A 56,553-nucleotide genomic window follows, 5' to 3' on the forward strand; every position below is an offset into this window, starting at 1 on the left:
GTTCGATGGCGGTGCACAGCTGGCCGCAATGGGTGGTCTTGGAGCGCACCAGGTCGGTGGCGGCTTTCTCCAGGTCGGCGTCGGCGGCGATGATCGCCGGCGTCTTGCCGCCCAGCTCCAGGGAGGGCTTGGCGATATTGGCCTTGCAGTACTCCAGCACCATGCGCCCGGCGTTGACGCTGCCGGTGAGGGTGATCATGCCCACCGCCGGGTGGGTGCACAGGACGCCGGCGGTGGCGTGGTCCATTGTCAGCAGGTTGAACACGCCGTCCGGCAGCCCGGCACGCTGGGCGGCGCGGGCAATGGCGAAGGCCGACAGCGGCGTGTTGTTGCTCGGGCGCACCACCACCGTGTTGCCGGCGATCAGCGCCGGCGCGACTTTGCGCAGCAGGGTGTAGACCGGGTAGTTGAAGGGGATCAGGCAGGCCACCACGCCGATGGGCTCGCGCTGCAGCAGCAGGGTCTCGTCGGGGGTGTCGCTGGGGATCACCTCGCCCTCGATGCGCCGCGCCCATTCGGCGTGGTAGCGGGTGATCTCGGCGGCGTAGCGCGCCTCGTTGCTGGCGTCTTCCAGGCTCTTGCCGGATTCGGCCGCCAGCGCCGCGCCTATGGCTTCGGCATCGGCCACCAGGGCATCGGCGAAGCGCCGCAGGTGCTCGGCGCGCTCGATGGCGGTGAGGCGGCCCCAGCGCTTCTGTGCGGCGGCGGCCACGTCCACCGCGTGCAGCGCCTCGGCGGCGGTGGCGGCGGGCACCCGGCCGATCAACGCCTCGGTGGCGGGGTTGTGCACGGCGATGGTCGCATCGCTCCTGGGTTCGACGAACTGGCCGCCGACGAATATCTGCTCGTGTCGCATGGTTCTCTACCTTGTTGCGTGGTTGGCGCCCGGCACGGGGCCGGGCGCCGTTCTCTTAGAAAATATCCAGGGGGTACTGGGTGATGATCCGCACCTGGTCCACGTCGCCATCGGCCTGGGCGGCGTTGGCGCGGTGGATGGTCTGCTGCACGGCGATGGAGAGGTCCTTGGCCGGGCCGTTCTGCACCACGTACTTCACCTCGACGTCCCGTTCCCAGTGGCGGCCGCCGTCGCCCAGGCGCGCGTAGTAGGCATAGGCGCCGTTGGGGTCGACCTTGGAGTTGTCGATGCCGGTGCCGCGCAGGTAGCGGGTCATCAGGCTCAGGCCCGGCACGCCGAAGGCCGCCAGGTCGAGGTCGTAGCGCACCTGCCAGGAGCGTTCGTTGGGCGAGTTGAAGTCGGAATAGAGCACCGAGTTGGCCAGGTAGATGGAGTCGCCGTCGCCCAGGTAGTCGAAGGGCTGGTCACCGTCGATGCGCTGGTGGGCGAGCATGAAGCTGTGGGCGCCGATGCTCAGGCGCGCGTAGGCGCTCCAGCTGTCGGTGTCGATCTCGCCGGCGCGGGCGCTGCCCTGGTCGCGGGTGCGGTAGAGGTTGGCGCCCAGGGCCAGGGCGCTGTCGTCATCGAGGGCGAAGCTGCGGGCCAGGCTCAGGTAGGTCTGGTTCCAGACGTCCTCGTAGCGCGCCTGGTACAGGCTCAGCAGGGTGCTGTCGGGGGCGCTGTAGTCGCCGCCGAAGTAGCTGGCGGATTCATAGGCGGTGCCACCGTACTCGGTGCTCATCTCGCCGTCGTGGTTGCTGCTGGCCTTGTTGCGTGCCGCGTGCAGGTGGCCGCCCTGCAGGGTTAGGCCGTCGATGCTCCGGTTCTCCAGCGAGACGCCACGGAAGCTCTGCGGCAGCAGGCGGCCGTCGCCGCGCTGGAACACCGGGGTGACGGGGAACAGGTCGCCCAGCTTCAGCTCGGTGTCGAAGGCGCGCAGCTTGAGCGCGGCGCCAGCGGCGGAGTAGTCGTCCTCGGCATGGTTGCGGCTGTCCAGCGGCAGCAGGTTGGTGCCGGCGGTGCCGCCGCCGCTGTCGAGCTTTACCCCCAGCAGGGCGTGGGCATCGAGGCCGACGCCGACCGTGCCCGCGGTGTAGCCGGAGCTGTAGAAGCCCTGGAAACCCTGGGCCCATTCCTCGCGATAGCTCTGCTGGCGGCCGTTGAACAGGCCGTCCCCCCGGCTGCGGAAATCGCGGTTGAAGTAGAAGTTGCGGTTGATCAGCTTCAGCGAGCTGCCTTCGATGAAGCCCTCGGGAGCCTTCTCCTCGGCCGTGGCGAGCAGGGGCAGGCCGCAGAGCAGGAGGGTGAGGGTGGGGAGCCTGGGCAGTAAGCGGGCAGGGTGGGGCACGTTGACGTCCTCGATTGTTGTTGTGTGTGAGGTCGCGCCATGTTCGTCGCCGCCACTTTGTCGGACAAACGATTAAATTCGTGGCTGATCATTCGAAAAACGCATGTTAGTTGCCATGAGATTTAGTCATGGCTCCTTGAGTTTTCCTGGCTACTGGCCGCCGCCCGGGCGGTGCTAAAAATCGCCGCAGCTGGTTCGACCGGCACCGCTCCTCCAACAACAACAACGAGCACCGCACCCATGTATGCCCCTCCATCCCTGGAGTCGCTTCTGCATCGGGTCGTCACTGCCCCGCGTTGGCGCTGGTGGATGACGCCCGGCCCCGTCCCCCCGACGACGTGCCCCCAACCGCCCCGGCGCAAACCGGCCATAGCGGTGGGCCACGGCAGCTACCCGACTTTTATGCAAGCTCTGAGGATGACCCCATGAAGCAGCTCGACCTCTACATCGGCGAAGGTTTCGAAGGCCCCGGCGTCAACGCCGCCCACATCAACATCCTGATCGGCCCGCGCAACGGCCCGGCCGGCCAGGCCTTCGCCAACAGCCTGGCGTCCCCCAGCCAGGGCCATTGCCCCTTCATGGTCATCGCCCAGCCCAACGTGCCGGTCAAGCCCATGACCCTCTACGTGAACAAGGCGCAGATCGGCGGCGACCTGCACGCCAACGCCACCTGGGGTGCCTCCCAGGCCGGCATCGCCAAGGCGGTGACCGAGGCGCTGCTGGACGGCACCCTGCCGGCGGAAGCCGAGGACCAGTGGGCCATCGTCACCGCCAACTGGGTCAACCCCGCCTGCGACGACCTCGATGCCGTCTACCTGAACAACTACAACGCCTGCCGCACCGCCATCCGCGCGGCGCTCGCCGGGCTGCCCTCGCGCGCCCAGCTGGCCGATGTGGCGGGCGCCATCGCCAACCCCTTCTACACCCCGAAAGCCTGAGGAGGCCGCCATGCAGTACGTACGTCTCGGCCATTCCGGCCTGCAGGTGTCCAAGCTCTGTCTCGGCACCATGAACATGGGCACGCCGCAGTGGAAACCGTGGATCTTCGACGAGCGCAAGAGCGAGCCGATCGTCCGCCACGCCCTGGACAAGGGGGTGAACTTCATCGACCTGGCGGACTTCTATTCCGCAGGCGTGGGCGAGGAGGTGGTGGGGCGCATCCTCAAGCGCCAGGCGCGCCGCGAGGATGTCGTGGTCGCCACCAAGGTGGGCTACGGCACCCGTGAGGGCATCAACGCCAGCGGCCATTCGCGCAAGCACATCATGGACAGCATCGACGCCTCCCTGGGCCGCCTGGGCATGGATCACGTCGACCTCTACATGCTGCATTTCTTCGATGTGAACACCCCCGTGGAAGAGACGATGGAAGCCATGCACGACATCGTCAAAGCCGGCAAGGCGCGCTACATCGGCGTCTCCACCATGCTCACCGGCCAGCTGGCGAAGATCCTCATGGCCTGCGAGCGCCATGGCTGGGTCAAGCCGATCAACATGCAGCTGCAACTGAACTGCGCCTACCGCGAGGAAGAGCGGGAAATGATCCCCTTCTGCCGCGACCAGGGCCTGGGCGTCTCGGTGTTCAGCCCGCTGGCACGGGGCCTGCTCACCGGCGACGTGCAGTCCACCCGCAACCAGACCGACTTCTTCACCCAGCAGATGTACGCCGACGAGGCCTCCTTCGAGATCGCCCGTTCGGTGCAGCGCGTGGCGCGGCGCCGCGGCGTTTCCAATGCGCAGGTGGCCCAGGCCTGGGTGCTCGGCCACCCGGGGGTGGACTGCATGCTGGTGGGCGCGGATTCCACCGAGCAGTTCGACAGTGCCCTGGCTGCCCTGGACACCCACCTGGAGGCGGACGAACTGCACGAGCTGGAGCGCAACTACACGCCCTGCGACCTGATCAACGACTACACCGCCGGCAAGCGCATCCTGCGTGTCGCACGCCCGGCCGGCGAAACCTTCACCCTCAAGGAGGCCATCGCATGAGCCGGTTGCTGCGCAAGGGACACTACATCGACGGTCGCTGGCTGGAGGAGGGCGCCCGCTACGCCGTGTGCAACCCGGCCGACGGCACGCTGGTCGCCGAGGTGGCGCGCGGCGGGGCCGAGCAGACCGACCTGGCCATCGCCGCCGCCCAGCGTGCGCTGCCGGCCTGGCGCGGGCTCACCGCCAAGGAACGCAGCCGGCCGCTGCGCCGCTGGGCCGAGCTGATGCTGGCCCACCAGCGCGAGCTGGCGGAGCTGCTCAGTCGCGAACAGGGCAAGCCCCTGGCCGAGGCGATGGGCGAGGTGGTCTATGCCGCCAGCTTCCTCGAATGGTTCGCCGAGGAGGCCAAGCGCGTGTACGGCGACGTGATCCCCAGCCACAAGGGCGACGCGCGCATCGTCGTCACCAAGGAGCCCATCGGCGTGGTCGCCGCCATCACGCCCTGGAACTTCCCCCTGGCCATGGTCACCCGCAAGGTCGGCCCGGCCCTGGCAGCCGGCTGCACGATGATCCTCAAGCCCTCCGAGGAGACCCCGCTCTCGGCCTTCGCCCTGGCGGTGCTGGCGGAGGAGGCGGGCATCCCTGCCGGGGTGTTCAACATCGTCTCCGGCGACGCCCCGGCCATCGGCGGCGCCCTGCAGGCCTCCAGCGTGGTGCGCAAGCTGTCCTTCACCGGCTCCACCCGCACCGGCAAGCTGCTGATGCGCCAGGCGGCGGAGACCCTGAAAAAGGTTTCCCTGGAGCTGGGCGGCAACGCGCCCTTCATCGTCTTCGACGACGCCGACCTGGATGCGGCGGTGCGCGGGGCCATGGCCTCCAAGTTCCGCAACACCGGGCAGACCTGCGTCTGCGTCAACCGCTTCTTCATCCAGGAAGGCGTGTACGAGGCCTTCACCGCCAAGCTGGCCGATGCCGTGCGCGCCCTGCGCGTGGGCGCCGCGCTGGAGGGCGAGAGCGACCAGGGCCCGCTGATCAACGAGGCGGCCCTGGCCAAGGTCGAGCAGCACGTGGGCGATGCCCTGGAGAAGGGCGCAAGCCTGATCTGCGGCGGCCGTCGCCACCTGTTGGGTGGCACCTTCTTCGAGCCCACGCTGCTGGGCGATGCCACGGCGGACATGCTGATCGCCGGCGAGGAGACCTTCGGCCCGGTGGCGGCGTGCTTCCGCTTCAAGGACGAGGCCGAGGTGCTGGCCCGTGCCAACGACACCCCCTACGGCCTTTCCGCCTACTTCTACAGCCGCGACATCGGCCGCGTCTGGCGCATGGCCGAGGGCCTGGAAGCGGGGATGGTGGGCATCAACGAAGGGATCATCTCCACCGAGGTGGCGCCCTTCGGCGGCATCAAGGAATCCGGCCTGGGCCGCGAAGGCTCGAAGTACGGCATCGAGGACTACCTGGAGATCAAGTACCTCCTGATGGGAGGACTCTCGATCGTTTGAACCGGGGCTTTTCCCGGCCCGCTCGGGGCTTCACATGGAGCCCTGTTCCCACCGCTACGGCGAACAACAAGAAAGGGAGCTGGACATGTCACACACCATCAAGCTGGACGACGCGCCCCTCGGGCGCTTCCACATCCGTATCGCCGGCCTCACCTTCGGCGCGCACTTCACCGATGGCTACATCCTCGGCCTGATCGGCATCGCCTTCACGCTGATCGGCCCGCAGATGCAGCTCGACCCGCTCTGGCAGGGCCTGATCGGTGCCTCGGCGCTGATCGGCCTGTTCCTCGGCAGCCTGTTCTTCGGCTGGATCTCCGACTACGTCGGGCGGCAGAAGATCTTCGTCATCAGCTTCGTGCTGATCACCCTGGCTTCAGTGCTGCAGTTCCATGCCGAGACGGCGTTGCAGCTGTTCCTCCTGCGGGTGCTCATCGGCATCGGCCTGGGCGGCGACTACAGCGTCGGCCACACCCTGCTGGCGGAGTTCGCGCCGAGGCAGCATCGCGGCGTGCTGCTGGGCTCCTTCAGCGTGATCTGGACCTTCGGCTACGTCGCCGCCACCTTCGTCGGCACCGCCATGCTCGGGCTGGGCGACGACGCCTGGCGCTGGATGCTGGCGTCCTCGGCGATCCCCGCGGCCATCATCCTCATCGCCCGCATCGGCACGCCCGAATCGCCGCGCTGGCTGGTGAACCAGGGCCGGGTGGAGGAGGCGCGGGCCATCGTGCACAAGCACATCGGTGCCAACGTCGAGCTCGACGACGAGCGCCCCCAGCGCAACCGCAGCGGCTACGCCGTGCTGTTCAGCCGCGAGTACCGCAAGCGCACCGCCTTCAACTGCCTGTTCTTCATCTGCATCGTGATGCCGTACTTCGCCATCTACACCTTCCTGCCCACCATCCTGGCGAAGATGGGCCTGGCCGAGGGCATGGGCACCGAGATGATGCTCAACGCCCTGCTGGTACTGGGGGCGCTGGCGGGCATCTGGTGCACGGTGAAGTTCTCCCGGCGCGGCTTCCTCATCGGCTCCTTCTGGATCCTCGCCGCAGCGCTGTTCCTCCTGGCGGCGCTGCCGGGCAGCATGGCCTGGGCCCTGGTGGCGCTGTTCGGCCTGTTCACCCTGGTGCTGTCGGCGGTGAGCAACCTGGTGGGCGTGTTCCCGGCGGAGAGCTTCCCCACCGAGGTGCGCGCCAGCGGCGTCGGGCTGGCCACCGCCGCCAGCCGCCTGGGCTCGGCCATCAGCACCTTCCTATTGCCGGTGAGCGTGGCCGGCATCGGCCTCAACCCGACCATGGCGATACTGGCCGGCGTGCTGGTGTTCGGCGCCCTGGTGTCCATGGCCTGGGCGCCGGAGACCAAGGCGCTGTCCCTGACGGAGGCGTGCAAGGCGAAGGAGGGCGAGGAGGGTACGCGGGCGGCGGTGGCACGCACCGCCTGACCCGGCTTCGAGGGCGTGGGGCGGCAGCGGATACCCGCTGCCGCCCTTTTTGCGTTGTGGCTATTCCCCGCTCTGGGACTCCAGCCACTGGCAGAACAGCTCCACCTTCGACAGGCCGTGGCTGCCGTTGGGCACGTCCAGCCAGTAGCCGTAAGGGCCTTCCACTTCCACCGGGCTGATGGGCAGCAACTGCCCGGTAGCCAGTTCGTACTCGATCATGCGTCGGTCGATCACCGCCAGGCCGCCGCCGGCCAGGGCGGTGTGGATCACCTGGTCCAGGGTGCTGAATTCCAGGCCCTGGCTGGGGTCGATGTCGCTGCGGCCAGTGGCCTCCAGCCAGTTCTCCCACACCTGCAGGTGCCGGCCCTCATGGAGGATGTGCAGCAGCGGGTGGGCCGCCAGTACCGGCGGCTGGCCTGCTTCGAACAGCTCCGGCGCGGCGACGGCCAGGTGCCGCTCCAACAGCAGCAGGCGGCTGTGCCAGCCCTGGGCCGGCGCCTTGCCGAAGCGGATGCGGCAGTCGATCTCGCTGGGGCTTTCCGGCCCGGCGTCGTTGCGCACGTTCAGGGCGATGTCCGGGTAGCGCTTGTGGAAGCCCTTGAGCCGGGGCGACAGCCAGCGCGTGGCATAGGTGGGCGGGGCGAGGATGCGCAGGCGCTGGCGCAGGTTGGGCACCCGCACCTCGCGCAGGGCCTGCTGCATGCGGTCGAAGGCATCGGTGAGGCCGGGCACCAGGGCGCTGCCGGCCGGGGTCAGCCCAAGCCCCTGGGGCGTGCGCACGAACAGGGCCACGCCGAGGTAGTCCTCCAGCTGCTTGATCTGCCGGCTGACAGCGCCCTGGGTCACGTTCAGCGCCAGGGCCGCGCGGCTGAAGCTGCTGTGGCGGGCCACTTCCTCGAACACCCGCAAGGCGTTGAGCGACGGCAGTTCACGCATCCTCTTCACCTGCGGCGGTGGAGGGTGCCAGGTTGCGTGTGGACAGCCACACCTCCTGCTGCAACCAGGCCTGGAAGGTGCGCAGCGCCGCCGACTCGGCCTGCTCCGGGCGGGTTACCAGCCAGTACGACTGGTGGCCTTCGACGTGCACGTTGAGCACCTGGGTGAGCTGGCCCGCCGCGAGTTCGCGGGTGACCATGTGCCAGTCGGCGATGGTGATGCCGAGGCCATCCAGGGCTGCGCGTATGGCCAGGTCCAGCAGATCGAATTCATAGCCGCCACGGGTATCCACGCCGCGAATCCCGGCAGCGTCCAGCCAGTGCTGCCAGGTCTGGTAGCGGCGGTCCTCGCTGGCCAGCACGTGCAGCAGCGTCATGCGCTCCAGGTCCGGCGCCTCGCCGTTGCCCTGCACGCTGGCCAGCAGCCCCGGCGAGCACACGGCGATATGGCGCTCCTGCATCAGCAGGGTGGCGTCCAGCTGTTCCCACTCGCCGTTGCCGAAGCGGATGGCGCAATCCAGGGTGCCGGTCTCGGCCAGGCTGTCCTGCAGCCGCGTGGTGATGCTCAGCTCCAGCTCCGGGTGCTGCTCGCGCAGGCGTCCCAGGCGCGGCAGCAGCCAGCGGCTGGTGAAGGTCGGCGGTGCGTTGACGCGCAGGCGGTTGAGGTGGCTCTTCTGCTGGATGGCGCGCACCGCCAGCTCGATGCGGTCGAAGGACTGGTTCAGCGCGTCCAGCAGCTTGCGCCCCGCGCGGGTGAGTTCCAGGTGGTGGTGGCGACGTATCAGCAGCTCTTCGCCGATCTGCTCTTCCAGCTGGCGCACCTGGCGGCTGACCGCACTCTGGGTGACGTTGAGCTGTTCGGCAGCGCGGGTGAAGCTGCCGGTGCTGCCGGCGATCTCGAAGGCCTTGAGGGCGTTGAGGGCAGGGATCTTGCGTTTCATTCTTGTACTTGTCGTGACGACCGCATCGGTGGCGGCCGGGGTGGCGCCATCCTGCCGCCGGCCCCTTGGCAACGTCAACCGGAGCAGGGCGCCTGCGGGAACATCACCGGGTTTCCCCACCGCCGGACGGTGACCCGGTGCGGCGGCGGGCGTCGCGCGCTAGGATGACGCTCCCCGAGAGACGGACCTTTCCCATGCGCTTCAAGACACTCATCGGCACCTGCCTGGCACTCCTCATCAGCGGCCCGGTAGCGGCGGCCCAGACGGTCGACCCCAACAGCGTGCGCCTCAACGACCGCGTGCACGAGCAACTGCCGGCGCCACTGCTGGCGCGCATCCGTGCGGTGACGGATGTCTTCGAACCCATCGACGGCATCAGCTACGCGCGGGCGGTGGACCTCTACAAGCGCGACGCCGACCCCGAGGCCAACCTGGTCATCTTCGAGGAGATGGCGCGGGTCTACCGCCAGTTCTGCGCCAGCCGCTGCAGCACGCCGGAGGAACGCATGGACGTGTACCGGCTGGTGCTGCTGCGCTCGATGTACAGCTCCGAGGAGACCCTGCGCCAGGCGCAGCTCGACGTGCTGTCGAAGGCGGAGGCGCAGGTCGTGGTCGATGCCTATCGGCTGAAGGCCACCCCCATCACCGTGGAAAAGCGCTGACAGGCCACCCCCTCACTCCACCGGCTCATAAGGCAACCCCACGTAGTTCTCGGCGATGCTGGTGCGCCCGGCTTCGGAGCCGACGAAGTAGTCCAGCTCGGCCTGTTGCATGCGTCGGCTGAAGGCGTCGGTGTCGGGGAAGCGGTGCAGCATCGAGGTCATCCACCAGGAGAAGCGCTCGGCCTTCCAGATGCGTTTCAGGCAGATCTCCGAGTAGCGCGCAGTGAGTGCGTGGCGGCCTTCGCGGTACACGGCCAGGAGGATGCGGTGGAGGGTGCTGACGTCGCTGGCGGCGAGGTTCAGGCCCTTGGCGCCGGTGGGCGGGACGATGTGCGCGGCATCGCCCACCAGGAACAGCCGGCCGTGCTGCATGGGCTCGACCACGAAGCTGCGCAGGGGCGCGATGCTCTTCTCGATGGACGGCCCGGTGACCAGGCTCGCGGCCGTCTCGGCAGGCAGGCGGCGCTTGAGCTCCTCCCAGAAACGCGCGTCGGGCCAGTCCTCCACCCGTTCATCCATGCCCACCTGCACGTAGTAACGGGTGCGGGTCGGCGAGCGCATGCTGCACAGGGCGAAACCCCGTTCGTGGGCGGCGTAGATCAGCTCCTCGGCCACCGGCGGGGTGTCGGCCAGCACGCCGAGCCAGCCGAAGGGGTAGACCCGTTCGAACGTCTTGAGCACCCCGGCGGGGATGGACTGGCGCGCCACGCCGTGGAAGCCGTCGCAGCCGGCGATGTAGTCGCAGTCCAGGCGGTGCACCTCGCCCCCGTGGGTGAAGGTGACGTGGGGGCTGTCGCCTTGCAGGTCGTGCAGGGCGACGTCGGTGGCGCTGTAGAAGGTCGGTGCGCCGCAGGCCTGGCGGGCCTCCATCAGGTCACGGGTGACTTCGGTCTGGCCGTAGATCATCACCGCGCGGCCGCCGGTGAGGCCCTTGAGGTCGATGCGTTCGCGGCGGCCGTCGAAGGCCAGTTCGAAGCCGTCGTGGACCAGCCCTTCGCGGTCCATGCGCGCGCTGACGCCGGCTTCGCGCAGCAGCTCGACCATGCCCTGTTCCAGCACGCCGGCACGGATGCGGCCGAGCACATGGTCGGCGGACTGGCGTTCGAGGATGACGTTGTCGATACCGGCCTTGTGCAGCAGTTGGCCGAGCAGGAGGCCGGAGGGGCCGGCGCCGATGATGGCGATGCGAGTCTTCATTGTTGTTGTCCTCATGGGGCCTCGGTCGACACGCCGCCGGGCCCGCTTGTTGTTGTGTGTCCCTGTATTTTTGGTGGATGGCGGGTGCCTTTGAAGGCACTATCCAGTTGGTTTCATGGACTTTCCGAGGGTGTCATGCCGCAGCATTCCCCGGTCCCGGTGTTCCGTCTCTACGGCGAGACCGACGCCTGGCCGACGCCGGACCTGATCCATTGCGAGTCGATTCCCGCGCGCAGTGCCCTGCACGACTGGGACATCCGCCCCCACCGCCATGGCGAGCTGGTGCAACTGCTCTATGTGCAGGGCGGCACCGCGGAGCTGGAAGTGGAGGGTGTGGTCAGCCACGTGGACGTGGCCGCGTTGCAGGTGGTGCCGGCGCTCTGCGTGCACGGCTTCCGCTTCTCGGAGGACATCCGTGGCTATGTGCTCAGCCTGGCGCTGCCGCTGGTGGAGCAGCTCGGCGCGGCCCTCGACGAGCCGCCGTTGGCCCGCGCCGCCTGCTACCCGGTGGCGGGGCAGAAGCGCTACCTGGATGCGCTGTTCGAATCCCTGGCCCAGGAATACGCCGAGCAGGCACCGGGGCGCGAGCTGATGCTGCAATCGCTGATCAGCGCGCTGCTGGTGTGGGTGGGGCGCCGCTCCCTGGCGCTTTCCCGCGCCGAGGCGCCGGTGCAGGACCGTGGCCGCGAGCACCTGCAGGGCTTCACCCGCCTGCTCGAAGCCCATTACCGCGAGCACCGCCCCATCGACTGGTACGCCGCCACCCTCGGTATCAGCGCCGCCCACCTCAACGCCCTGTGCCGGCGCCTGGCCGGGCAATCGGCGTTGCAGATGATCAGTGCCCGCCTGCTGCTGGAGGCCAAGCGCTGCCTGGTCTACACGGCCATGACCATCAACCAGGTCTCCGACAGCCTGGGCTTCTCCGAACCGGCCTACTTCTCACGCTTCTTCAAGCGCGGCACCGGGCAATCGCCCAAGGCATTCCGCATACGGCGGTAGGGGCGACTTCAGTCGCCAAGCAGGCCGCAGGGCTGCTCTGGCTCCGCGCCCCCGGTGGCTCCGCTTGGTGGACGAAAAGAGCGTCGTCCACCCGCATGGGTCGGCGCGGTGGTTTGGGTCGGCACAGCACCGTAGGTTGGCGCCGAGCGCAGCGAGGCCCAACGCAGCGATGTTCGGCCGCGCAACGTTGGGCTTCGTGCCTCAGCCCAACCTACGAAGAGGTGGGTGTTTCCCGGCCACGCTGCAGGGCCAGCGCCATGGCCAGGCGTTCGAGCCCGATGCCGAAGCCGGCGCCTTCGGCATAGGCGCCGCCGCCCACCACCTGGCGCTGGTTCTCGAGCACCGGGCAGCGCACTTCGAAGCCCTGGCCACCCAGGTAGTAGGTCAGCCCGCGGCTGGCACGCAGGTCCAGTTCATACGTCAGCCCGAGCGAGTCGAGGAAGCCGATGCAAAGCGCCTGGCTGCGGGCCAGGCCGCGCTCGGGGTCGCCGAGCACCTCGACGCCCAGTTGGGTGAATTCGCGGTAGCGCAGGGCCTGGGGACGCTCGTAGCGGTAGCAGCGGGCGGCGTAGAAGAAGGTGGCTTCCCGGCGCCCGGCCAGCAGGAGGGCGCTGCGCTCCTGGAACAGCGCGGTGGCTTCGGGGATCAGGCAGCAGGGGCGCCCGGCCTTGTCATCGAAGGCCCACATCTGGCCCATGATCTCGCTGCCGCCGGTCTTCTCGATGAAGGTGTCCTGGCCCCACAGCGCGGGGACTATCGCTTCCTCAGCCCCGGCGTCGATGAAGCCAGCTCCGGAAGCGGCCCTCGATCTCGCGCATGGCTTTGGCTTCTTCGCCGGTGATGATCCGGGTTCCTCGTAGCATGGTCATTTCTGGTTCCTCTCTGGTTTTCTACAGGCATGAAAAAAGGCGCCCTTGGGCGCCTTTGCGTGTCCATCGCAGCCGGTTCAGTCGGCTTGCAACGGGCATGAGCAATCACGGCGCCCGGAAGGGGGGCCGTGATGATGGATGCGGTTGCTCGGGAAGCTGTTCATGGCGCGAATCCTGGCATGGGCCATCGTTCGCCGGCAAGGGGGCGGCTCGGAATTGATAGCCGACCTACAGGCTCCGCGCTTCCAGGTGGCAGCCATTTGTAGGGGCGACTTCAGTCGCCAAGCAGCCCGCAGGGCTGCCCTGGCTCCGCGCTCCCTGGTGGCACCGTTCGGTGGACGAAAAGAGCGTCGTCCACCCTACGCGTCGATTGGCACCCTGTGGTTGGGATGGCGCCTTAGGGCGGGTGGAACCCGCGAGGTCAGCTCGCCTGGCTGTGCAGGCCGTCGTCGATTGTCTTGGCCTTGATGCCGAAGCGGCGTTGGAGCTGGGCGCTGCCCTTGGGGGTGATGCGCAGGGCGCGGGAGTCGAGGTGGCGGGTGAGCCAGCCGCGCTTGAGCATCAGCTCCAGCAGCAGCGCGCCGAGGGCGCCGCCCAGGTGCGGGGCGCGTTGGCTCCAGTCCATGCAGGGGTAGGCGAGGCGGCGGCGTTGCTGGTGCAGCGCGTCGAGGTCCAGGCCCAGTTCGGCCAGGGCGTCGGCGCCGCTGGCGGTGAGGCGGTAGTCGCGGCCGTCGGCTTCGATCCAGCCGGAGCCCAGCAGCACGTCGTGCAGTTTCACCGCCAGCTCACCCGCGCAGTGGTCGTAGCAGGTGCGGGCATAGCGCAGGGCGGATGGGGTGGAGGGCTTGAAGGTGGGGCGGGGCAGGTCGGAGACGATCAGCAGCGCTTCCAGCGCCGTGGCCACCCGGGCATTGGCCAGCCGGTAGTAGCGGTGGCGGCCCTGGACCAGCATCTCCACCAGACCGCTGTCGCGCAGGCGGGCGAAGTGGCTGCTGGCGGTGGAGGCGCTGATGTCGGCGACGGCGGCCAGCTCGGTGGCGGTGCGCGCGTGGCCGTCGAGAAGGCTGCAGAGCATCCGCGCGCGAGCAGGGTCGGCGATGGCCCCGGCGATGCCGGAGAGCTGGTGGTCGGCGGTCTGTGCATCCATGTTTCGATGGCCCTCGAAGTGTCCCTTTTGCGCCTGAGCATACTGCCATTCATTCACTGGACGGGAATGGAGTGTGCACATGAAAAGCTCGGAATTTTTCGGCGCCAGGGTGGTACTGGCGACCTTCGTACTGGCCATGTTCGGCTGGGGCATCGGCTTCTACGGGCCGCCCATCTACCTCTATGCGGTGATCCAGCGCACCGGCTGGTCGGTGGAGCTGTGCTCGGCGGCGGTGACCCTGCATTTTCTCGCCGGCACCCTGGTGATCGCCAACCTGCCACGGCTCTATGGGCGCTTCGGGATTCCCCGGGTCACCGTCACGGGCACCCTGTCGCTGGTGCTGGGGGTGTTCGGCTGGGCGGTGGCGGTGCAGCCCTGGCAGCTGTTCCTGGCGGCGACCCTGAGCGGCTTGGGCTGGGTGACGCTGGGGGCGGCGGCGGTGAACGCGATCATCTCGCCCTGGTTCGTGGCGAAGCGCCCGGCGGCGCTGGGCATGGCTTATAACGGCGCGAGCCTGGGCGGGGTGGTGTTTTCCTCGGCCTGGGTCTTCCTGATCGCGCGCCTGGGGTTCGCGCCGGCATCGCTGCTGGTGGGTGCGCTGGCGTTGCTGGTGATCGGCTTCTGCGCCTGGCGGGTGTTCCGCTTCACGCCGGAACGCCTCGGCCAGCAGCCCGATGGCCTGGATGCGTCGAGCGCTGCTGTCGCCCAGGTCGCCCCGGCGCGCACGCTGGCAGGACGCGCGCTCTGGACTGACCGGCGCTTCCTCAGCCTGGCGGCGGGCATGGCCCTGGGGCTGTTCGCGCAGATCGGCCTGATCGCCCACCTGTTCCTGCTGCTGGTGCCCCGGCTGGGCGAGCAGCAGGCCGGGCTGGCCATGGGCCTGGCGACCCTGTGCGCGATAGTCGGGCGCACCCTGGTGGGCGCCTGCATCCGCCCCGGCACCAACCGGCGCACGGTGGCTTGCATGAGCTATGGGGTGCAGCTGTTGGGTTGCCTGGCGTTGCTGATGGCCGATGCCCATGTGGCGCTGGTGTGGCTGGGCGTGGCGCTGTTCGGGGTGGGGATCGGCAATGCCACTTCCTTGCCGCCGCTGATCGCCCAGAGCGAGTTCGAGCGTGGCGACGTGCCCCGCGTGGTGGCGTTGATCGTGGCCATGGCCCAGGGCTGCTACGCCTTTGCCCCGGCCATCTTCGGCGTGTTGCTGGCGATGGGCGATGCGGCTGCAGCGTCCAGTGCGTTGTTCATCGGTGCTGGCGCTGTGCAGCTGCTGGCGATCCTGGCGCTGAGCCTGGGCGGTGCCGCGCGGGGCGTGACGGCTGCCGCCCGGCAACAGGCATTGGGGCGCTGAATGGCCTTTGTCAGGCCCGCGCTCCCCGGCTGCACCGATTGGTGGACGAAAAGAGCGTCGTCCACCCTACGCGTCGATTGGCACCCTGTGGTTGGGACGGCGCCGTAGGTTGGCGCCGAGCGCAGCGAGGCCCAACGGGGCGGGGTTCGGCCGTGTCGTGTTGGGCTTCGTGCCTCAGCCCAACCTACGGGAATCCGTGCTTCCCGGTTGCACCGATTGGTGGACGAAACGGGCGTCGTCCACCCGACGCGTCGGTCGGCGCGGTGGTTTGGGTTGGGCACGGCGCCGTAGGTTGGCGCCGAGCGCAGCGAGGCCCAACGGAGCGGGGTTCGGCCGTGTCGTGTTGGGCTTCGTGCCTCAGCCCAACCTACGGGCATTCGTGCTCCCTGGTGGCACCGATTGGTGGACGAGAAGAGCGTCGTCCACCCTCCGTATCGTTCGGCGCAGTGGCTTGGGTGGGCCGCTTACCAGTGGAAGGAGACCGAGCCCAGCAGGCTGCGTTCTTCGCCCCAGTAGCAGCGCCCGGCGTTGTTGCAGCCGGCGACGTATTCCTTGTCGAGGAGGTTCTTGGCGTTCACCTCGGCGGACCAGTTGTCGTTGATGGTGTAGCCGACGGCGGCGTCCAGCAGGGTCACGTCGCCGGTGTCCAGGCGGCCGTAGAGCGAGGCGGCGGTGTAGGCGAAGGTGCTGTCGAAGTGGCGCACGCCACCGCCGATGCGCAGGCCCTTGAGGGCGCCGTCGAGGAAGCGGTAGCTGGCCCAGGCCGAGGCCTGGTTGCGCGGTACGCCGGTCATCTGGTGGTCTTCGAGCAGCGAGCCCTGGGCGTCCTTGGTGATGCGCGAGTCGGTGTAGGTGTAGGCGGCGGTGAGGTTGATGTTCTCGGTGACGTCGCTGTTGAGTTCCAGCTCCACGCCCTTGGCGCGGCTCTCGCCCACCTGGCGGTAGTCGTTGGCGGCGCTGTCGAAGATCACGTCATCGGTCTTGCGCAGGTCGTAGACGGAGGCGGTGAAGGAGGTGTTCCAGCCCTTGGGCTCGTACTTGATGCCGGCTTCGTACTGCTCGGCGGTGGTCGGGTCCAGGGGGCCGGAGCGGCTGGAGGTCTGCTGGGTCGGGGCGAAGGCCGTGGAGTAGCTGACGTAGGGCGAGAGGCCGTTGTCGAACTGGTACATCAGGCCGGCCTGCCAGGTGAAGTCGGTGTCCCAGTAGTCGAGGTCGGCGGCGGCGTTGGTGGTGCCGGGCTTGTTGCGGTACTGGCTGTTGACCCGGTCGAGGCGGCCACCGAGCAGCAGCACCCAGTTGTCGTAGCGGGTCTGCAGCTGGCTATAGGCGGCGTACATCGACTGGTCGAGCTGGGCGTTCTGGATGTGCACTGGGGTGGTCGGGGTGCTGGTCCAGACCGGGTTGAAGACGTTGATCAGGCCACCGGCGCCGGCATCCCAGTTCTGGTTGAACGAGGTGCGGTCGAGGCTGGCGCCGAGCAGCACCGTGTGGTCGAAATCGCCGCTGGCGAAGTGGCCTTCGAACTGGTTGTCCAGGGAGTAGGCGATGGATTTGTTGGTGCGGTCGTAGGCGGTGTAGGCGAGGGTGGTGCCGAAGCCGCCGGCGTTGAGGTTGCCGGGCCACATCTCGTGGCGGTCGATGCGCGACTGCATGTAGCGCGAGTTCTGGCGGAACTGCCAGGTGTCGTTGAGCTGGTGGGAGAACTCGTAGCCCAGGGTCCAGGTTTCGCGCTCGAACTTGTCCCAGTCGGGGTGGCCGAGCAGGGTGTCCTTGTCGATCTTGCCGTTGGGGTTGCGCAGCAGGGTGCCGGCGGCGGGGTAGCCCAGCTCCATTAGGGTGCGGTCGCGCTGGTAGGTCGACAGCAGCGTCAGCGAGGTGGCGTCGCTGAGGTTGAAGGTCATGGACGGGGCGATGTAGAGGCGATCATCCGGCTGGCCGTCGACCTGGCTGTCGGCGTTGCGGCCGAGCATCACCAGGCGGCCGAGGACGTTGTCGCCTTCGCTCAGCCGGCCGGAGACGTCGATGCCCAACTGGCGGCGGTTGTTGCTGCCGTAGGTGAGCTCGACCTCGCCGCGCGGGTTGGCGGTGGGGCGCTTGCTGACCATGTTGACCACGCCACCCGGGGCGTTCTCGCCGTAGAGGATCGAGGTCGGGCCGCGGAACACTTCGACGCGCTCCAGGCCGTAGGGCTCGCTGCTGGTGTCGTAGCGGTTGCCCTGCACGCGCAGGCCGTCGCGGAGCAGGCCGTAGCCCCAGTCGGTGGCGTTGAAGCCACGGACGAAGAACAGGTCGCCGGCCTGGCCGTCACCGGCGGCGAAGGGCGGCGCGAAGATGCCGGGCACGTAGCCGAGCACTTCGGTGAGGGTCTGCGACTTCTGGTCGTCCATGCGCTGGCGGGTGACCACGGACACCGAGCGTGGCGTGTCGGCCAGGGCGGTGGCGGTCTTGCCGGCGGTGGTGCTGACTTCGGCGCGGTAGCCAGGGTCGCTCTGGCCGAGGCCGCTGGCGAGGCCGCTGCCGACGATGGCGGTCGGCGCCAGTTGCATCGCGCCGTCCTGGGGGGCCGGCTGCAGGACGAAGCCGCCGTTGCCCTGGTCGACGGCCTGCAGGCCGCTGTTCTGCAGCAGTGTGGCGAGGCCCTGGGTGACGCTGAAGCGGCCGTGCAGGCCGGCGCTGGTCTTGCCGGCGGCCAGGCTGTTGTGGCCGGCGAGGTAGATGCCGGCCTGGCTGCTGAATTCGTTGAGCGAGGCGACCAGGGGGCCCGGGGCGATGTCGTACTGACGCTCGGCGACGCCCTGTTGCGCGGTTTCGGCCTGGGCCAGCGAGGCGGGCAGGGCCAGTTGCGCGGCGCCGAGCAGGGCGACCGGGATGGCGAGCGCGAGCGGCCGCAGGGCGAAACGGAGGGTCGGGTTGGCGAGCAAGTGCATGGTGTCCCCTGGAAATGTTCGGTGGCGGATGGCGTTGTTGTCTGGTTGAACCGAACGAGAAATGAAAAAGGGAACCGCTCGCTGAAAAATATTTGTGGCTATGTCTGGGTCAGGTGTTGCCAGGGGATTCGAGTCCAGCTGATTTCCGAGTTCTGCTGATGCTTCTGGTTTCGCCCTCCCGGGCGAGTCCCTTTTCCAATCGCTGGAACGCCAGCCCAGTGAAAAGGAACCAAAAAACTCGCCCCCGACATGCGGGTCTGGCTGGCGCCAGACTTCCCTCTCTCCATCGTCGCTTACTCGCTGCGCTCGCCCTTTGGGCCGCACTGAAGTGCGTTCGCTGCAAGCAGCGTCGGGGCCGGCGCGAAGGGCCATCCATGGCCAGTCGCGCCTCTCGTGGCATCCATGCCACTCGTCCCCCTGCGCAACGACTGCGTTCGGCCTTCTGAAAGGGGGCATTTGGCGCCTGCTCCAACATGGGTACTTAGCCCACCATTGATGTGCGCATCACCATCAGGTGCATACGGCTTTTCGTAGGGTGGGTCGGGCGGCGTTCCGCGAGCTCGGCGAAACCCACGCGGGTAAGCATCAGGCAGGCTCGACGCTGAGCCACCAGTCGGTGAGGCGTTGCACGCGGATGGGCAGGGCGGCGCTGAGCAGTTCCAGCGCCTGCTCGGTGTCGCCCAGGGGGAAGGCGCCCATCACCGGTAGCTGGGCGACCGCCGGGTGGCAGCCGAGGTGGCCGTGGCGGTAGCGGGCGAGGGCGGTGATCAGCTCGCCCAGGGGCATGTCGTCGGCCACCAGTACCTGGCGGGTCCAGGATTCGCCGGCCCGTTGCACCGGGGCCGGGGTGCCGAGGGACAGGCCGTCGAAGTCGACCCGCTGGCCGGCCTCGATGACGCTGAGCTGGCCGCTGTCGGCGGTGCGCACTTCCACCGCGCCCTGGTAGACGCTGAGGCGGGTGATGCCGTCGTCCTGGCGCACACCGAAGCGCGTGCCGAGGGCGCGCAGGCGGCCGTGCTGGTTTTCCAGCAGGAAGGGCCGCGTCGCATCCTTGGCGGTGTCGATCAGCACTTCGCCGAAGCGCAGCCGCAGCAGGCGCTGCTCGGTGTCGAAGGCGGCGTCCACGGCGCTCTGCGCGCGCAGCCACATATGGCTGCCGTCGGCCAGCAGGGTTTCGCGGGTTTCGCCGGTGCCGGTGACGAAGTCCGCCGACCAGCCGGCCACCAGGCGCGGCAGCGGCGTGGTGCGCCAGGTGCCCCAGCCGAGCAGCGAACCGGCGCCCACCACCAGCAGGGTCTTGAGGCCCTGGCGGCGGCTGATGCGGCGCGGGTCGTCACGGAGCATGCGGCTGGCCAGCTCGCGTTCGCCGCCGGTTTGCAGCGGGGCGAAGCGCTGGCCCACTCGCTCGACGTAGTGCCAGGCATCGCGGTGTTCGGGTTGCTGGTCGAGCCAGGCCTGCCACTGCGCCCGCAGCTGGGCGCTGGGGGCGTCGTCGTGGAGCAGCACGTACCAGTTGGCGGCCTGTTGCAGGCTGGCGTGGCTGAGGGTGCGTTCCGGGCTGGCCATGCCGCTCATTCCACCAGCAGGCCGTCGAGCTCTGCCTCCAGCACCGCGCAGTGGAGGAAGGCCTGGGCCAGGTACTTCTTCACCATGCGTTCGGAGACGCCGATCGCCAGGGCGATCTCGCGGTAGGGCATGTCGTCCAGTTGGGCCATGAGGAAGGCACGGCGCACCTTGTGCGGCAGGCGCAGGAGCATGGCGTCGACTTCGTGCAGGGTCTCGATGATCAGCGCCTGCTGCTCGGGGGAGGCTTGCAGCGGTTCCGGGCGGGCGGCCATGGCCTCGAGCCAGTCCTGCTCCAGCTGCCGGCGCCGCCAGTGGTCGATGCACAGGCCGCGGGCGATGGTGGCCAGGTAGGAGCGCTCGCCCGTGGCGCCGTCGAAGGTGCGGGGCCGCAGCAGCACGCGCAGGAAGGTGTCTTGCATCAGGTCGGCGGCATCGAAGCCGCTGCCCAGGCGACGGCGCAGAAAACCCAGCAGCCAGGCGGAATGGCTGAGGTAGAAATCGTGGAAGGGGGCGTTGGTCGACGGCATCGAGAGCGGGGTGTCCGGCGCGGGATGCGCTCGTTCGCGAATGAGAATTAGTGGCAACTATACGGGTCGGCTTTACGCCCCGCAATCCGTCTTCGTCGTTGCCCTTCTCTTCGGCTTCGCTACTCCATGGCCTGGCGTCGGGCCCTTGCGGGCCCCGCCTGGATGCCGCCGCTGGCGGTCAGCGCGACAGCCCACGCCGTTCCATGCCGCGTGCGGCGTTGCCCAGTTGCAGCGGCGAGCCGATGAAGCCGGGCAGCTCGCCCAGCTTGCGCTGCTTGCACATGGCATCCACGCAGGCGACCAGGAGCATCTCCTCGGCCACCTCGCGGATCAGGCAGCGGATGCGCCGCTGGCTGAAGGCCGCCTCGCCATCGAACTCGCGGCTCAGCTCCTGCACGCCGCCCTTGCTCAGGGTCAGCAGCCACTTGCCGTCGCTGCGTGGGGTGATGGCGACGGCGTGGTCGGGAAAGGCTTCGTAGATTTCCTTGATGGCGGTGAACATGGGCTGTGCCTCCATTGTTTTAGTCAGCGCAGCAGCCTGTTGCAGCCGCCGTGCCAACCGGGCACGGGCCGCCAGCCCAGCAGAATCAAGCCATTGGCTATAAGCGCAGCGCCGGCACCCGTGCAAAGTGCATGAGCGGCCCCTTCAGGCCTTGGCAATTTGCAAGGTGCGGGGAGGGCGTCAGTCGGCGTCGCGGGACGGGGCTTCCACCAGCTGCGGCTGCAGCAGCTCGGCGATGCGGTCGCGCACGCTTTGCTCGGGCTCGCGGTCGAGGGTGCGCCGCAGCAGTTGCAGGGCGTCCGCCGGCCATTGGTTGCGGCCCCAGGCGGCGAGGGTCTTGAGCGCCATGTGGCGGTTGCGCACCACCGGGCTGGCGAGGCCGGTGGCGACCAGGTCCCAGCCCTGCACGGGGAAGCGGCCGAGGTCCTGGAGGATGAAGTCCAGGGCGCTGTGCTGGCGGTACTCGGGGCCCAGGCCGAGGGCGTTGCTCGGGCCGCTGGCGATGTGTTCGAGGTCCAGCTGCTGGCGCGCCAGGTCGATGACCCGGGTGATGCGCTGCGGGTCGCTGGTCTGCATCAGCTGGTACCAGGCCGAGGAGCGCTGGCTGCGCTGGCGTTCGTACCAGGCGTCCCAGGGGTCGATGTCCAGGCGCTTGCCGGCGTGGGCGGCGAGCCAGAAGGCGCGTTCCTCTTCCTGCTCCAGGCCGGCGTGCACCAGCGCCGACCAGTGCGGGTCGTTGCGGATGGCCTCGGCGCGGCGGGCGATGTCGTCGCGGCTGGCCTGGGTCCAGCCGTGGCCGGCGAGGCCGTCCCAGTCCTGGTTGGGGTCGCGGACGAAATCGAGGATGCCTTCCACCGCGAGGAAGTGCCCCAGGTGGCGCGGCGGCCGCCGGGCCAGGTGGTCGAGCAGGTGCAGCACCGCTTCGGTGCCGTCGGCGTAGTCGTTGATGTCCCGCGCGGGGCCGCCGTTGATCAGCGCCTCGATCATTTCCACGGCGCCGTCGAGCAGGGCGTCGTCCACGTCCTGGCCGCTGAGGGCCGCCAGCAGGTTGCCGCCCACGGCGCAGGGGTAGGCGAGGTATTCCACCATCACCGAGTTCTGGTAGCCCTCGCGCAGCAGCCAGTCCTGCACGGCGGGCGAGGGGTTCTCGGCGAGGCGCTCCACCAGGTGGATGCGCCCCCAGCCCCGCACCTTGCGCGCCAGCGCCCACCAGGCGCGTTCGCGCTCCGGCGGCGCCAGGGTGTGGCCCAGGGCGATGGTGGCGAAGAGGGTGAATTCCTCGTGCTGGCCGAAGGTGAGGAACAGCTCGCGCTGGCTGCCGCTGTCGAGCACGCCGAGCAGGGCCAGGGCGAACTTCACCGCGCCACGGTCCGGGCTGCTGCGCGCCAGCCACAGGGCCAGGGCGTGGAGCCGTGCGCGGGGCAGGCCGGGGCGCTGCTGCAGGCGCTCGACGAGCTGGTCGATGAAGCCGAGCACGCTGCCGTCGGCCACCAGCTGGTAGAGGCGGGCCATGTGCCGGGTGGGGTCGTCGAGGGTGGCGAGCAGGGCGGCCATCACCTCGTTGGCGGTGTCCATGTCATCGGCCGAGGCATGGTGGCCGAGCACGCCGTCGAGGGCACCGGGTGCCCAGCGCAGTTCGCTGCCTTCACCGGGCGGCGCCTCGTCGGGCAGGGTGAGCTCGCTGTCCGGCAGGCCCTCGGGGCTGTCGGCATAGGCGGCGAGGAAGGCGTACAGGCTGGGGCGCTCGATGGCCCAGGGAATGGGGTAGCCCTGCGTCTGGCCCTTGTCGTCCCTGACGATGCGGAAGAAGGTGGCGATCCAGTTTTTCATCGTGTGTGACGGCGACTGCGAAAAGAGCACCTCTTACCGCAACCACCGGCTCGCGGCAATCACGGCGCGTCAGGAGCACGACGCAGTCGACGCGGTTCAGGCGGCGTTGCGTTCACGCACCTCGCCGAGCATGCGCTGCAGTTCGGCCACCAGCAGCGCCTGGCAGCGCAGCAGGCGCGGGGCGTCGTCGCCGGCCTGGCGCAGCGCGTTGCAGGCGCGCAGCAGCCCCGTTGCATCGACGGTGCAGGCGAGCCCGGAGAGGCGGTGCACGCATTGGCCGATAAGGTCCTGGCGCTCTGGAGACAGGGGCGTGGCCAGGCGCTGCAGCTCGTCTTCGAGGTTGCGTGCCAGCTCGCCGAGCAGGCGTTTGGCGAGTGTCGGGTCGAGGCCTTCCAGGTGGCCGAGGTCGAAGGCCGGGGCAGGGGGCTGTGCCTTGATGGCAGCCGGGTCGCCCCCGGCGAGGGCGGCTTCCAGGCGCGCCAGGGTCACGGGCTTGACCAGCAGTTCGTCCATGCCGGCCTCGCGGCAGCGTTCGGCCTCGCCGGCCAGGGCGCTGGCGCTGTAGCCGATGATCCGCTGGCGCGCGCGGCCGATCTCACGTTCACGCTCGCGCACGGCGCGGGTCAGTTGGTAGCCGTCCATGTCGGGCATGTTGCAGTCGGTGATCAGCAGGTCGAAGTCGTCTGCGGCCCAGGTGGCCAGGGCCCGGCGCGCGTCGGTCAGCACCTGGGCGCTGTGGCCGAGGCTGTGCAATTGCTGTTGCAGCACCAGGGCATTGATGGAGAGGTCGTCCACCACCAGCACCCGCAGCCGCGGGCTGTGCTCACCGGCTGGTCGGGACGCCGGGCGATGCTGCCCGGAGGGGGCGGGGCGCCAGTCAAGAGGCAGTTCGAGGGTGACGCGGCAGCCCTGGCCCGGTTCGCTGTCGAGGCCGATGCGACCGCCCATCAGTTGCACCAGCTGGCGGCAGATGTGCAGGCCGAGCCCCGAGCCGCCATGCAGCTGGGTGACTTCGGCGCAGCCCTGGCGGTAGGGCTCGAAGATCCGCGCCTGCACGCTGTGGGGAATGCCGATGCCGTCGTCCACCACATAAAGGGTGAGCAGGCTGCTGCCCGGGGTGGTGTCCCGCAGGTGCCCTTGCAGACGCACGCTGCCGGTGCCGGTGAACTTGATGGCGTTGGCCAGGAGGTTATGCAGCACCTGGCGCAGGCGCAGCGGGTCGACGCGGTACAGGCGGTGGGCCGGCAAGGGGCAGTCCAGTTGCAGCGCCAGGCCCTTTTCCCGGGCGCGGGCGGCGAACAGTTCCAGGCACTCCCGCAGCAGCGCGGCCAGTTCCACCGGGCGCGGCGCCAGTTGCATGCGGCCGTTCTCGATGCGGTCGAGGTCGAGGATGTCGCCCACCAGGTCGATCATCGCGTCGGCGGACTGGCGGGCGATGCGCAGGTTGCTCGACTCCGGGCGGGCGCGGCTTTCCAGCTCCAGCAGGCCCACCAGGGCGTTGAGCGGGGTGCGCAGCTCGTGGCTCATGGTGGCGAGGAAGCGGCCCTTGGCCGCGCTGGCGTCCAGGGCCTGGCGCTGGGCGTCGCGCAGGCGGGTTTCCAGCTCCTTGCGGTCGCTGATGTCGATCCAGCCGCCGAGCACGCCGAGCAACTTGCCCCGGGCGCTGTAGAAGGGCACCTGCCACTGGTATAGGTGGCGCGGCTCGCCGGCCTCCTCGGTGCAGCTGTCGAAGAAGCGTGGCTGGCGGCTTTCCAGCACCTCCAGCATGCCGCCTTCCAGGGCATCCGCCAGGGCGCGGCACATGCCCTGCTGGCGCGGCGTGGTGCCGTGCATTTCCTCCTGGGAGCTGGCGAAGAACTGCTCGTAGGCGCGGTTGCAGCTGCTCAGGCGGCCTTGCAGGTCACGCACGTAGAGCGGCGTGGGCTGGCCGTTGAGCAGGGAGAACTGGAAGGCCAGCTGGTCGCTGAGCTGGGCCTGGGCCGCCTGGCGCTGGCGCACCTGGCGTTGCAGGCGCCAGTTCCAAAGCAGCGAGAGGATGATCACCACCAGTACCAGCACCAGCAGGTGGCCGAGGTTCTCCGGCATCTCGTGGCGCAGGGGCGGTGAGGGCTCGGGGGTGTCCAGGGGCCAGGTGACCGAGTAGGCCCAGGCGTTGGACAGGGCGGTGAGGCACAGGCCGAGCAGGGCCAGGGCGCGCAGGGTGAGCGTGGGCATGTCGTGTTCCTCAGGCCAGGCCGTTTTCCTGGATGTAGAGGAACAGCGCGGCGTTGGTGTCCAGGCCGAGCTTGCGCATGGCGCTGGTCTTCTGCGCGCTGATGGTCTGCTTGCTGCGGCACAGGCGCTGGGCGATTTCGCCGATGGCCAGGCCGCTGCCGTACAGGCGCAGCACTTCCGCCTCGCGGGGGGAGAGTTCGTCGAAGCGCGCCAGGGGCTTGCCGTGGGCGGCTTCGCCTATCTGCAACAGGCGGCGCAGGGAGGCGGAAACGAAGGGACGCGTGGCGCTGGCGGCCAGGGCGCGGGGCAGATCGGCGAGCAGCCCGCGCTTGCTCACCAGGCCCTGGATGCCGAGCTTGAGCAGGGAGGCGGCGAGGGCCGGGTTGTCGAGCATGGTGACGACGATGATCGCCAGCTGCGGGTAGCGCCGGCGCAGTTGCTCGATCAGGCGCAGGCCGTCCGCCTGGTGGCTGTCCGGCATCATCAGGTCGGTGACCAGCAGCTCGCAGGGGTGGCTGGCGAGCTGGTCCAGCAGGCCGTCGGCGCTGTGGGCTTCGCCGACGATCTGCAACGAGCTTTCGCGGCTCAGCAGGGCGCGCAGGCCGATCAGGGTGATGGGGTGGTCGTCGACTATCAGGGTACGTCTGTGCATCTGCTACCGGGGCTCGCTGGGTGGGGGCGGCGCACATGGTAGGGATGGCGGGGGCGCAGGAAACGGACCCCGGCTGCAGTTGGGTAGGAATCGGAGCAATCCGACATTTGTCGTCGGGCGCTTCCCACCGGGGTGCTGAAGTCTTACGGAAAAGTGATGGGCGTCGGGAATGGGACGACGCCCTTCAGGGGTGGCAGTGCTTACTGGACCTGCTGCTGGGGCGGCTGGATGGCGTTGTCCAGCGCCGCGATCATCGAGCCCACCAGCCCCGGCTGCTGCTGTTCGGCGTTCTGCAGGATGGGCGCCAGGCCGGCGATGCGCTCGGCGGCGGGGCCGCTGCCCCGGTTGGCGGCCACGGCGAACCAGGTGTAGGACTCCAGCTCCGGCTGGGTCGAGGGGTATTCGCCGCTGAGCAGCTTCTCGGCGTAGAGGACCATGGCGTCGAGATCGCCGGAGAGGGCGGCGAGCTTGGTGGCTTCGGCGGCGGCTTCGTTTTCGGCTGGCTCGGCGTTCAGGGCGATGGCGGTGGCGTCGCGCTCGGCCGGTGCGGCGATGCTCGACGCCAGGCACGGCAGCGGCTCGTGGGCCTGGACCACCGAGGCTTCGATGGGCTGGCCTTCCTGCTGGCGCAGGGCGAGCTGGTAGAGCGGGCCGGAGATGCTGTCACCGGCGTCGCTGGCCACCTTGAGCAGGGCCAGGCCGCGCTCGGGGTTGTTGAGGAAGGGCTCGCAGGTGTTGAGGTAGAGCAGGCTGACTTCACGCAGGGCACGGTCGCTGCTGCGGGCGGCCTTCTCCATCAGGCGCGTGCCGTATTCCACGTCCTGCTGCACGCCGGTGCCGCGCAGGTAGTTCCAGGCCAGCACGCGGCTGGCCTCGGCGCTGCCCAGGGCATCGGCCTGGCTGAGGTGGTCGAGGGCCGCGGCCTGGTCGGTGGGCACGCCTTCACCGCTGAGGTAGTGACGGGCCAGCTCGTAGTGGGCGCGGGCGTTGCCGGCGTCGGCGGCTTCCTGCAGGTGCGCCAGCATGGTTTCGGTGTCGCCGATCTGCTCGGCGACCATGGCCTGGGCCAGCGCTTCCTGGGCCGGCTCCGGGCGCGGCTCGATATTGCGCGTGCTGCCTTGCACCTCGTCCGGGGCCTCGGCGACCCACACCAGCGGCGCTTCGTAGCTGGGCACGCCATAGACCGGGTCTTCCGGCGGCAGGGGGTGATTACCCGACATGACGGCGGGCTTGGATTTGAGCGGCTGGAAGCCGGAGCTGCAGCCGGCGGCGAACACGGCGGCGAGCAGAAGCAGGGTAAAACGCATCTTCATGGGAACGTTCGGAGCCTTGAAACCATTGCGGGAGACGGGTCGGAGGCTGCATAGCATTCCAGAGTGCGGCGCCCGATCCAAGCTGCAGAGCGGAATTGAGGGTGCCGTACGTCAGGCTGGCGAGGCGGGGTGGGGGATTTGCGTCTGCGTGGGCCATTGGTGGGCTGAAGCCCACCCTACGGCAGGTTGGGGCATTGAGGTTCGGTCTCGCTGCGCGCGCCCTTGTGGGAGCGGCTTCAGCCGCGAAAGACCTGCCGCCGGCACTGGGCGGTGAGTGGGCGGGTGCTCCATCGCGAATGAATTCGCTCCCACCGGAGCGGGCACGACGGTGCCTGGTGGGGCGCGATGGTGGGTTTCGCTGCGCTCTACGCCACCCTACGGGGTTGGGATGGGCGGGTTGCCCGGCGTTAGCTGCCGAGCATGCCCGCGCGGGTGGAGGGGTTGAGCATGGCCCGCAGGCGCGGGTCTTCGGTGTTGAGGGAGACCAGGTCGACGCCGCGTTTGCGCAGCTCTTCTTCCTGCTGGATGGCGGTGAGTTCGGTCATGCGCTGGGCGATCTGCTTCTCGATCTGCTCCTGCTGCTCCGGCGGCATGGCGTCGATGTCTTCTTCGGTCAGGCCCAGTTCCTTGAGGATCTTGTCGCGCATCTTCTCGCCGGCGGACTTGTTCATGTAGTCATGGAATTCCTGGGCGGCGGCGCTTTGGGTGGGCGTGCCCACGCTGGCGGCGGCGCTTTCGGCATCGGCGTAGACGTCGTTGGTGAGCGTGTCGGCGCCGCTGGCCGAGGTGCTGCCATCCAGGCTGCCGCTCTGCATGCTCACGCGTATGCGGGCGAAGGCTTCGTCGTAGGCGGCGTCGCGCTGGGCGGCGGCCTGGTCGACCTTGGGCGTGGGCTTGGCCTGGTTCGGCTGCGGGGTGGCGGTCGGTTCTGTGGTTTGCGGGGGGACCGGGCGACCGTCGCCATAACGCACGAGTTTGAGCGTGTGCGTCATGTCCTGCAGTTTGGAGCGATCGAGGCCGGAGAGGCCGGTGCCGAAGAGGCTCATGCTGAATCCATCCCTAGGAAGTCCTTGTGGGCGGCTGTGCAGCAAGGCCTGTGCCAAGGGCTGGAACGCCCGTTCCAGAGCCTTCTGCCGTCGGCGTCGTGGTCGCCGGGCGGCAAGGAATTGCCGCTCGCGCCCCTCTCTTTGCCGCCCCCTTGCCGCAACCTTGTAGACTGCCGCCCGATTCGCAACCGGAGCGGGAGAGGGAATGGAAGGCTTATCGCCACTGGCGGCCTATCGGCACGCGGTGGATGACCTGGGGTTCGCGCCCGACGCCGCGCAGCTGCACGCGGCCACCTTGCTGGAGGCCTGCCAGCGGGCCCTGCACCAGGGCGAGGACGGCATCGCCGGCGTCTATCTATGGGGCCCGGTGGGGCGCGGCAAGACCTGGCTGCTGGACCGTTTCCACCAGAGCCTGCAGGTGCCCGCCCGGCGTCTGCACTTTCACCACTTCATGCGTTGGGTGCACCAGCGCCTGTTCGCCCTGACCGGCACCGCCGACCCGCTGCGCGCCCTGGCCCGCGAGCTGGCGGGGGAGGTGCGGGTGCTGTGCTTCGACGAGCTGTTCGTCAGCGACATCGGCGACGCCATCATCCTCGGCGGCCTGCTGCAGGTGATGTTCGAGGAAGGCGTGGTGCTGGTGGCCACCTCCAACCAGCCGCCGACCCAGCTCTACGCCGACGGCTTCAACCGCCAGCGCTTCGTCCCGGCCATCGAGGCCATCGAGCGGCACATGCAGGTGGTCGGGGTGGATGGCGGCCAGGACCACCGCCTGCACCCCGGCAAGGCGCAGCAGCGCTACTGGGTGAGCGAGCCGGGCCAGCCGAGCGTGCTGGCGGGGCTGTTCGCCGAACTCGAGGACGCTGCCGCGAGCCATGCCGCGCCGCTGCACCTGGGCCACCGCGACATCCCCGTGCACCGCCAGGGCCCGCAGGTGCTCTGGTGCGATTACGCCGCCCTGTGCGAGTCGCCCCTGGCGGCGCTGGATTTCATCGCCCTGTGCGACCGCTTCAGCACCATCCTCCTTGGCGCGGTGCCGCGCCTGGGGGCGGCACGCCGCGAGGGGCGTATCGCCCGGGGCACCGAGGACGCCGCCGAGCGCGTGGTGGCCGGTGACCGCCAGTTGCCGCAGCTGTCGCCCCTGGACGACGGCGTGCGCCGCTTCATCGCCCTGGTGGATGAGTGCTACGACCGCCGCGTGCCCCTCTATATCGAGGCCGAGGTGCCGCTGGAGCAGCTCTATACCGAAGGCTGGCTGGAGTTCCCCTTCCGCCGCACCCTCAGCCGCCTGCGCGAGATGCAGCTGGCGCGCTTCGGCCAGGGCTGAGCCCGCGCCTGCGATGGGCGGCCCTTGAGGGGCTGCCCGGCCGGCCGCATATTGGCCGGCATGAAGCCGACTTCCCCCACCGTCGCCAGCGCCCTGGCCGACTTCCACCCGGCCGTGCGGGCCTGGTTCGCCGGGCGTTTCGCCGCGCCCACCCCGGCCCAGGCCCAAGCCTGGCCGGCCATCCGCGCCGGGCGCTCGACCCTGGTGGCCGCGCCCACCGGTTCCGGCAAGACCCTCACGGCCTTTCTCGCCGCCATCGACGAACTGGTGGAGCAGGGCCTGGCCGAGGGCGGGTTGCCGGATGCCTGCTTCGTGGTCTATGTGTCGCCGCTCAAGGCGCTGTCCAACGACATCCGCATCAACCTCGACGAGCCCCTGGCCGGCATCCGCGAGGAATTGCAGCGCCAGGGCCTGGGCGACGTGGAGATCCGCACGGCGGTGCGCACCGGCGATACGCCCCAGGGCGAGCGCCAGGCCATGCGCAAGCGCGCGCCGCACATCCTGGTGACCACGCCCGAGTCCCTCTATGTACTGCTCGGTTCCGCCTCCGGGCGGGCCATGCTCGCCAGCTGCCGCAGCCTGATCGTCGACGAGATCCACGCCATCGCCGGGAGCAAGCGCGGCAGCCACCTGGCGCTGAGCCTGGAGCGCCTGGAAAGCCTCTGTGGCCGGCCGTTGCAGCGCATCGGCTTATCCGCCACGCAAAAGCCCATCGAGGCGGTGGCGCGTTTCCTCGGCGGCAACCCTGCCAGTGGCGAGGCCCCGGCGCCGTCCCGCGATTGCCTGATCGTCGACGTTGGCTACAGCCGCGAGCGCGACCTGGCCATCGAGGTGCCGCCCCTGCCGCTGGAGGCAGTGATGAGCAACGACGCCTGGGAAACGGTCTACGACCGCCTGGCGCTGCTGGTGGCCGAGCACCGCACCACGCTGGTGTTCGTCAACACCCGGCGCCTGGCCGAGCGTGCCGCGCGGCACCTCTCCGAACGCCTGGGCAATACCGCCGTCGCCGCCCACCACGGCAGCCTGGCCCGCGAGCTGCGCCTGGACGCCGAGCAGCGCCTGAAGCGCGGCGAACTGCGGGTGCTGGTGGCCACCGCTTCCCTGGAACTGGGCATCGATATCGGCGATGTCGAGCTGGTCTGCCAGCTGGGGTCGCCGCGCAGCATCGCCGCCTTCCTGCAGCGTGTCGGGCGTTCCGGCCACAGCGTCGGTGGCACGCCCAAGGGGCGCCTGTTCCCGCAGTCGCGGGACGACCTGATCGAATGCGCGGCGTTGCTCGATTGCGTGCGCCGGGGCGAGCTGGACAGCCTGGTGATCCCCCGGCAGCCGCTGGATGTGCTGGCCCAGCAGATCGTCGCCGAGGTGGCCAGCCAGGAGTGGGACGAGGATGCGCTGTTCGCCCTGATGACCCGCGCCGCGCCCTATGCGCAACTGAGCCGGGCCCGCTACGAGGCGGTGCTGGCTATGCTCGCCGAGGGCTACAACGGCCGCGCCGGCGTGCGCGCGGCCTACCTGCACCGTGATGCGGTCAACCGCCGCCTGCGGGGGCGGCGCTCGGCGCGGCTGGTGGCGCTGACCTCCGGCGGCACCATCCCCGATGCCGGCGACTACAACGTGCTGCTGGAGCCCCAGGGCATGCAGGTGGGCACGGTGCACGAGGACTTCGCCGTGGAGAGCATCGCCGGCGATGTGTTCCAGCTGGGCAACCAGTCCTACCGCATCCTGCGCATCGAGGCCGGGCGGGTGCGGGTGGAGGACGCCGCCGGGCAGCCGCCGAGCATCCCCTTCTGGCTGGGCGAGGCGCCGGGGCGCAGCGACGAGCTGTCCGCCGGGGTCGCGCGCCTGCGCGGCGAGATCGAGCAGAAGCTGGTGGCGAGTGACGGCGAGCTGCAGCCGGTCATCGACTGGCTGGTGGCCGAGCGTGGCCTGAGCCCGGCGGCGGCCCGGCAGATGGTGGAATACCTGGCCCGCGCCCGTGCCGCCCTGGGCCGTTTGCCGACCCGCGATTGCCTGGTGATGGAGCGCTTCTTCGACGAATCCGGCGGCATGCAGTTGGTCATCCATTCGCCCCTCGGCAGCCGGGTCAACCGCGCCTGGGGGCTGGCGCTGCGCAAGCGCTTCTGCCGCAGCTTCAACTTCGAGCTGCAGGCCGCCGCCACCGAAGACGCCCTGGTGCTGTCGCTGTCCACCAGCCACAGCTTCCCGCTGGACGAGGTGTGGCGCTACCTGCACTCCAACAGCGCCGAGCACCTGCTGATCCAGGCGCTGCTGGACGCGCCGCTGTTCGGCGTGCGCTGGCGCTGGAACGCCACCTGCGCCCTGGGCCTGCCCCGTGCCTCCGGGGGCCGCAAGGTGGCGCCGCAGCTGCAGCGCATGCGCAGCGAAGACCTGCTGGCCAGCGTCTTCCCCGACCAGGTGGCCTGCCAGGAGAACCTGGTGGGCGAGCGCGAGGTGCCCGACCACCCGCTGGTGGCGCAGACCCTCGACGACTGCCTGCACGAGGCCATGGACGCCGAAGCCTGGCTGGCCCTGCTGCGGCGCATGGAAAGCGGCGCCGTCGAGCTGGTGGCCCGCGACCTGCCGGCGCCCTCGGCGCTGGCGGCGGAAATCCTCGGCGCGCGGCCTTACGCCTTTCTCGACGACGCGCCGCTGGAAGAGCGCCGTACCCAGGCGGTACAGAACCGCCGCTGGAGCGACCCGGAATCCGCCGACGACCTCGGCGCCCTGGATGCCGAGGCCATCGTCGCCGTCGCCGAGGAAGCCTGGCCCCGGGTGCGCGATGCCGACGAGATGCACGAGGCGCTGCTGGCGCTGGGTTGTGTCACTCCTGAGGAAGTCGCGGCCAACGACAGTTGGGCGGGCTGGCTGGCGCAACTGGCCAAGGCCCGTCGAGCCGCTTGCCTGCACCTGGAAGATCGCCCGGCGTTCTGGCTCGCCGCCGAGCGCCTGCCACAGCTATTGGCCCTGCACCCGCTGGGCTCGTTGAAGCCCGCCATCGTCGCCCCGGCGGGCCATGACCGGCCCTGGGAGGCCGAGGCCGCACTGGTGGAGTTGGTGCGCTCGCGCCTGGGCGGGTTCGGCCCGCTGACCCTGGCACGCCTGGCTACCGACTTGCGCCAGGCACCGGGTGATATCGCCTTCGCCCTGGCCGCGCTGGAGCGCGAAGGGCATGTGCTGCGTGGCCGCTTCAGCCCGGGTGTGGCGGCGGACGAGTGGTGCGAGCGGCACCTGCTGGCGCGCATCCATCGCTACACGGTCAAGCGCCTGCGGCGGGAGATCGAACCGGTGGAGCCGGCCGATTTCATGCGCTTTCTTTGCGATTGGCAGCACCTCTCGGTGGGCACCCGTCTGCGCGGGGCCGAAGCCCTGGGCGGGGTGCTGGGTTTGCTGGAGGGCTACCAGGCCGCTGCGGCGGCCTGGGAGGCCGAGCTGCTGCCGACGCGGGTGGCGGACTACGGCATCAACTGGCTGGACGACCTGTGCCGCTCCGGGCGCATCGCCTGGAGCCGCCTGGCCGCCCCGGCGCGTGCTTCCAGCGGGCCCTTGCGCAGCACGCCGATCCTGCTGCTGCCACGCAAGAGCCAGGGCACCTGGCGGGCCTGTGCCGGCGCCGGGCCGGTGGCCGAGCCGTCGCCCCGCGCGGCCTGTGTGCGTGAGGTGCTGGCCGGGCAGGGTGCGTTGTTCTTCGATGAATTGCTGGACGAGACCCGCCTGTTGCGCAGCGAGTTGGAGGATTGCCTCGGCGAGCTGGTGGCCCTGGGGCTGGCCAGTGCCGACAGCTTCGCCGGCCTGCGCTCGCTGCTGCTGCCCGCCGCACGGCGCAGCCGCAACGACCGCCGCGCGCGCCTGGCGCTGGCGAACATGCAGGACGCCGGGCGCTGGTCGCTACTGCGGGGCCGGGGCGAGGAGGGGGGCGCACCGCCCGCCGAGGCCCTGGAGCATGTCGCCCGCACCTTGCTGCGCCGCTACGGCGTGGTCTGCTGGCGCCTGCTGGAGCGGGAGGCGGACTGGCTGCCCAGCTGGCGCGAGCTGCTGCGCGTCTATCACCGCCTGGAGGCGCGGGGAGAGGTGCGCGGCGGGCGATTCGTCGCCGGTGTGGCGGGCGAGCAGTTCGCCCTGCCCGATGCGGTCGGCCTGCTGCGCGAGGTGCGCAAGCGGCCGCTGACGGGCGAGCTGGTGGGGTTCTCCGCCTGCGACCCGCTCAACCTGCTGGGCACGCTGCTGCCGGGCGCCAAGGTGCCCGCCGTGGTGGGCAACCGCCTGCTGCTGCGCGACGGCGTGCCGGTGGCGACCCTGGTGGCCGGCAAGGTCAACCTGTTGCAGGCGGCCGATGGCTTCAGCGCCGCCGAGTGGCAGGCCGCGCTCATCCGCCAACCCACCGCCAGCGCCCTCCAGGGCCATGGCGCCAGGCGCATGACGCTACTGCCTTAAAACCGTCGGGTTGCACCTGGCCTGCCATGGCACGGTGCGTAGGTTGGCGCCGAGCGTAGCGAGGCCCAACGATGCAGGGTTCGGCCGTGTTGCGTTGGGCTTCGTACCTCAACCCAACCTACGTGGCACCGCGTTTGCCTGGGGTACCGCCGGTGGATGAAAAGAGCGCCATCCACCCTACGCAGCGGTCGGCTTCGTGTTCTGGGCCTGGTTTTTGCGCGGGGATGGGATCTATTCAGCCTTTTCATCGAACATTTTCAGACGTTACCGCTTGATCGGGCCTTGGTACTTTTCGGCGGCAGCTATGCTCTTTTTGGGCTCGTTCGAGGAGTAAGAGCAATGGATTTTTTCGCCACCCCCGCTTCGCCATCTTCGCCTTCACCCGCTAGCCGGTCATTGGCCCCTTGGTGCGTGCTGGTGATCGACGACGACCCGGAGGTCCACGCGGTAACCCGGCTGGCTCTGCGCGGCTTCGAGTTCCAGCAGCGGCCGCTGGAGCTGCTGTCGGCCTACTCGGCGGCGGAGGCGCGGGAGACCTTCCGCCAGCGCGGCGACATCGCCCTGGCCCTGGTGGACGTGGTGATGGAAACCGAGCACGCCGGGCTGGACCTGGTGCGCTACCTGCGCGAGGAGTGCGACAACCGCATGACGCGCCTGGTGCTGCGCACCGGGCAGGCCGGCCAGGCGCCGGAGGACCAGGTCATCCGCGAATACGAGGTGGACGACTACAAGGAGAAGACCGAGCTCACTACCCAGAAGCTGCGCACCCTGCTCTATTCCATGCTTCGCGCCTACCGCGACCTGGGGGTGATCGACGCCCAGCGCAAGGGCCTGAGCAATGTGCTGGAGGCCTGCGCCCAGGTGCAGAACGCCGCCACCCTCAAGCTGTTCTCGTCCACGGTGCTGGAGCAGCTCACCTCGCTGCTGTGCCTGGGCGACTCGGCGCTCTATTGCCTGATCCGCACCGTCGACCACGAGCCGCAGACCCGCACCCTGGCGGCCACCGGAGAGTTCGTCCACTACGAGCCGGACTCGGCGCTGGAGACGCTGCCGCCCATGGTGGTCCAGCGTTTCGACCAGGTGCTGCAACTGGGCGCTTCGCAGCACTTCGACGATGCCTACGTGCTGTTCCGCCGCAACGACCGGGGCGGGGCGAGCCTGCTCTACGTCACCCATGTGGAGCCGCTCAGCGACCTGGACCGGCAACTGCTGGAAATCTACGTGCGCAGCGTGGCCATCACCTTCGAGAACATCCACCTGATGGAGGACCTGCAAGCCACCTCCAAGGAGCTGGTCTACACCCTGGCCAACGCGGTGGAGGTGCGCAGCAAGGAGACCGGCGCCCACGTGCAGCGGGTGGCGCTGTTCAGCGAGCTGCTGGCGCGCCTGCATGGCCTGCCCGAGCGCGAGGTGCAGCTGATCCAGCACGCGTCTCCCCTGCACGACATCGGCAAGGTGGCGATCCCCGACGCCATCCTGCACAAGCCCGGCAAGCTCGACGAGGCCGAATGGGCGCTGATGAAGAAGCACGTCGACTTCGGCGTCGACATCCTCCAGCGTTCGCGCCGCGAGCTGATGCGCGTGGGGGCGGTGATCGCCGGCAGCCACCATGAGCGCTGGGACGGCCGCGGCTACCCGCGCGGGCTGGAGGGGGAGGACATTCCCCTGAGCGGGCGCATCGTTGCCCTGGCCGATGTGTTCGATGCCCTGGGGTCGCGGCGCAGCTACAAGGAACCCTGGACCCCCGAGCAGGTGCTGGAGCTGATCCGTGCCGAGCGCGGCGCCCACTTCGACCCACACCTGGTGGACCTGCTGCTGGCCAATCATGAGGAGTTCCTGGCCATCCGCGAGCGCTACCCGGACGAGCCCCATTCATGAACCCGGCCTTCCAGCGACCCGCGCCGTCGCGGATCGGCCGCAGCCTGTCTTCCAGCCTGGTACGCATCAACCTGCTGTGCGCCTGCCTGCTCGGCCTGGCTATCAGCGTGGTGCAGGTGGGCCTGGACTACTACCGCGCCCGCGCGCAGCCCGAAGACGACATGCAGGCCCTCTTCGACATGGTGCGCGAGCCGGTCACGGCGGTGGTCTTCAGCCTCGACCCGCGCACCGCCAGCGACCTGCTCAGCGGCATGCTCAAGCAACCGGCCCTGGCCTCGGCGCGCATCCTGCTGCCCGAGGGCAAGGTGTTCGCCGAGCACCACCGCGAGCTGGGCGCGCAGGAGGGGCGGCGCCTCAACGACCTGCTGTTCGGTGCCACCCTGCATTTCCAGTGGCCCTTGCAGGCCGACCTGCCCGGTGCCGGCCAGCGCGAGGAGCTGGGCAGCCTGCAGGTGGAAGTGGACACCTACCGCTACGGGCGGGACTTTCTCGACCGTGCGCTGATCACCCTGCTGAGCAGCCTGTTCTACGCCCTGGCCATCTCCGCCATCCTGCTGCTGGTGTTCTACCTGTGGGTGACGCGACCGCTGCGCAGCCTGATCCTGTCCATCGCCCGGGTGGACATCGACGCACCGGAAACCACCCGCCTGCAGGAGCCCCCCGGCCACGCCGACAACGAGATCGGCGTGCTGGTGCGCTCCACCAACCAGCACCTGCAGGCCATCGGCGACAACCTGCGCCAGGTGCGCGAGGCCGAGGGCAAGCTGAAGTTCTATTCCGACCAGCTCGAATCCACCGTCGCCGAACGCACCCGCGAGCTGTCCCAGAGCGTGCGCCAGTTGCAGGCGGCGCAGCGGCAGCTGATCGAGTCGGAGAAGCTGGCGGCCCTGGGCGGCCTGGTGGCGGGCGTGGCCCACGAGGTGAACACGCCGCTGGGCATCGCGGTGACCGCGTCCTCGGTGCTCTCCGAGGCGCTGTCGGACCTGCGCACCCAGTTCCAGGCACAGACCCTCACCAGCGACAGCTTCCAGGCGCTGCTGGAGCTGGCCCACGACAGCAACGGCATGCTGGCCAACAACATCGGCCGTGCCGCCAAGCTGATCAGCGATTTCAAGCAGACGGCGGTGGACCAGGTGTCCGAGGCCCGCTGCGAATTCGAGGTGCGCCAGGTGCTGGAGGCGCTGATCGCCAGCCTGCACCCGGAGACGCGCAAGGTTCCGGTGGCGGTGCAACTGGACTGCGAAGCGGGCCTGCACATGCGCAGCCTGCCGGGGGTGCTGACCCAGGTGGTGGCCAACCTGATCATCAACAGCGTGCGCCATGCCTTCGCCGAAACGCCCGAGGCGCACATCGAGCTGCGGGTGCGCAGCGAGGGGGAGGGCATCGAACTGGACTACCGCGACAACGGCTGCGGGGTGCCGGCGGAGCTGCACGAGCGCATCTTCGAGCCCTTCTTCACCACCCGGCGCGGCACCGGCGGCACCGGGCTGGGGCTGAACATCGTCTACAACCTGGTCACCCGCAAACTGCAGGGGCGCCTGGAGTTCCACTCCGAAGAGGGCGCCGGAGTGCGCTTCCTGCTGTGGCTGCCGCGCCGCCTGGCGATGGCCGATGAAGCCACGACGTCCATCGATTCCGTGGAGGGTGAAGCATGAGAGCCCTGGTGATCGCGCTGCTGTGCAGCCTGCTGTCCGTGCCGGCCTGGGCCGAGCGCGTGACCATCGCCGCCGAGGACGATTGGGCGCCGTACTCCTCCATCGGCACCGATGGTTCCTCGGCCCAGGGCTTCGCCGTGGACCTGGTGCGCGCGGCCCTCGCCACCCAGGACATCGAGGTGGATTTTCTCACCGTGCCCTTCTCCCGCTGCCTGTTCTACGCCCAGGGCACCCGCGCGGTGGCCTGTTTCGACGTGACCATCACCGACGCCAACCGCGACCAGTACATCTGGCACCCGACGCCGTTGTTCGAAGAGGGGCTGGCGATCTTCGGCCCCGCCGACGACCCGCGCACCGACATGGGCGCCAAGGACCTGGCCGGCAAGGTGGTGGGCATCACCAATGGCTACACCTACCCGACCTCCTTCATGGAGGACCCGGCCATCCACCGCTATAACGCCAACTCCGACAGCCAGCTGCTGCAGATGCTGGTGGCCGGGCGGGTGGACTACATCCTGCTCAACACCATGCCGGGCTACATGCGCATCAACCAGGACCCGCACCTGCGCGGCAAGGTGAAGCTCACCGGCGTGCTGCAGACCGACGGCTTCTGGCTGGCCTTCTCCAAGGCCCACCCGGACGGCGCGCGCATCGCCAAGGCCTTCGAAACAGGCCTCCAGGCCCTGCACAAGAGCGGGCGCTACGCGAGCATGGAGGCGGACTTCCGCAAGCGTTACCAGCAGTGATGGGGTACCCCCGACCTTCAACGGCACATGCCGTAGGTTGGCGCCGAGCGCAGCGAGGCCCAACACAACCCTGTCCGTTCTCGCTGCGGGCGCTCTTTGTGGGAGCGGCTTCAGCCGCGAAAGACTTGCAGTCGGCACGAGTCTGCGTGTGGTCGGCTATTCCATCGCGAATGAATTCGCTCCTACAGGGTGAGGGCGGGGCATGACGGGGAAGGGGGATTTCAAGGGGGTTGCCGGCTCGTTAGACTGGCTGCTCCTTCCCGCTTCGATGGCCGATCCCCATGGCACTGCACACCTGGCTGATCTACCTGCTGGCCGTTCTCGGCCTTTCCCTCACGCCTGGGCCGAATGCGTTGTTGGCGCTGTCCCACGGGGCGTTGCATGGCCACCGCCGGGCGCTGTTCACCATCGCCGGCGGGGCGCTGGGCTTCGTGCTGATCATGGCCTTGTCGATGTTCGGCATCGGCGCGCTGCTCAAGGCCTCGGCCGATGCGCTGACGGTGCTCAAGGTGGCCGGCGGGCTGTACCTGATCTGGCTCGGCGTGCAGCTCTGGCGGGCGCCGCCGGTCCAGGTTTCCACCGGTGGCGAGGGCCAGCGCCGCAGCGGCATCAGCCTGTTCCGCCAGGGCCTGTTCTCGGCGGTGTCCAACCCCAAGGTGATCCTGTTCTTCGGCGCCTTCCTTTCGCAGTTCCTCGACCCGGCGCAGCAGCTGTGGCTGCAGTTCCTGGTGATGACCCTGACCTTCGTGCTGATCGAGGCGCTGGTGGAATACCTGCTGGCGCGCCTGGCCCACCGCGTGCGGCCCTGGCTGGCGCGCAGCGGCAAGGGCTTCAACCGCTGCTGCGGGGCGCTGTTCGCTGCCGCCGGGCTGGCGCTGCCGCTGACCCGCTAGGGGTCAGCCGGTACGTGCCGAGGGGCCCTGTCGCTCGCTGCGCTGGCGTGGCTGCACGCTTTTCTGCAGCAATCCCTTGACCCGTGAGGCGAGGGATTCGATGGCGAAGGGTTTGGCCAGCACCTCCATGCCCGACTCCAGCTGCTCGTTGTCGAACAGGCTGTTCTGCGCATAGCCGGTGATGAACAGCACCCGCAGGTCGGGGCGCAGGCGCCGGGCGAGCCGGGCCATGTCCTTGCCGTTCATGCCGCCGGGCAGGCCGACATCGGCCAGCAGCAGGTCGATGCGCTGTTCGCTGTCCAGCAGGGCCAGGCCCGAGGCGCCATCCACCGCTTCCAGCACCTGGTAGCCCAGGTCGCGCAGCACCTCGCCGATGAGCATGCGCAGGGGCGACTCGTCGTCCACCACCAGCACCGTGGCCTGGCGCTCGGCCCGGGGTGCGAATTCCGACCCGGTGTTGTGCTCGATGCGTTCCTCGCCGTGGTGGCGGGGCAGGTGGATATAAAGGCTGGTGCCTTCGCCCGGCTGCGAGGCGATCTGCACCGCGCCGCCGGACTGGCGGGCGAAACCGTAGACCATCGACAGGCCGAGGCCGGTGCCCTGGCCCACCGGCTTGGTGGTGAAGAAGGGGTCGAAGACGCGGGCGATCACCTCTTCCGGCATGCCGGTGCCGGTGTCGGTCACGCAGAGCGAGAGGTATTCACCCACTGCCAGGCCCAGTTCGCCCGCACGGGGCTCCACCAGGCGGTGGTTGCAGGTGCCGATGCTGAGGCGGCCACCGCCGGGCATGGCGTCGCGGGCGTTGATGCAGATGTTGAGCAGGGCGCTTTCCAGCTGGTTGGGGTCCACCAGCACGGTCCACAGCTCGGGGCCGCTGAGCACTTCCACCTCGATCATCGGGCCCATGGTGCGGCTGATCAGCTCCTGCATGCCGGCCACCAGGCGGTTGACGTTGGTCGGCTTGGGGTCCAGCGCCTGGCGGCGGGAGAAGGCCAGCAGGCGGTGGGTCAGGGTGGCGGCGCGCTCGGCGGCGGTGCGTGCGGTGGAGATGTAGCGGTCCAGCTCGCCGGTGCGGCCCTGGGATACCCGCAGCTTGAGCAGCTCCAGGCTGCCGCTGATGCCGGCCAGGAGGTTGTTGAAGTCGTGGGCGAGGCCGCCGGTGAGCTGGCCCACCGCCTCCATCTTCTGGCTCTGGCGCAGCAGCTCTTCGGTCTGGCGCAGGGTTTCGGCGCGTTCGCGCTCCTGGGTGATGTCGCGGCCGATGGCGCTGATATGGCCTTCGCCGGGGCTGGATGACCAGCTGATCCAGCGGTAGCTGCCGTCCTTGTGGCGCATGCGGCAGTCGAAGTCGCGCAGGGTTTCGCCCTGCATCAGGCTGTGGCTGGCACCCCAGGCGAGGGACAGGTCATCGCCGTGCACCAGGTCCAGGGAGCTGGTGCCCACCAGTTCCTTTTCGGTCCAGCCCAGCACCGGCCCCAGCGCCGGGTTGGCGGCGGTGATGGTCATGTCCAGGCGGGTGATCAGCATCACGTCGGGCGACAGGTTCCACAGGCGGTTGCGATCGCGGGTGCGGTCGGCCACCTGGCGCTCCAGGGTCTGGGTGAGCTGGCGCAACTGCTGTTCCGCCACCCGCTGCGCTGTGGTTTCGATCACGGTGTCGAGCACGCCCACCACCTCGCCGCGCTCGTCGCGCACCGGGCTGTAGCAGAAGGTGAAGTAGCAGCGTTCCATGCGCCCGTTGCGGTCGATCTCCAGCGGGAAGTCTTCGATGAAGGTGGCCTCGCCAGTGAAGGCGCGGTCGGCGATGGGGCCGATGCTGTACCAAGCCTCCCGCCATACATCGTCGAAGGGCCGGCCGAGGGCTTCGGGCTTGGCCCCGAGAATCGGCTTGAAGGCGTCGTTGTACAGGGTGATGCGCTCGGGCCCCCAGAACAGGCAGCTGGGAAAGTGCGAGGCGAGCATCATTTCCACGGCCACCCGCAGGCTGGCGGGCCAGGCGGCGATGGGACCGAGGGGCGTCCGTGCCCAGTCGAGTTCGCGTACCCGCCGGCTCATCGGGCCGGGGGCAACGGGGAAGGATGTGGCGTCCATGGCGTTATCCGTTGGAACAGGCAAGCAATATCGGTCATGACGGCCGCCTTGGCCACCTTCCAGGCGATAAAAAACGCTGACTGGCGCACACCCAGGCGGGTCGTTCGTCGCTTGCCCGCCGGGGCGTTGAACGCTCGTACCAATGCTGGCAGGGTGGTTGCCCCCGCTTCGTTACCGGACCCTGTCGATGAGCTTCGATCCCTCCCTGCTAGCCAAGGCCCGTCACCTCGTGGTGTTCACCGGCGCCGGCATCTCCGCCGAGAGCGGCATCCCCACCTTCCGTGACCGCCTGACCGGGCTCTGGGAGCGCTACGAGGCGAGCGAGCTGGCCAGCGCCGAGGGCTTCCGCCGTGACCCGGCCCTGGTCTGGGGCTGGTACGAGTGGCGCCGCACCCTGGTGCACCGCGCCCAACCCAATGCCGCGCACCTGGCCATCGCCCGCCTGGCGACCCTGGTGCCGAAGCTCACCCTCATCACCCAGAACGTCGACGACCTCCACGAGCGCGCCGGCAGCCGCGAGGCGCTGCACCTGCATGGCCGCCTCGATGCGCTGCGCTGCTTCGCCTGCACGCGGCCGGCGCTGGAGATACCCAAGCCCGACGAGCCGAACGAAGGGCGCCGGGTGGAGCCGCCGCGCTGCACCCGTTGCAACGGCAAGCTGCGGCCGGGCGTGGTGTGGTTCGGCGAGCAGTTGCCGGGGGATGTGCTGCGTGCCGCCTTCACGGCGGCCGAGGAATGCGACCTGCTGCTGTCCATCGGCACCTCGGGCGTGGTCGAGCCGGCCGCGAGCATTCCGCGCCTGGCGCTGAGGGCGGGCGCCACCGTGCTGCACCTCAACACCCAGCCGGTGGCGGTGCAGGGCGAGCGCGAGTTCGCCCTGGCGGGCCCGGCCGGCGAGTTGCTGCCGGCGCTGTTGCGCCAGGCCTTCGGCGCTGACGCCTAGGCATCATCTCAACGGGGTGGCCAGCGGCTCATGCACTGCGCTGTTCGGCCTGTTCGAGCAGCGCCAGCAGGTCGTCGACCGTGGCTTCCAGGTAGAGGCCGGCCTTGTAGTCGCGCAGCACCTCGTCACCGGCGCCGATCACCGCCTGCGGGCGCTCGACGAACAGCCCCACCGGCTCGAACGCGGCGTCGAGCACCACCACCAGCGGGATGGAAACCCTGTCGAGGTTCAGGCGCGCCTTGAGGTCGTCCTCGGCGCGGCCCTTGGTGATCACCGCCAGGTCGATCAGCGGCTGGCTGCGGCAGATGAAGTCGAGCACCGAGACGTTGATCTGGCAGTCCGGGCACCACATCTCGCCCACCACCAGCAGGTGGTAGCGGCGTTCGATGCGTTGCAGTCGGGTGAGCGCCGCCGGGGCGATGCAGCCGGGCGTCGCGAGCTTCTGCACCACCGAATTGGCGGCATCCCGCTCGGTGGGCAGGCCGCTGCGGAGGAAGTCGGCGAAGCCCTGGCCGATGTCGAACAGCTGCTGGTAAGACGCCATGGAGGCCTCCTGGGAACGATGGGAAGAGGCGGGCATCCCAGCAGAAAAGTGGCGCTCGCATCAAGTGTTGCTGCCGCTTTTGCCAGGTAGACGGGGGCACCTTTGATCCAGCTTGCGGGGCTGGCTATCGCTCTGTTGGGCCTCGCTGCGCTCGGCGCCAACCTACGGCACTGAGCGCAACCCAAACCACGGTGCCGACCGGTGTGTAGGGTGGACGACGCTCTTTTCGTCCACCGGGGAGGCCGCCGGGAGGCACGATGTTCCGTAGGTTGGGTTGAGGCACGAAGCCCAACGTAGCGGGGGCCGGGCATCGTTGCGTTGGGTCTCGCTGCGCTCGGCGCCAACCTACGGCACCTTGCGCAACCCATCGTCGGGAATCACAGGATTATCTGGCCGCGTTCCGCATGAGCCTGCAAAATCCGCTCTCTTTCCACGGATTTCCCCTGGGCCCGCCCCATGAACGACAGCCTTCTGAAACCGGCCGTGCTCGGCGTCGCGCTGCGGCGTTGGCGCCTGCTGCATCGGGTCAAGCAGGCCCATGCGGCGCAGCTGTTCGGCGTGGCGCAATCGACCATCTCGCGTTGGGAAAGCGGCGTGCAGGAGATGGAGCCCGCCGAGCGGGCGCGGGTGGAGCAGATGCTGGCCGCCCGGCTGGAGGCCGCAGCCGACCAGGCCCTGGCGCGGCTGGTGAGCGACAGCCCGCGCGCCGTGCACCTGGTCTGCGACCTGAGCCATCGCCTGCTGGCCTGTTCCGCCGCCCGCGCTGCCGAATTCTCCATACCCCTGGCCGAGCTGATGGGGCGCTCGCTGTGGCGCTACGCAACGCCGGAGATCGCGCGCAAGGAAGCGGCCCTGGATGCCCTGGGCTGGCGCGACCTGCTGATGCCGCCGGCGCTGGAGTTCGGCAGTGGCACCAATGACTCCGCCATCGTGCCCATCCGCCAGGGCCTGTGCCGCTGGACGCGCATGACCCTCTCCGACGGCACCGCTGCGCGCCTGGTGGAAACCCTCTGAGCCCCGGCCACCCACGCATAATCCATGCGTGGACGTGGGATCGCCCCCGCGCCTAGGCTGTGCGACTGCGAGGGCGCCCCCTGCGCCCCGACGGCCATATTCGTGGGTGAGAGATGAACATCGACAGGATCAAGGGACGGCTCGACTTCCTCCGCGAGGCGGAGCGCCTCAAGGACGTGCTGCGCAGCGCCCACACCTCCAGCGGGCGCGCCGAAAGCACCGCCGAACACAGCTGGCGCCTGTGCCTGATGGCCATCACCTTCGCCGATGAGCTGGCCGGGCTCGACCTGCTGCGGGTGCTGAAGATGTGCGTGGTCCACGACCTGGGCGAAGCCATCCACGGCGACATCCCCGCCATCGAGCAGGGCGGCCACCCCGACAAGGGCGCCCAGGAACGCGAAGACCTGCTGACCCTGACCCGCACCCTCGACGCCGCGCTGCGCGACGAGATTCTCGCGCTGTGGGACGACTACGAGAACGCCGCCTCCCCCGAGGCGCTGGCGGTCAAGGCGCTGGACAAGCTGGAGACCCTGCTGCAGCACAACCAGGGCGCCAACCCGGCGGACTTCGACTACGCCTTCAACCTCGGCTACGGGCGCCGCTACACCAGCGACGAGCCCCTGTTCGCGGCCATTCGCGAGCAGCTGGACGCAGGCACGCGGCAGCGCATGGAAGCCCAGGCGGGCGAGTAGGGCGCTCCCTGGCACCCCGCTCGAACCCCATCACATCTGCGCCCGGCATGACACGAAAACCCTGACGCTAGAGCGGCTGCCTATGGGACCATGGCGGCGTGCCGGTCGACCTCTTGGACGACGCGCGCGTTGCAGGAGCAACGCCGAGGCACGCCCTCAATCCCCGTCTGGTTCGTACAAGGCCGTATGAAAATCAAACCGTCGCTTATCGCGCTGCTGGGCGCGCTGTCACTCACCCAGCCCCTGTCCTGTCTTGCGGGTATCGCCAACGGCAAGACGCTCTACCAGCAGCGATGCGCCGTGTGCCACGGGGCGGACATCAAGGGCACCGGGCCCCTGGCCCATAAGAGCGACCCACCCACCCCCGACCTGACCACAGCTGCGTTCAAGCAGCGGCTGGCGGACTACCCGGGTGTCATCGTCTCGTCGGTGATTCTCCGCCCCAACGGCAACCTGATTCCCCGCACCCTGCAGGAGAACGGCGTGAAGATCCCGCCTCACGCCTGGAGCGTTCAGGATTTTCGCGACCTCAACCAGTACATGAGCGGCGTGATCCTCAAGGCGCGCTGAAGAGCGGCGCAGAGGCGAGCGGGGCGGCTGCCCACCTTCACTGAGCCGCGCGGCGCTGGCGACGGCAACGCTCGGAGCAATAGCGCACCTCGTCCCAGCAATGCGCCCAGCGGCGGCGCCAGGCGAAGGGCCGCCCGCACACCGCGCAGGTCTTTTGCGGCAGGTGCGCCTTCTTCACAGCGCCTCGCCGGCATCCAGCCGCGCCAGCAGCCATTCGCCGCGCTCCCAGAGCGCATCGACCCGGGCCTGGTCCATGCGCTGCAGGTTGCGATAGGGCATGGCCAGGCGCGGGTTGCGGCCCAGGCGCTCGCTGTGGCGCATCAGGAAGTGCCAGTAGAGCGCGTTGAACGGGCAGGCGTCCTCCTCGGTGGCACGGTCCACGCGGTAGCGGCACGACGCGCAATGGTCGGACATGCGCTGGATGTAGCGGCCGCTGGCGCAATAGGGCTTGGAGCCGAGGTAGCCACCGTCGGCGTGCATCACCATGCCCAGGGTGTTGGGCAGCTCCACCCACTCGAAGGCGTCCAGGTAGACCGCCAGGTACCACTCGCAGATGGCCGCGGGGGCGATGCCGGCGAGCAGGGCGAAGTTGCCGGTCACCATCAGCCGCTGGATGTGGTGCGCATAGCCCAGCTCCAGGGTCTGGCCGATGGCCTGGGCCATGCAGCGCATCTCGGTGCGGCCGGTCCAGTAGAACGCCGGCAGCGGCCGGCTGTTGCCGAAGACGTTGAGCGTGGCGTAGTCCGGCATGCGCAGCCAGTAGATGCCGCGCACGTACTCGCGCCAGCCGATCAACTGGCGGATGAAGCCTTCCGCCGCGTTGAGCGGCACCTGGCCCTGGCGGTGGGCATTCTCCACGTCGGCGCAGAGCTGGCGCAGGTCCAGCAGGCCGATGTTCAGGGCGGCGCTGATGCGCGCGTGGAAGAGGTAGGGCTCGCCTTCGGCCATGGCGTCCTGGTAGTCGCCGAAGGCGGGCAGGGCGAACGCCAGGAAGTGCTGCCAGAGCGCCTGGGCCTCGGCGTGGGTCACCGGGTAGTCGAAGCCCTCCAGGCGCCCGTAATGGTGGGCGAAGCGCTCGCCCACCAGGGCCACCACCTCGCGGGTGATGGCGTCCTGGCCGAAGCGCGCGGGAAAGGGGCCGCGCACGCCCTTGGGCAGCGCCTTGCGATTGTCGGCGTCGAAGTTCCAGCTGCCCCCCAGCGGCTGGCCGTCCGGCTCCAGCAGCATGCCGCTGCGCTTGCGCATCTCGCGGTAGAACAGCTCCATGCGCAGTTGCTTGCGCTCACCCGCCCAGCGCGCGAACGCCTCGCGGGAGCAGAGGAAGCGGCTGTCGGCGTGCCAGTTCAGCGGCAACCCGGTGGCGCGCAGCGCGTCTTCCACGCGCCATTCGCCGCACTCGGTCAGGTGCAGCTCCGGCTCGCCCAGGGCGGCGTGCCAGCGGCGCAGCTCGCCCGCCAGGCTGCCGCTGTTGTCGGGTGCGTCGAGCCGGGTGTAGATCACCCGCCAGCCACGCTGCTCCAGTGCCGCCGCGAAGTGGCGCATGGCGCTGAAGACCAGCACGATCTTGTGCGGGTGGTGCGGCACGTAGCTCGCCTCTTCGTTGACTTCCGCCATCAGCACCGCGTCGCGGGCCGGGTCGAGGGCCGCGAACAGCGAAAGGTCGAAGCCGAGCTGGTCGCCCAGCACCAGGCCGAGCCGGCGAACGTGTCCGTTCACCATTGCGAGTCCAGCGACAGGGGCAGGCGCAGCGGTTCCAGCGGGCCCTCGCGGGCGCCGCACATCTCGTCATGGACGCAATGTTGCACCAGCTCGCAAGGCAGCCGTGGCAAACCCTGCAGCAGGTCGCGGAGCTGAGTCGTCGAGCGCAGGCGCAAGACCTTGCCCTGCTCGTCCAGCACCCCTTCGAGGCCCGAAGCGAGGCGCGCCTGGAGGATGTAGAAGCCGCCCTCCAGGGATACCACGTCGAGCCCTTCGATACGGCCCGCCAGCGCGGCTTCGCCAAGTTGTTGGAGATTCATCGCCCAGTCCTCCGGCTCACGCCCGGTCAGTCAGTGTTGCAATGCGGAGTCGCGGCGGAAGAACAGGGTCACCTGGCCCAGTTCGACGCCGAGCTTGCTCATGCTCGAGCGGTTGATCAGGGTGTCCTCGTCCATCAGGTACATCCAGTCGTCGAAGTCCACTTCCCAGGTCGAGCCGTCCACCTCCAGGTTCAGCGTGTAGCGCCAGCGCAGGGCGTTGCCCGCCACCTCGCCATCCGCTTCACCGATCACGTCCGCCGCGCGGCCGCGCCAGCGTCCATCACCCAGCGGTTGCAGGGTCCACACCCGCTGCTGGCGGGTCCCGTCGCTGTAGAGGAAGCGTTCGTCGAGAATCAGCCGCTCGCCCTCGCGGCGGCTGGTGATGTCCACCTTGAAGCGCTTGACCACCTCGCCCGAGCGGTTCTGGAAGATGCCCCAGGCCTGCACCGGCCTGGAGAAGAACCCCGGCAGGTCCAGCTGCGGGCGCTCCTTGGCGTAATGATCGACCTCCACACCACCGCACCCGGCGAGCAGCAGGCAGCACAGCAACCCTATTACGGCACGCATCATCGGCCTCCTCATTGGTTTGTTTCATTGAGCCCGAGCAGCTCGCGGCGCAGCTCGGGATTACGGGTACGGGCATCCAGCCAGATGGCGAAGAACGCGTGGGCGAAATCGGTATCGGCCACCGCGTGGCGGAACTGGCCGTCGACGTAGAAGCGGCTTCCCCGGCCCGGCAGGTAGAGGCCGGTGATGCGCTGGCCCGGCTGCACATCGACGAAGGCCTGGCGCATCTCGCCGTCCCAGGCCGCCAGGCGCGCCTCGTCCAGCGAGGAACCGCCCAGGCGGCGCATCTCGTCCAGGCTGGCCTGCACCAGGGTGTCTCGCGACAGCTCGCGGCTGTAGATGAGCTCCAGGGCGAAGGGCTGCTCCCAGTCGATGGGCGCCGCCGGGCTCCATAGGCGGGCCTGGTACACCCGCAGGCCGAACCAGGTGAAATCGCCCTGGCCGACCAGCTCGGCCTTGGGAAGCTCGCCCCGCCAGTCGGCCCAGCACGGCGCGGCTATCAGAAGCAGGCATAGCAGGACGGCACGGCGTAGCGCCGAAGCGGGGGATATCGCCAGGCCCATGGTGGTCTCTCCCGGTCTGTGGGTGGGTGATAAAATTATACAAATATTAGCGTTGTATAAGTATTTGTATAGATTTGTTTGCTGGGCTTACCGCGATGCGCGTCTGTGCGGCCCGTACAAGGACCCTCGCACGGCTACCGGGTAATCGCTCGTATCGTGACTGGCTGCTTCTGGCGAGAGCGGCCAAGGGGCAGTGTCCGGGTTCCCGCTGGAGAGTGTCCTGGATGGGTGCCAGGGCATGGCGTATTGGCGCTGGAAATCGACAGGTGTCTTGAATGGGCGGGATGGGAAGGGCCGGCAGAGCTGCCGGCCCCGAGGCTCAGTCGAGTTCGATGGTGAGTAGACGCTTGCACTGGTTGCCTGCGTGCATGTCCCGCTCCAGCTCTCCGCCCTGCGACCAGGTGCGGGGGTAGGAGATCTTCAGGATGTTCAGGTCCGGCACGAGGTAATGGTGCACATGCTCCGGGTCGGCGTTGTAGAGATCGGCGAATACGCTGGGCGACAGTTTCTCGGTCCTGGCGTATTTGCTGAAGCTCTCCTTGCTGTCGAAGAAGATGTCCACGGTGACCCAGAAGGGGCCGGCGTTCTTCGAGCGGACGTGACGGCTGACGTCTTTGAGGGTGGCCATTAGGCGGGCTCCACTTGGTTGGACAGATCGATCCATTGGCTGCGCACGAGCTCGAAGCCATCGTCGGTTTCCACGACATGGTTGAGCTTGAATTCGTACACCGCGCCGCGCTCCAGTTCGGCGGGCGAGAAGGGGAAACCGTGGCTTGGCAGTTCGCGGTTGCGCTCCAGCGGCCAGTGGAAGAACCACGGGTTGCAGGTCTTGGCGATGCGCGTGGCCATCGCCTGGGTGTCGGCGGTGGCGACGAACAGGATGCCGACCTCCAGGGGCGCTGGCGTGCCCGGTGCGCGCTGCATGCCGGACACGGCATTCCAGCCATAGACGCGCAGCGAGATGTGGAAGTCCCCGGCTTCGGCACCGATCACCGACTGCACGCGGCCGGTGAGCGCCTCGTGCATGCGGCCCTGGAATTCGTCGATGCGGGCGAGGATGTCGGGGTCTTCGATGCCGATCAGCATCAGTGTCTGGTAGCGCCCGGCCGCCGCGCCTTCGAGCTTCATGGTGTAGGGCTTCTCGATCCAGCGGGCGCCGGTGACGCGTACGACGCGGGCGTCCTTCTGTACGTAGCGGGCGTCGGTGACGTCGAGCACACCGCCCGGCTCGGTGAGCAGGAACGGGTTGGAGTTCTCGTAAAGCATGTGGGCGCACACGGTCTCCGGTGCGCAGCTGTTGTTCGGCTGCAGCGGCTCGACCTCGAAGCCCTCGCTGTCGATGCTGATGAGGATGCCGTTGCCATTGGTGGGGTCGACGGTGCACTGCGCACCGCACTCGGCGATCTTCGCCGCGTGCCAGGCGGGGCCGGCGGGTGCGCCCTTGAACAGGCCGTAGGAGGCGATCACCGCGGTGTCGGTGGTGCGCCCGCCGAGCACGATGTCGGCGCCGTCACGCAGGGCGGCGATGTAGGGCTCCACGCCCATGGAGGCGACGATGCGCTCGCAGGAGTCGATCAGTTCGTCGGTGATGGGCCCGAGCGGTGGCAGCTCCCTGATCTTGCCAACGGCATGCTTGGCTTTGAGCGTGGCCTTGTCCTGCTCGCAATAGAGCACGGCGATCTTCGGTGTCAGGCCATTTTCGCGGGCGATCTCCAGGGCGATGTCGCGCATCCAGTCCAGGGCGGCATCGGTGCCCGACTGGCCGCAGGAACCGATGATCAGCGGGATCTTCGCTTCGGCCCGGGCCTTCATGAGGATCGCCAGTTCCTGCTTGATGGTGGCGCGTGGGTACTTGCCGACGCCCTGGATCATGTAGGCCGCACCACTGTCCGTGGAGCCCGCGTCGCAGGCGATGGCCTGGGCGCCGAGCGCGATGCCCAGGCGCACTTCTTCTTCGCGGATGCCGCTGCCTATCGAACCACAAGGGATCAGAATCTTGACGGGATTTTCCATGTTCTTCCTAAGTCTCTGCGCGTTTAAAAAATGCCGCCCTCGGGGCGGCAAAGGTCTCTGGCCTGGCGTCGATGACCGGGCGGCCAGAGAAGCGGGGCCCGCGTGTCGCTGAGCGGCTGCGTCAGCGAATGCCCATCAAACGCAGGGCGGCCGGGGTGAAGTCCGAGGTCTTGGCCTTGAGGCCGAACTGATAGGCGTTCTTCACCTTGTTGATCATGAAGTTGCTCAGGTAGCGGCCCGAGGTCAGGTCATAGGTCAGCTCGCCGGCGGATATCTGCGCCTGCACGTCGTAGAGCGGCAGAATGTGGTTCTCCGAGACGCGCCAGAGGTTGCCGCGGCTGTCGTAGTGGTCGGCCTCGACGATGGTCCAGCTGTCTTCATCGATGAACAGGTGGCGCTTGAAGTAGACGTGGCGCTGTCCCTCCTTCAGCGTGCCGATGACTTCCCAGACCCGGTGCAGCTCGTAGCGGGTCTTGTCCTGGTTGAGGTGACCGGGGGTGATCAGTTCGTCATAGCTGTTGTTCGGGTCGGCCAGGCGGAAGCTGTTGTAGGGCACGTACATTTCCCGCTTGCCCACCAGCTTCCAGTCGTAGCGGTCGGGAGAGCCGTTGAACATGTCGCTCTGGTCGTTGGTGCGCAGGTTGCCCGGCCCGGGGCTGTCATAGGCGACCTGGGGCGCCCGTCGTACCCGCCGCTGGCCGGAGTTGTACTGCCAGGCCATGCGCGGTTCCTTGACCTGGTTGAGGGTCTCGTGGACCAGCAGCACTCCGCCAACGTCCCGGGCGGGGGCGATGTTCACCGACGTGAAGTAGTAGAGGATGTTCTTCGACTTCTCCGGGTCGTAGTCCAGGAGCTCCTGGGTATAGGCCAGGCGATCACGCTCGGTCTTCCACGAGTACCCGCCCGCAGGCGTGGTCATGAAGGCCGTGGTTTCCCGAGTGAAGCTGCCGCCTCGATAGCGGGTGATGTGGTTCCACAACACCTCCAGGCCGGTCTGTGGCAGCGGGAAGGCCAGCGGGCTGGTGTAGTGCTCCAGGCCGTTGCCGCCTTCCACCGTGGTGACGTTCAGGGCGTTCTTGCGGATCACCTCGTAGGTTTTCTGCGGCCAGGCCACGCTGCGGTGGCTGGGGTAGACCGGGATCTTGTAGGTGCTCGGGTAGCGGGCGAACAGCGCCTGCTGGCCCGGGCTCAACTGCTCCCGGTACTGCTCGAGGTTCTGTGCGGTGATGGTGAACAGCGGGGTCTCGCTAGCGAAAGGATCGGAGCGGAAGCCGTCGGTGACGGTGCCGGCGTCCGTGGGCAGGCCTCCGGTCCATTCGGGGATGGTGCCCGCGGCATTGCCTGCGCGTTCGGCACCCACCGGTGTCAGGGCAGCGCCCAGCCGGTCGGCTTGCGCGGCGTCCACGGCGGCGAGCGCGGGGTTGATCAGCAGGGGCAGGCACAGCGAGAGCGCATAGCGCGAAAGGGAGTGTCTTGTCATTGGAATGTCCTCAGAACGTCACGCCAAAGCTGGCGCTGATGAAATCCCGATCACCGTTGGTGGTGTAGTCGCCGCCGAAGTAGTCGGTGTAACTGATGCTGGCTTCGTAGTTGGACAGGTACTTGGCACTGAGCCCGACACTGATGGCCTTGCTGCCTTCGGTGAAGTTCGGGCCATAGCCATCCACGTCGTGCGACCAGGCCAGGCTGGGGCTGAGATCGAGGCCGCCGATCACGCCGTTGTAGGTCAGGCCTGCGCGCAGGCGGTAACCCCAGGAGTTGCGGGTGAAGAAGCCATCGTCGTTGCAATATTCCGGGCGCCCGCTGAGCAGCGTCCTGCACAGGTCGTTGCCGTTGTTATCGAAGTATTCGCCCGGGCCGAAGTGGCTCGCGCGGCCGAAGCGCAACTCGCCGTAGTCGCCCTCGCTGATGCCGTTGAGGTGGTTGAAGCCGACCTCGCCGATCAGGCTCAGGCGGCTGGCGCCGAGCACCTGGTCGAAGGTCTGCACGGCACTCACCTGTGCCTGGGTCATCGGGACCCGGACGTAGCCGTGGATCTCGTCGCCGGGAATGCCCGAGTTCGGGATCACGCTTGGAACCGTCGGGGCCAGGCGCAAGGTCGCGTAGGTCAGGTCGTCGAACGCCAGCGGCATGTTCGGCCGATAGCTCACCTCGCCCTCGATGGATGCCGTGCCGACGGTGGTGTTGAAGCTCAGGCCATACAGACGGATGTCTTCCGGGTACTCGAGGAAGTACTGCGCATTGGCCGCACCGAAACCCGGCGCGGCCAGCGGGTTGGGCGCGCTGCTGATCACCGAACTGCCTACCGGCGTGCGGCTGTGGTAGTTCATGTAGTAGAGGCTGATTTCCGTGTCGTTCAACTCGGGTACGAACCAGCGCAACGCGACGCCGAACTGGCCGCTGTCGCGGGCATCACGATCACCGCCGCGAGGCAGGTAGATGGTGTTGCCGTTCAGGCCGCTGTTGTCGGATTGGCCTGGCTCGATGTCCGCACCGCGCACCACGTAACGGTCATAGCAGCCATCGGCGACGATGTCCGAACTGGCGAAGAAGGTGCCGCAGTTGTCGGCGACGGTCTGGTCCCACTCCAGCTGGTAGAAGGCCTCCACGCTGACTTCCTCGGTCAGCGCCTGCTGCAGGTAGATCATGTTGACCGGGAGCAGGCCTTCCTTGAGCTCCGAGCCCGGGCGCCGCAGGGCGTTGGCATCCAGTGGGTTGATGCTGTTGATGCCGCCGCTGATGAAGGTGCTGCCGCCCCAGCTGACCACCTGCTTGCCGATGCGCGTCGAGCCAGGCCGGTCGGCGACCTCGTAGTTGTGGTAGACGAAGGCGTCGAGCAGCTCCACGCCGGATGACTGCGCACCGCGTTTGCGGTTGTCGTCGCGAATGTCGTAGAGCAGCCGGCTCTCGTCCTTCAGCTCGAAGTCGTACCAGTACTTGCCGCGCAGGAATACACCGGAGTCGCGGTACTTCAGCTCGAGGTCGTGGATGCCCTTGAAGATCTTCGAGAAGGTCTCGCCCTTCTTGAAGTTCAGGCGGGCATCGTCGGAGGTTCGCGAATCGCCCTTGCCGCCGTTGCCCTGGGCGATGAAGTCCGGGTCAGGCCCGCGTACCGCCCAGCTCGCGCCGATGGATAACGACGAATCGAGCTGGCCCTCCACTTCGCCAATGTTGAAGTTCACCGCTTGGGCGCCGGCCATGTAGCCCGCCGTCGCCACTGCCAGGAGTGCTGTCCCGGGCAAGCCGGGGCGCTTGATGAATGGTTTCACGTCTCTCACCTTTGTTTTTGTTTTCGATGCGAAGAGCGGCGGACCGCTCTCCCGGCATCCCTAGGCTTGGAGATCGTCATATATGTACAGAAAAAATCTACATGTATGAATTGATCTCGATTAGACGCTATATGTTGGAAATACAGATGTAAATCTGTACGAATTTTGTCCATGCGTGACGAAGCTCGCCGCCGGATACCGGACGGCGAGCTTCGGCGAGGAGGAAAGGGCGCTGCGCCGACTGCGAAGCGAGGGTGGCGCGGGAGGGTATGGCTAGCCGGGCAGGGCGCCGGTGTAGCGGGCGCGGTGGCGGATCAGGGGTTGCTGGTTGTACTGCTCGCTGGCGTGAGCGAACCAGCCGATCAGCCGAGCGACGGCGGCGAGGGCCAGTTCCTGCCCCGCCAGGTTGAGTTTGCGGCCGACGAAACTGACCAGGAGGATGAACTCGACCGGCCGCTGCACCAGCTCCTCGGCCACCTGCATCGCCTTGAGCAGGCGCAGGTACTCCGCGTCGTCGGCGAACATCGCATCGAGGGTCTTCTTCAGGCTGATCGCGCGCGGGTCGGCGATGCTGTGCACGTGATGGGCGCTGTGGGCGTTGGCGCAGAAGCCGGGAATGTCACCGCCCTGGCTGTAGTACTGCAGGATCGGCTCGGCCGGGTCCTTGGCGTTGCAGATGTCGTCCAGCAGGTGGCTGACCGCCTCGTTCCGCCCATAGGCCACGCGACGACCGCGCGCCGTGGCCAGGCCGGTGATGGCGGCGTAGTAGGGCGTGACGCCGGTATTCGCCGCGGCACGCACGCTGTAGGTCGAGTGATCCAGCTCATGGTCGATGCACAGGATCAGCATGCGCCGGATCAGATCGGCGAAGCGCTGGTCGACGCCGCAGGAGGAGGCGAGGAATTCGTGCAGCGGGCGGGTGTCCGGCACGTTCGCGCCGACCACCAAGGCGGCGAACCAGCGCACCACATCGGCGCCGGTGCGCGCATAGCCTTCCGGCGACAGGTCGAAGGCCTTGGGGTTGGCCCGCTCCACCAGCGGAAACAGGGCGATGGCCTTTTCGATCACCGTCGTGTTGGCATAGAGCCCGAGCAATTGGTCGATGCCTTCGGGCATGTGCGGCAGTGTGCTGCCGAAGGCGCCGGGCACCTGCCAGAACATCTCCGCGACTTCCTCCACCGTGGCGGTTTCCACCAGCTCGTTGATATCGCGGCCCCGGTAGTAGAGGCCGTCTTCGGTAAGCAGGGTCAGCGAGCTGTAGGAGTCCACCGTGCGCTTGCTACCGCCTTCGCCACCCTTCGGCCCCTTGACCAGGCGCTGGATGTCCGCGGCCCAGTAGCGGCGCTTGCGCGAGCCCTCCACCTTGAGCGAGCGAATGTTCTTGCGCCCGACATAGGCGTACAGCGTGGGCAGGTTGACGCCGAGCAGGGCGGCGGCTTCTTCGGCTGAGAGGTAGAGCTCGTCTTGCTGGGTCATGGCGGCCTTGTGTGGACGGTCTGTATACAGGTGCACCGAGCTTAGTCGACTGTTTACATTTTTGTAAATGATGGCCGGCGGCGTCTATATCGGTGCTTTCAGCCGCTGCTGGACAGCGGGGAAGTGGGTTGTTTTGAGTTCGGCGCCGAGCGATTGCCGGTGCTCCACGGGTGCCACCAACAGCCGAATCTCGCTGGATGCAGGCGATTCCGGCCGTCCGGGATGGGCGGGTACCTGGGTTGTTCGACTGATGGGTGTACGAAAAAAATACAGATTTACGATTAATTCATCCATGTGTAGTTTTTGATCGTCGTGCACCGGGGCGCTGCCTGCGCCTGACGTGCGGCTCTTCACCTCAACGCTTCTGATAACAAGGATAAGAGAATGGCTTGGGTTGGCTTTGCGATGGTCTCGGTGTTCATGGTGCTCATCCTCACGCGGCGCCTGTCGGCCATCGTCGCGCTGATCCTGGTGCCGGTGGCGTTCGCCCTGGCGCTGGGCCTCGGCGGGCAGATGGGCGGCATGGTGCTGGACGGCGTCATCAAGGTCACCCCGACCGCGATGATGCTGATGTTCGCCCTGCTGTATTTCGCGGTGATGTTCGATGCCGGCCTGTTCGAACCCGCGGTCAAGCGCATCATTCGCTGGGTCGGCAACGACCCGCTGCGCATCACCCTCGGCACCGCCGCGCTGTCGACCGTCATCTCCCTGGATGGTGACGGGGCGACCACCGTGCTGGTGGTGGTCACCTCGTTTCTCCCGGTGTACCTGCGCCTGGGCATGAACCCGCTGATTCTCGCGGTGATGCTGCTGCTGACCAACACGGTGATCAACATCGTGCCCTGGGGCGGGCCGACCGCGCGGGCCGCCAGCGCCCTGCACCTGGATGCCATGGATGTATTCGTCGGCCTGATTCCGGCCATGCTGCTCGCCCTGGTCTACGCCTTCGCCGCGGCCTGGTGGCTGGGCAAGTACGAGCGCCGGCGCCTCGGCTGGGTGCCGGGGCAATCCGACATGGCGGCGCCGGAGCTGGAGCGCACGCTCAAGGACAGCCACCGACCGCATCTGTTCTGGGTCAACCTGGCTCTGACCCTGGGGCTGGTGGTGAGCATGGGCCTGGGTCTTGGCCCGCTGCCGGTGCTGATGATGATCGCCCTGGCGCTGGCGCTGGTGATCAACTACCCGCGCCTGGACGATCAGAAGGAGCGCATCGCCGCGCATGCGGACAACGTGCTCAATGTGGTGGCGCTGATCTTCGCTGCGGGTGCCTTCACCGGGATTCTTTCCGGTTCGGGCATGGTCGATGGCATGTCGAAGGCCTTCCTCGATGTGGTGCCGGAAAACGCTGGCCCCTACATGAGCCTGATCACCTCGCTGGCGGCGATTCCCTTCACCTTCTTCATGTCCAACGACGCGTTCTTCTTCGGCATCCTGCCGATCCTCAACGGCGCCGCCGGCCAATACGGCGTGAACCCTTTGCACATCGCCCGGGCCTCGGTACTGGGCCAGCCGGTGCACGCCCTGAGCCCGCTGATCGCCGCCCCCTACCTGATGGCCGGGCTGCTCAAGCGCGACATGGGCGAGCTGCAGCGCTACTGCCTGCTCTGGGCGCTGGGCTGTTCGGCGATCCTGGTCCTCTCCGCGCTGGTCACCGGCGCCATCACCTAACCCTCCCGTCTGCCGCATGCAGTTCCCCGGGCGTCGAGCTCGGGGCCGGTGGCGGCTTGCCGCAGGAAAACACTTCTTACTCAGGCGAGGCCCTTCATGAGTGAGCGACTCCCCCGCAAGGTGCTGGTGACCCAGCGCTTCTTCGATGCCGAGAGCCTGGTGTATCTGCGCGCCAACGGCTGTGAGGTGGAACTGGTACCGCTGGCCGACGGCCAGGCCGATGGCGACCTTAGCGAAGACCAGCTGCAAGCGCTGCTGGCCGATGCCGATGCCTGGATCGTCGGCCACGCCTGGGTCACCGGCTCGCTGCTGGCCCGCCTGCCACGGCTGCAGGCCATCGCCCGCCGCGGTGTCGGCTATGAGCGCGTGGACCTGGCCGCGGTACGTGCCAGCGGCAAGGTCGCGACCATCGCCGTTGGC

The 56,553-nt window shown here is 68.5% G+C and carries 47 protein-coding genes (2 of these 47 running past the window's edge); 19 read left to right on the forward strand and 28 right to left on the reverse strand.

What is annotated here, in order from left to right; translation table 11 throughout:
- Both aldA and PI990_RS12750 read right to left on the reverse strand, forming a co-directional pair.
- Window positions 1-856: the 5' portion of an aldehyde dehydrogenase gene (gene aldA, locus PI990_RS12745; protein WP_271660821.1), read on the reverse strand. Its footprint begins 569 nt before the window's first position; the window shows 856 of its 1,425 coding nt (coding positions 1-856); the start codon lies at window positions 854-856; its stop codon lies beyond the left edge, outside the window.
- A 55-nt stretch (window positions 857-911) separates the two neighbouring features.
- The gene (locus PI990_RS12750) at window positions 912-2,222 is read right to left on the reverse strand and encodes an OprD family porin (protein ID WP_271661296.1); all 1,311 of its coding nucleotides are present in this window, start codon (window positions 2,220-2,222) and stop codon (window positions 912-914) included.
- Between the two features lie 446 nt (window positions 2,223-2,668).
- On the opposite strand from PI990_RS12750, the gene fae reads away from it, so the two are divergent.
- The 4 genes from fae to PI990_RS12770 all read left to right on the forward strand — a co-directional run bounded on the left by fae (window position 2,669) and on the right by PI990_RS12770 (window position 7,103).
- Complete coding sequence (gene fae / locus PI990_RS12755) at window positions 2,669-3,181, forward strand: formaldehyde-activating enzyme (protein ID WP_271660822.1); 513 nt, start codon at window positions 2,669-2,671, stop codon at window positions 3,179-3,181.
- Between the two features lie 10 nt (window positions 3,182-3,191).
- Complete coding sequence (locus tag PI990_RS12760) at window positions 3,192-4,226, forward strand: aldo/keto reductase (RefSeq protein WP_184491344.1); 1,035 nt, start codon at window positions 3,192-3,194, stop codon at window positions 4,224-4,226.
- Window positions 4,223-5,665, forward strand: a complete 1,443-nt coding sequence (locus PI990_RS12765) for an NAD-dependent succinate-semialdehyde dehydrogenase (RefSeq protein ID WP_271660823.1) — start codon at window positions 4,223-4,225, stop codon at window positions 5,663-5,665. The genes PI990_RS12760 and PI990_RS12765 overlap by 4 nt, the downstream gene beginning before the upstream one ends.
- Window positions 5,666-5,750: 85 nt before the next feature.
- A complete protein-coding gene (locus tag PI990_RS12770) occupies window positions 5,751-7,103 on the forward strand; it encodes an MFS transporter (RefSeq protein WP_271660824.1) in 1,353 nt (450 codons plus the stop codon).
- A 60-nt stretch (window positions 7,104-7,163) separates the two neighbouring features.
- Here the strand turns inward: PI990_RS12770 and PI990_RS12775 are convergent, their stop codons facing one another.
- The gene (locus PI990_RS12775) at window positions 7,164-8,039 is read right to left on the reverse strand and encodes a LysR substrate-binding domain-containing protein (protein WP_271660825.1); all 876 of its coding nucleotides are present in this window, start codon (window positions 8,037-8,039) and stop codon (window positions 7,164-7,166) included.
- Window positions 8,032-8,979, reverse strand: coding sequence for a LysR substrate-binding domain-containing protein (locus tag PI990_RS12780; RefSeq protein WP_271660826.1), 948 nt, complete (start codon window positions 8,977-8,979; stop codon window positions 8,032-8,034). Before PI990_RS12780 ends, PI990_RS12775 begins: the two co-directional genes overlap by 8 nt.
- Window positions 8,980-9,173: 194 nt before the next feature.
- On the opposite strand from PI990_RS12780, the gene PI990_RS12785 reads away from it, so the two are divergent.
- Window positions 9,174-9,641, forward strand: a complete 468-nt coding sequence (locus PI990_RS12785) for a hypothetical protein (protein ID WP_271660827.1) — start codon at window positions 9,174-9,176, stop codon at window positions 9,639-9,641.
- 12 nt (window positions 9,642-9,653) lie between these two features.
- Here the strand turns inward: PI990_RS12785 and pobA are convergent, their stop codons facing one another.
- Window positions 9,654-10,838 (reverse strand): 4-hydroxybenzoate 3-monooxygenase, encoded by a 1,185-nt coding sequence (pobA, locus tag PI990_RS12790; RefSeq protein ID WP_271660828.1) that lies wholly within the window; start codon window positions 10,836-10,838, stop codon window positions 9,654-9,656.
- A 135-nt stretch (window positions 10,839-10,973) separates the two neighbouring features.
- On the opposite strand from pobA, the gene PI990_RS12795 reads away from it, so the two are divergent.
- Window positions 10,974-11,837, forward strand: a complete 864-nt coding sequence (locus tag PI990_RS12795) for a helix-turn-helix domain-containing protein (protein WP_184491323.1) — start codon at window positions 10,974-10,976, stop codon at window positions 11,835-11,837.
- A 211-nt stretch (window positions 11,838-12,048) separates the two neighbouring features.
- On the opposite strand, the gene PI990_RS12800 is transcribed toward PI990_RS12795, so the two are convergent.
- Entirely contained in the window at window positions 12,049-12,618 is a 570-nt protein-coding gene (locus PI990_RS12800) for an ATP phosphoribosyltransferase regulatory subunit (RefSeq protein ID WP_271661297.1), read from the reverse strand.
- Window positions 12,619-13,127: 509 nt separating this feature from the next.
- Complete coding sequence (locus PI990_RS12805) at window positions 13,128-13,853, reverse strand: metalloregulator ArsR/SmtB family transcription factor (protein WP_184491320.1); 726 nt, start codon at window positions 13,851-13,853, stop codon at window positions 13,128-13,130.
- Window positions 13,854-13,932: 79 nt separating this feature from the next.
- Between PI990_RS12805 and PI990_RS12810 the strand changes: the two genes are divergently transcribed.
- Complete coding sequence (locus PI990_RS12810) at window positions 13,933-15,201, forward strand: MFS transporter (protein WP_271660829.1); 1,269 nt, start codon at window positions 13,933-13,935, stop codon at window positions 15,199-15,201.
- 464 nt (window positions 15,202-15,665) lie between these two features.
- Here the strand turns inward: PI990_RS12810 and PI990_RS12815 are convergent, their stop codons facing one another.
- The 9 genes from PI990_RS12815 to PI990_RS12855 all read right to left on the reverse strand — a co-directional run bounded on the left by PI990_RS12815 (window position 15,666) and on the right by PI990_RS12855 (window position 27,778).
- Entirely contained in the window at window positions 15,666-18,128 is a 2,463-nt protein-coding gene (locus PI990_RS12815) for a TonB-dependent siderophore receptor (RefSeq protein ID WP_271660830.1), read from the reverse strand.
- A 585-nt stretch (window positions 18,129-18,713) separates the two neighbouring features.
- Window positions 18,714-19,694, reverse strand: a complete 981-nt coding sequence (locus PI990_RS12820) for a FecR domain-containing protein (protein WP_271660831.1) — start codon at window positions 19,692-19,694, stop codon at window positions 18,714-18,716.
- A gap of 5 nt (window positions 19,695-19,699) precedes the next feature.
- Window positions 19,700-20,221: a sigma-70 family RNA polymerase sigma factor gene (locus tag PI990_RS12825; RefSeq protein WP_021220946.1), complete on the reverse strand. Its 522-nt coding sequence runs from the start codon at window positions 20,219-20,221 to the stop codon at window positions 19,700-19,702.
- 178 nt (window positions 20,222-20,399) lie between these two features.
- Window positions 20,400-20,723 carry a hypothetical protein gene (locus PI990_RS12830; RefSeq protein ID WP_043245918.1) on the reverse strand — a complete coding sequence of 108 codons (324 nt, stop codon included), beginning with the start codon at window positions 20,721-20,723 and terminating at the stop codon, window positions 20,400-20,402.
- Window positions 20,724-20,903: 180 nt separating this feature from the next.
- Window positions 20,904-22,553, reverse strand: coding sequence for a hypothetical protein (locus PI990_RS12835; RefSeq protein ID WP_271660832.1), 1,650 nt, complete (start codon window positions 22,551-22,553; stop codon window positions 20,904-20,906).
- A gap of 96 nt (window positions 22,554-22,649) precedes the next feature.
- Window positions 22,650-24,767, reverse strand: coding sequence for an ATP-binding protein (locus tag PI990_RS12840; RefSeq protein WP_271660833.1), 2,118 nt, complete (start codon window positions 24,765-24,767; stop codon window positions 22,650-22,652).
- A gap of 10 nt (window positions 24,768-24,777) precedes the next feature.
- Window positions 24,778-25,419, reverse strand: coding sequence for a response regulator (locus PI990_RS12845; RefSeq protein ID WP_021220942.1), 642 nt, complete (start codon window positions 25,417-25,419; stop codon window positions 24,778-24,780).
- Window positions 25,420-25,619: 200 nt separating this feature from the next.
- Complete coding sequence (locus PI990_RS12850; protein ID WP_271660834.1) at window positions 25,620-26,732, reverse strand: tetratricopeptide repeat protein; 1,113 nt, start codon at window positions 26,730-26,732, stop codon at window positions 25,620-25,622.
- 407 nt (window positions 26,733-27,139) lie between these two features.
- Window positions 27,140-27,778: a hypothetical protein gene (locus PI990_RS12855; protein WP_271660835.1), complete on the reverse strand. Its 639-nt coding sequence runs from the start codon at window positions 27,776-27,778 to the stop codon at window positions 27,140-27,142.
- A gap of 205 nt (window positions 27,779-27,983) precedes the next feature.
- Between PI990_RS12855 and zapE the strand changes: the two genes are divergently transcribed.
- The 6 genes from zapE (at window position 27,984) to PI990_RS12885 (ending at window position 38,705) form a co-directional block, all read left to right on the forward strand.
- Window positions 27,984-29,102, forward strand: a complete 1,119-nt coding sequence (gene zapE / locus PI990_RS12860; RefSeq protein ID WP_271660836.1) for a cell division protein ZapE — start codon at window positions 27,984-27,986, stop codon at window positions 29,100-29,102.
- A gap of 60 nt (window positions 29,103-29,162) precedes the next feature.
- Window positions 29,163-33,533, forward strand: coding sequence for a DEAD/DEAH box helicase (locus tag PI990_RS12865; RefSeq protein ID WP_271660837.1), 4,371 nt, complete (start codon window positions 29,163-29,165; stop codon window positions 33,531-33,533).
- A gap of 417 nt (window positions 33,534-33,950) precedes the next feature.
- A complete protein-coding gene (locus tag PI990_RS12870) occupies window positions 33,951-35,411 on the forward strand; it encodes a DUF3369 domain-containing protein (RefSeq protein ID WP_271660838.1) in 1,461 nt (486 codons plus the stop codon).
- Window positions 35,408-37,066: an ATP-binding protein gene (locus PI990_RS12875; RefSeq protein WP_271660839.1), complete on the forward strand. Its 1,659-nt coding sequence runs from the start codon at window positions 35,408-35,410 to the stop codon at window positions 37,064-37,066. The genes PI990_RS12870 and PI990_RS12875 overlap by 4 nt, the downstream gene beginning before the upstream one ends.
- On the forward strand, window positions 37,063-37,812 hold the full coding sequence (locus tag PI990_RS12880; protein WP_271660840.1) for a substrate-binding periplasmic protein: 750 nt from the start codon (window positions 37,063-37,065) through the stop codon (window positions 37,810-37,812). The genes PI990_RS12875 and PI990_RS12880 overlap by 4 nt, the downstream gene beginning before the upstream one ends.
- A gap of 281 nt (window positions 37,813-38,093) precedes the next feature.
- The gene (locus PI990_RS12885; protein ID WP_271660841.1) at window positions 38,094-38,705 is read left to right on the forward strand and encodes a LysE family translocator; all 612 of its coding nucleotides are present in this window, start codon (window positions 38,094-38,096) and stop codon (window positions 38,703-38,705) included.
- Window positions 38,706-38,708: 3 nt separating this feature from the next.
- Here PI990_RS12885 and PI990_RS12890 read toward each other — a convergent pair whose 3' ends face one another.
- Complete coding sequence (locus PI990_RS12890) at window positions 38,709-40,796, reverse strand: hybrid sensor histidine kinase/response regulator (protein WP_271660842.1); 2,088 nt, start codon at window positions 40,794-40,796, stop codon at window positions 38,709-38,711.
- 187 nt (window positions 40,797-40,983) lie between these two features.
- Between PI990_RS12890 and PI990_RS12895 the strand changes: the two genes are divergently transcribed.
- A complete protein-coding gene (locus PI990_RS12895; RefSeq protein WP_271660843.1) occupies window positions 40,984-41,739 on the forward strand; it encodes an SIR2 family NAD-dependent protein deacylase in 756 nt (251 codons plus the stop codon).
- Window positions 41,740-41,767: 28 nt separating this feature from the next.
- On the opposite strand, the gene PI990_RS12900 is transcribed toward PI990_RS12895, so the two are convergent.
- A complete protein-coding gene (locus tag PI990_RS12900) occupies window positions 41,768-42,283 on the reverse strand; it encodes a thioredoxin family protein (RefSeq protein WP_184491277.1) in 516 nt (171 codons plus the stop codon).
- A 456-nt stretch (window positions 42,284-42,739) separates the two neighbouring features.
- Between PI990_RS12900 and PI990_RS12905 the strand changes: the two genes are divergently transcribed.
- The 3 genes from PI990_RS12905 to PI990_RS12915 all read left to right on the forward strand — a co-directional run bounded on the left by PI990_RS12905 (window position 42,740) and on the right by PI990_RS12915 (window position 44,559).
- Entirely contained in the window at window positions 42,740-43,297 is a 558-nt protein-coding gene (locus PI990_RS12905) for a helix-turn-helix transcriptional regulator (RefSeq protein ID WP_271660844.1), read from the forward strand.
- A gap of 113 nt (window positions 43,298-43,410) precedes the next feature.
- Window positions 43,411-43,989 carry an HD domain-containing protein gene (locus tag PI990_RS12910; RefSeq protein WP_271660845.1) on the forward strand — a complete coding sequence of 193 codons (579 nt, stop codon included), beginning with the start codon at window positions 43,411-43,413 and terminating at the stop codon, window positions 43,987-43,989.
- Window positions 43,990-44,175: 186 nt separating this feature from the next.
- Entirely contained in the window at window positions 44,176-44,559 is a 384-nt protein-coding gene (locus tag PI990_RS12915) for a c-type cytochrome (protein WP_271660846.1), read from the forward strand.
- A gap of 37 nt (window positions 44,560-44,596) precedes the next feature.
- On the opposite strand, the gene PI990_RS12920 is transcribed toward PI990_RS12915, so the two are convergent.
- The 10 genes from PI990_RS12920 to PI990_RS12965 all read right to left on the reverse strand — a co-directional run bounded on the left by PI990_RS12920 (window position 44,597) and on the right by PI990_RS12965 (window position 54,465).
- Window positions 44,597-44,737, reverse strand: coding sequence for a DUF2256 domain-containing protein (locus PI990_RS12920; RefSeq protein WP_081672307.1), 141 nt, complete (start codon window positions 44,735-44,737; stop codon window positions 44,597-44,599).
- Window positions 44,734-46,278 carry a cryptochrome/photolyase family protein gene (locus tag PI990_RS12925; RefSeq protein ID WP_271660847.1) on the reverse strand — a complete coding sequence of 515 codons (1,545 nt, stop codon included), beginning with the start codon at window positions 46,276-46,278 and terminating at the stop codon, window positions 44,734-44,736. The genes PI990_RS12920 and PI990_RS12925 overlap by 4 nt, the downstream gene beginning before the upstream one ends.
- Window positions 46,272-46,577: a DUF6482 family protein gene (locus PI990_RS12930; protein ID WP_021220926.1), complete on the reverse strand. Its 306-nt coding sequence runs from the start codon at window positions 46,575-46,577 to the stop codon at window positions 46,272-46,274. Before PI990_RS12930 ends, PI990_RS12925 begins: the two co-directional genes overlap by 7 nt.
- Before the next feature lie 30 nt (window positions 46,578-46,607).
- Window positions 46,608-47,144, reverse strand: a complete 537-nt coding sequence (locus PI990_RS12935) for a DUF3833 domain-containing protein (protein ID WP_271660848.1) — start codon at window positions 47,142-47,144, stop codon at window positions 46,608-46,610.
- Window positions 47,145-47,155: 11 nt separating this feature from the next.
- Window positions 47,156-47,707, reverse strand: a complete 552-nt coding sequence (locus PI990_RS12940) for a chalcone isomerase family protein (RefSeq protein ID WP_271660849.1) — start codon at window positions 47,705-47,707, stop codon at window positions 47,156-47,158.
- 319 nt (window positions 47,708-48,026) lie between these two features.
- Window positions 48,027-48,335, reverse strand: a complete 309-nt coding sequence (locus tag PI990_RS12945) for a DUF4387 domain-containing protein (protein ID WP_271660850.1) — start codon at window positions 48,333-48,335, stop codon at window positions 48,027-48,029.
- Entirely contained in the window at window positions 48,335-49,720 is a 1,386-nt protein-coding gene (locus PI990_RS12950) for an acyclic terpene utilization AtuA family protein (RefSeq protein WP_271660851.1), read from the reverse strand. Before PI990_RS12950 ends, PI990_RS12945 begins: the two co-directional genes overlap by 1 nt.
- Window positions 49,721-49,841: 121 nt before the next feature.
- The gene (locus PI990_RS12955) at window positions 49,842-51,200 is read right to left on the reverse strand and encodes a DUF1329 domain-containing protein (protein WP_271660852.1); all 1,359 of its coding nucleotides are present in this window, start codon (window positions 51,198-51,200) and stop codon (window positions 49,842-49,844) included.
- 10 nt (window positions 51,201-51,210) lie between these two features.
- Entirely contained in the window at window positions 51,211-52,920 is a 1,710-nt protein-coding gene (locus PI990_RS12960; RefSeq protein ID WP_184491390.1) for a DUF1302 domain-containing protein, read from the reverse strand.
- A 342-nt stretch (window positions 52,921-53,262) separates the two neighbouring features.
- Window positions 53,263-54,465: a citrate synthase gene (locus PI990_RS12965; protein ID WP_271660853.1), complete on the reverse strand. Its 1,203-nt coding sequence runs from the start codon at window positions 54,463-54,465 to the stop codon at window positions 53,263-53,265.
- Window positions 54,466-54,849: 384 nt separating this feature from the next.
- Between PI990_RS12965 and PI990_RS12970 the strand changes: the two genes are divergently transcribed.
- The gene (locus PI990_RS12970) at window positions 54,850-56,133 is read left to right on the forward strand and encodes a CitMHS family transporter (RefSeq protein WP_271660854.1); all 1,284 of its coding nucleotides are present in this window, start codon (window positions 54,850-54,852) and stop codon (window positions 56,131-56,133) included.
- A 96-nt stretch (window positions 56,134-56,229) separates the two neighbouring features.
- Window positions 56,230-56,553, forward strand: partial view of a phosphoglycerate dehydrogenase gene (locus PI990_RS12975; protein ID WP_271660855.1) — the 5' portion only. Its footprint extends 696 nt past the window's final position; 324 of the gene's 1,020 nt are visible here — the first part of the coding sequence; it begins with the start codon at window positions 56,230-56,232; the stop codon falls past the right edge of the window.

The sequence above is a fragment of the Pseudomonas sp. TUM22785 genome (assembly GCF_028198105.1).
GTDB lineage: Bacteria > Pseudomonadota > Gammaproteobacteria > Pseudomonadales > Pseudomonadaceae > Metapseudomonas > Metapseudomonas solani.

Excerpts from the sequence above, each read along its gene's own strand:
- PI990_RS12805 (WP_184491320.1), bottom strand. The coding sequence starts at position 13,853 with ATGGATGCACAGACCGCCGACCACCAGCTCTCCGGCATCGCCGGGGCC.
- PI990_RS12960 (WP_184491390.1), bottom strand. The coding sequence starts at position 52,920 with ATGGCCGGCGCCCAAGCGGTGAACTTCAACATTGGCGAAGTGGAGGGC.
- PI990_RS12925 (WP_271660847.1), bottom strand. The coding sequence starts at position 46,278 with ATGGTGAACGGACACGTTCGCCGGCTCGGCCTGGTGCTGGGCGACCAG.
- PI990_RS12945 (WP_271660850.1), bottom strand. The coding sequence starts at position 48,335 with ATGGCCACCCTCAAAGACGTCAGCCGTCACGTCCGCTCGAAGAACGCC.
- PI990_RS12930 (WP_021220926.1), bottom strand. The coding sequence starts at position 46,577 with ATGAATCTCCAACAACTTGGCGAAGCCGCGCTGGCGGGCCGTATCGAA.
- PI990_RS12855 (WP_271660835.1), bottom strand. The coding sequence starts at position 27,778 with ATGAGCCTCTTCGGCACCGGCCTCTCCGGCCTCGATCGCTCCAAACTG.
- PI990_RS12950 (WP_271660851.1), bottom strand. The coding sequence starts at position 49,720 with ATGGAAAATCCCGTCAAGATTCTGATCCCTTGTGGTTCGATAGGCAGC.
- PI990_RS12770 (WP_271660824.1), top strand. The coding sequence starts at position 5,751 with ATGTCACACACCATCAAGCTGGACGACGCGCCCCTCGGGCGCTTCCAC.
- PI990_RS12765 (WP_271660823.1), top strand. The coding sequence starts at position 4,223 with ATGAGCCGGTTGCTGCGCAAGGGACACTACATCGACGGTCGCTGGCTG.
- PI990_RS12865 (WP_271660837.1), top strand. The coding sequence starts at position 29,163 with ATGAAGCCGACTTCCCCCACCGTCGCCAGCGCCCTGGCCGACTTCCAC.
- PI990_RS12850 (WP_271660834.1), bottom strand. The coding sequence starts at position 26,732 with ATGAAGATGCGTTTTACCCTGCTTCTGCTCGCCGCCGTGTTCGCCGCC.
- zapE (WP_271660836.1), top strand. The coding sequence starts at position 27,984 with ATGGAAGGCTTATCGCCACTGGCGGCCTATCGGCACGCGGTGGATGAC.
- PI990_RS12780 (WP_271660826.1), bottom strand. The coding sequence starts at position 8,979 with ATGAAACGCAAGATCCCTGCCCTCAACGCCCTCAAGGCCTTCGAGATC.
- PI990_RS12900 (WP_184491277.1), bottom strand. The coding sequence starts at position 42,283 with ATGGCGTCTTACCAGCAGCTGTTCGACATCGGCCAGGGCTTCGCCGAC.
- PI990_RS12970 (WP_271660854.1), top strand. The coding sequence starts at position 54,850 with ATGGCTTGGGTTGGCTTTGCGATGGTCTCGGTGTTCATGGTGCTCATC.
- PI990_RS12940 (WP_271660849.1), bottom strand. The coding sequence starts at position 47,707 with ATGGGCCTGGCGATATCCCCCGCTTCGGCGCTACGCCGTGCCGTCCTG.
- PI990_RS12935 (WP_271660848.1), bottom strand. The coding sequence starts at position 47,144 with ATGCGTGCCGTAATAGGGTTGCTGTGCTGCCTGCTGCTCGCCGGGTGC.
- PI990_RS12785 (WP_271660827.1), top strand. The coding sequence starts at position 9,174 with ATGCGCTTCAAGACACTCATCGGCACCTGCCTGGCACTCCTCATCAGC.
- PI990_RS12845 (WP_021220942.1), bottom strand. The coding sequence starts at position 25,419 with ATGCACAGACGTACCCTGATAGTCGACGACCACCCCATCACCCTGATC.
- PI990_RS12895 (WP_271660843.1), top strand. The coding sequence starts at position 40,984 with ATGAGCTTCGATCCCTCCCTGCTAGCCAAGGCCCGTCACCTCGTGGTG.
- PI990_RS12775 (WP_271660825.1), bottom strand. The coding sequence starts at position 8,039 with ATGCGTGAACTGCCGTCGCTCAACGCCTTGCGGGTGTTCGAGGAAGTG.
- PI990_RS12840 (WP_271660833.1), bottom strand. The coding sequence starts at position 24,767 with ATGCCCACGCTCACCCTGCGCGCCCTGGCCCTGCTCGGCCTGTGCCTC.
- PI990_RS12915 (WP_271660846.1), top strand. The coding sequence starts at position 44,176 with ATGAAAATCAAACCGTCGCTTATCGCGCTGCTGGGCGCGCTGTCACTC.
- fae (WP_271660822.1), top strand. The coding sequence starts at position 2,669 with ATGAAGCAGCTCGACCTCTACATCGGCGAAGGTTTCGAAGGCCCCGGC.
- PI990_RS12910 (WP_271660845.1), top strand. The coding sequence starts at position 43,411 with ATGAACATCGACAGGATCAAGGGACGGCTCGACTTCCTCCGCGAGGCG.
- PI990_RS12880 (WP_271660840.1), top strand. The coding sequence starts at position 37,063 with ATGAGAGCCCTGGTGATCGCGCTGCTGTGCAGCCTGCTGTCCGTGCCG.
- PI990_RS12875 (WP_271660839.1), top strand. The coding sequence starts at position 35,408 with ATGAACCCGGCCTTCCAGCGACCCGCGCCGTCGCGGATCGGCCGCAGC.
- PI990_RS12830 (WP_043245918.1), bottom strand. The coding sequence starts at position 20,723 with ATGTTCACCGCCATCAAGGAAATCTACGAAGCCTTTCCCGACCACGCC.
- PI990_RS12760 (WP_184491344.1), top strand. The coding sequence starts at position 3,192 with ATGCAGTACGTACGTCTCGGCCATTCCGGCCTGCAGGTGTCCAAGCTC.
- PI990_RS12965 (WP_271660853.1), bottom strand. The coding sequence starts at position 54,465 with ATGACCCAGCAAGACGAGCTCTACCTCTCAGCCGAAGAAGCCGCCGCC.
- PI990_RS12955 (WP_271660852.1), bottom strand. The coding sequence starts at position 51,200 with ATGACAAGACACTCCCTTTCGCGCTATGCGCTCTCGCTGTGCCTGCCC.
- PI990_RS12825 (WP_021220946.1), bottom strand. The coding sequence starts at position 20,221 with ATGCCGTCGACCAACGCCCCCTTCCACGATTTCTACCTCAGCCATTCC.
- PI990_RS12815 (WP_271660830.1), bottom strand. The coding sequence starts at position 18,128 with ATGCACTTGCTCGCCAACCCGACCCTCCGTTTCGCCCTGCGGCCGCTC.
- PI990_RS12810 (WP_271660829.1), top strand. The coding sequence starts at position 13,933 with ATGAAAAGCTCGGAATTTTTCGGCGCCAGGGTGGTACTGGCGACCTTC.
- pobA (WP_271660828.1), bottom strand. The coding sequence starts at position 10,838 with ATGAAGACTCGCATCGCCATCATCGGCGCCGGCCCCTCCGGCCTCCTG.
- PI990_RS12890 (WP_271660842.1), bottom strand. The coding sequence starts at position 40,796 with ATGGACGCCACATCCTTCCCCGTTGCCCCCGGCCCGATGAGCCGGCGG.
- PI990_RS12885 (WP_271660841.1), top strand. The coding sequence starts at position 38,094 with ATGGCACTGCACACCTGGCTGATCTACCTGCTGGCCGTTCTCGGCCTT.
- PI990_RS12905 (WP_271660844.1), top strand. The coding sequence starts at position 42,740 with ATGAACGACAGCCTTCTGAAACCGGCCGTGCTCGGCGTCGCGCTGCGG.
- PI990_RS12835 (WP_271660832.1), bottom strand. The coding sequence starts at position 22,553 with ATGAAAAACTGGATCGCCACCTTCTTCCGCATCGTCAGGGACGACAAG.
- PI990_RS12820 (WP_271660831.1), bottom strand. The coding sequence starts at position 19,694 with ATGGCCAGCCCGGAACGCACCCTCAGCCACGCCAGCCTGCAACAGGCC.
- PI990_RS12795 (WP_184491323.1), top strand. The coding sequence starts at position 10,974 with ATGCCGCAGCATTCCCCGGTCCCGGTGTTCCGTCTCTACGGCGAGACC.